The sequence below is a fragment of the Psychrobacter sp. Sarcosine-3u-12 genome (assembly GCF_002836005.1).
GTDB lineage: Bacteria > Pseudomonadota > Gammaproteobacteria > Pseudomonadales > Moraxellaceae > Psychrobacter > Psychrobacter okhotskensis.
On the sequence record NZ_PJBY01000068.1, the window covers coordinates 1 to 53,094 of the forward strand.

Sequence of the window (53,094 nt, forward strand, 5' to 3'; positions counted from 1 at the left end):
TTAGATGCGGTTTTTTGGTATTAATGACTTTTAAATATCAATCGTTTTCTTACTATCAATCACTGTCTAAAGACTACTGAGTATTAACTTGTGGATCTACTACCGTCCCACGACTTGCATCATCACCATCTGGCAAGAGATCATCATTGTTGCTGTCTAATGGGTTTAAGTCCGGATCAAGGGCATTGTTGGTGATCGTCATACCATCATTTGCACTGACAGTCTCATCATTGACCAAAAACTCAATACGGCGGTTGCGGAAGCGACCTTGTTCCGTTGAGTTATCAGCGATAGGATCTGTTTCACCCATGCCTTTGGTGCTCAGCTTGCTCGCATCGATACCTTGAGAGACTAAGTATTCTTTTACAGATTCGGCACGGTCGCGAGACAGCTTCAGATTATAAGCATCCGATGCTTGGCTATCGGTATAACCAATAATCATCAGATTCATATCTGGGACGTCTGTCATAATCTTGGCAGCGCGGTCAAGAAACGCTTTATTAACATCAGGAATAAAAGCTTTATCTACTTCAAAGTTAATTACTTGTAGACTTAAAGCACGGGCAACATCACGTGGATCTGGATTGTCTCCAAGGTTTGACATAGCAACATCGGCTGCCGCTAAACTATTATCAATTTCACCTTGCAAATCTAATGGCCCTTCAGCTTGCACCGTCATCGCTGGTGCAGCCGCTTGTAAATCAGCGACCAGTTTATCCAACGCTGCTGCATCTGGTGCATTGACAGTAATGTTATCACCTTTAATAATCATACTGGCGTTTGGTACATTTTTGACAATAGGTAAGATAGTGGCAAGTTGCGCAGCAGCTGGCATGTCTATTGCAAAATTATCATCAACATCGGCGCGGCACTTATTGGCTTCATCCCCAAACGCACTGGTAAGCGCATTCATGACATTGGTCTGTAGCGTCTCATTACCCACATTCATGCGGCAAGCGTACAATTCACTATTTTCACCAGTAGCAATGCTCAATGAGGCAGGCTCAACAGCAGCAGCAACCGCTGTACCATCGCCTTCCGCCGCTTGCTCTTGGGTGACAGCAGGCGTAGCGACAGGTTCAGGGTTGTCTTGGCAGCCTCTCAGCAAAGCCCACGCCAAAGCACCTAAAATAATCAGACCAATAATAGGCAGCAGCGCTTTCATAAAGCTGCCTTCTTTCTCTTCTTCACGTTGTAGCGGTGCGGTACTGACCGTATCAGACATTCGCGCACCTGCAGGAGCAGCGGCAATCATACCGGCAGGCAGAACCGCACTTGCCCATGCAGGGATATGATGCTGATAGCTAGCAAGGTTGTCGTTCAAAAACTGTGGCACCGGTGTGGTTCCTGCCAAGCTTTTTATTTCATGGTAAGCAAGCGGTGCTGCCATCGCAATCAAACCACGAGATGCAGTGACATCGACATTGTGTTTGCCAGCCAGCTCGCGAGCTATCTGGTCACGGTGAGCGCTATCCGTCCATACCCGATCATAAAATCCTTGATCGTCACGGGCGATATTTTCGTTAGCAAAACGCTCATGCGTATCTTTGTCTGCCAAACGCGCCGCAAAAATAGCATAAAACTGCTCAAGTAGATTTTGTTTAGCAGGGCTACGGTCATCTCCCAATACTGCGGGGCTGACTGTTCGCGTTAAATGACTGATAATATCCATAGTATAAGTCCTCCATTAATTCTTATTAATATAATTTGTCTTTTGAATAGGAATAAGGTTTTTTCTCAGAATTATTAGAATTTACTTTTTTATTTTTTAATTCACTAAAAGCAAAGTCGATAATTATGATGGTAGCAACTATTTACCTATTCGTTAAAACATCTAAAAAGCAAAATCATCATGCAAGTCACTATAAAATAAATAGCTGTAAAAAAAGTTCGTCACTATTAATTCACTATTTAAGCACTATAAAAAAGCAACAAGCGCAATTGATGATGATTACATTCAACTTTCGTCATTATAAAAGTATTAAGGTATTTTTCACAATCAATACGCTGTTGTGCAAATGCTACATTAAGTAATGTTTCAGTTGTTACACGTAACTAGAAAGCCGCTGAAGTACAAATCGCTAACACAACAATAGTAAATAAGGTCGTATGTGTATTATTTATTAAACAGTCATTTTCAATAGCAATAAAACGATTTGATTTTATCTTCCATATTATTTATTTAAAAAAAAAGTTGTGATTACGGTATGACTCATACTAAAGCTCAGCGACTGACCTACTTATTTCTTACTTGTGCAGGTTCAGCGACGATAACATTACTCGCCATATCCTCTACTTCAGACAAAGAGATGGGGCCTGACGGCCTATTGTTTGTAGAGGAATTGCTATTTGAGTTACTATTTAAATTACTAGGTACATTAGTGAGACTGCCATTATTACTGCGCACCGGATTGTTGCGTGCTGGCGCAGGCATCATACTATCGTCCGTATCGTCATCGCTTGCTTGATACTCTCCAGCACCATTATTGCTTGCATTGTTGTTATAGGCGTCGCTATTAACATTGTTTGTAGCGCTGCCACTGGAGTCAAACTGAGGGTTCTGACCATTCATAGCCGCCATATCCTCTACGCCACTGCCATTGTTAGGTAATGGCAGTGGTGCCGCGCTATCAATCATCAGCGCTGGCGCTAACGTACGCATATCAGTGACCAAACGCCGTAATAGCATACTGTCTGGTGCTTCCAAGCTCACCCGCTCATTTTGCAGATGTAGCCGAGCAAATGGCGTTGATCTCAGCATGGTCAAGATATTCGGCAATACCTCTGTTGGCATATTAGCCATACTCTTAGCCACGCCCGCTTGTATCGTCAGCTCACAGATACCGGCCTGCTCACCAAAACTTGTATTAAGCGCTTGTTGCAACGTGCTTTGTAGCGCCTCATCGCCAACCGTTGCGCTACAAGTATAGAGACTGCCACTATCGTCTACCCCGACGATTAGCTCAACTGGCGTCAAAACCTGTGGTGCTGGCTTAGTAGGGGGCGGGGCAACGACAGGCGCAGGCGCTACAGGTTCTACTGGCGCTGTCATGTTGGGCTTGATCAATAGCGCCCATGCGGCAAAGCCCAACGCAGCAATGGCGGCTATTAATAAAAATACCCGTACCAATAGATCGTTGCGTTGATTACGGGTGCGAACTTTTTCCCGTTTCATGCTGCCATTTTCTGCTAAATGATGGGCAGCAGGGCTGGCATGGATAGCATCAGAAGCATTATTTATATCTTTATTGCTATGCTTATCTAAATGCACACTAGCATTTGGAGAGCTATTGCTATTCTCTGTAGCCGTTTCTATTGGCGGTGCTGGCATTGCTGCTGTATTAGCAGATGCCATGACATTTGGCGTATTGCTGGATGGCTGAATATCTTGAGCAGCGCTGATAACTGGTGCTGACCATATGGGTAAATACTGGCGCAAGGTGGGCTGCTCTTTTTGCAAAAATGCAGGCAAAAACTGTCCACTCGCCAGTGCCTTTAGTTCACGGTAAGCCAGTGGCGCAGCATTTATAAGCAATTGGGTGGTCGCAAGCTCATCGATATGATGAGTGGCGGCAAGTTCTTGTATGAGTGTCTGCCGCATATTTGGGGCGAGCCAGAGCTGCTCAAATAAAGGGCTTTCTGTCACGCTATCAGCAACGATCACTTGATCAGATCGCAACAACTGCGAATATACCTCTGGCAAAGCCAAGCGTGCAGCCAAAATCGCATAAAACTGCTCAAGGAGACTGACATGGGCAACGCTGCTATTATTGCCTAGCACAGCGGGCGTGACGCTTTGTTCTAGTTGTTCAATGATACTCATGACTGACGGCCTCTATCGGCTTAATATAGTTAATCCTAGTGAAATCAGATACAGTGTCAGGCTCGTTCAGTCTACTATTTGCAGTCCTGTCACTCGCTTTCCTTGTATCTAAATTCCTTTCAACCGACTATAGTTTATATTTATAAAAGCAATAAATCATTCCTTATCACTTTATTTGATGTTTTTTCTACAAACTTATGCCTTATAAATGACACTCTATAAAACAGCTATATCCGTGACAGTTCTTATGGTACATCGCTTGTATGACCCAGCTTATAATTTGTACTTACACTTATATCAGCAGCACTATAGACTGCTGCTATCAACGTATTTAGCGCTACCGTTACTGTCAGTATACGAAGCATTACTTACTCATCTTTATACACTGCTATATTGTTAGGGTATATCTTCAATTCACTCTATAGTCATCTAAATGGGCTAAAAATGGCTAAATCTTGCCAAACATCGTCAAATAGCTGGTAAATATCCCGATATTATCTACGCTATTTTTCTTGTCTGACGGCAATTTATCTTATTTTTATCACCATTTTTAAAATGAATACGCACCCTAATAATAAATGATTATTAAAGCACAATTCTCTGCATAATGGGTTTTTGCTTTATTCTTGTTGCTGTTGACGTAATGATTAGGAGTTGGCATGGGAATTGTCATGTCACTACTTATTATTATTGACCCTCTTATCGAGTAGCAATTTGGGCATAATATTATTTACACATAGTATTTAGGCGTAGTATATATACATAGTATTTAGGCTTTTGACCTTGCCATATTACACAATCACACACTAGGCTCGGCCTAAGGATTACCCTTTGTTTAACCACACGACCCTTATCATTATTATTACTGTTACTGTCAGCTTGCTTGCTTGGCAAAACAAAGCGCTATTTAATCGGCTTATTTTTTATCCGCCTGCGGTAAATAATGGGCAATGGGATCGTTTCGTGACGCATGGTTTTATCCATGCTGATAGTATGCATCTGTTGTTTAATATGTTTACTTTGTATTTTTTCGGTCGTGCTATCGAAGGGTTATATCAATCGTTTTTGTTCGGTTATGGTTTCGTAGTGTTTTACGTATTGGCTATCATTGTTGCGATGATTCCAAGTTATCTTAAGAATAAAAATAACGCCAGCTATCTCAGCCTTGGCGCCTCAGGTGGTGTATCAGCCGTATTGTTTGCTTTTATTTTGCTGGCACCATGGGAAAAAATCTATTTATTCGCGGTCATTCCTATCCCAGCGATATTATTTGCGGTCGCTTATGTGGCTTATAGCATCTATGCGGACAAACGCGGTGGCTCAAACATCAATCATCTGGCACATATGTGGGGCGGCGCGTTTGGGATAATCGCCACTATTATTTTAGAGCCACAAGTGCTACCACACTTTTTAAATGCACTATTATCGCCAGGCTTTTAGTAAAGGCTAGCTTTTAGAGCAATTTTTTAAAAATTTTTTTTGAAAATAATTAAACCCTTATGAACTTTATCGCTCTACTTAAGCGGTTAAATACGTTTACATTTTAAGATTAGATAACGAATTATGATTATAGATATTATCGGTGACATTCATGGTTATGCAGACAAGCTAGTCGGTCTACTCACCCAGCTAGGCTATCGCCATAACGGACAATGTTTCGTGCCGCCAGCAGGTCATCGGGCGTTGTTTATCGGTGATTTGATCGACCGTGGGTCGCAGCAAATGGCCACGTTAGAAATCGTGTTTGCCATGCTAGATGCTGATGTGGCCGATGCAGTCATGGGCAATCACGAATACAATGCTTTGGCTTTCGCGACGCTTGATCCTAATAATCCTCAGGAATACCTACGCTCACACAATGAGATACATATGCGCCAACACGAGGCCTTTTTGGCAGAAGTACCGTTTGGCTCAGAGCGTCATCACTATTGGCTACAACGCTTGTATGAGATACCCTTATGGCTTGAGACCGACTATGCTTGCTTTGTGCATGCTTGTTGGGATGTAGACAGTATGGCGGTACTGACGCCGTTATTGACTGCTAATAATTGCTTAACGCCTGAAGGACTTGTCGCCACTGCCCAAGAGCATAGCGAACCTTTTGAAGCGTTGGAGAGGGTATTAAAAGGTGTGGAAACACCACTACCTGCGGGCATGGTAATGGTTGATAAAGAAGGAACTGAGCGCACACGAGTACGGGTACGTTGGTGGCTTGAAGGCCTCAACGAACGTACGCTATATGAGGTTGCGCGTGCCCCTTCATCAGCATTGGCACAAATTCCAGCGGATATATTGGCAGAAAATATCGACTTTGCGCTTAAAACCGATAAACCCGTATTTGTCGGTCATTATTGGCTAACTGGGACGCCTGAACCATTGAGCCCGCAAGTAGTCTGTACTGATTATTCGGCAGCGGTCGATAGCGGTTATCTAACATGCTATCAGCTCGATACCGAGCAGCCTTTGCCACTCAAAGCCGGTAATTTTGTGCAATATCGCCACGACAAAGACCCAGTGATATCGTCATAATAAAAGCGCTATTCAACTCGCTTTCGCATTAATCAGTAAACTTGGCTTTACGAAGGCGGCAAAATTTTTGTATGATGGTCGTTTTGAGGATATCAAAGCATGAGCACTCTATCAGCTAGTGTTAACTCTGTTGAGCAAAACAGTCCAATCACCTCTCCTGCTGGTCAACCAAAAGTTGGCATCATCATGGGCTCGCAGTCTGATTGGGCGACCATGAGCGCCGCTGCGCAATTGCTCGCCGACTTTGATATCGCTTTTGCTTGTGAAGTCGTATCAGCACACCGTACACCTGACAGATTATTTGACTATGCCAAAAACGCCAAGAGCAATGGCTTACAAGTCATTATCGCTGGGGCTGGCGGTGCAGCACATCTGCCGGGTATGTGTGCCAGTCAAACGCCGCTACCGGTCTTTGGTGTCCCTGTAAAATCCTCGATGCTCAGCGGTTGGGATAGCCTATTGTCTATCGTACAGATGCCAAAAGGCGTTGCTGTCGGTACTTTAGCGATTGGGGCGGCAGGTGCTTATAATGCAGCATTACTGGCGATTCAGGTCTTGGCCTTGCATGACGACGTAATCGCTAGCAAGCTAGATACGCTACGCCAAACACAAACTGACACCATTCTTGCCAGCCCCACACCGGGCATTATCAACAACTAGATTGGCGATAATGGTTAGAAAATATCAAGACCAATCATTTAGACTATAAAATCTAACCGTCAAATCCAACGATCAATGTTGTAAACTTGATATTTATGCTTAGATGAGCTCTACTAAATACAAGGTGCATACAGTGCACCTTTTCCTATTTTAATAGATTAGAGTTTAGACTTAATAAACCGAATAACCTTTATCCATTTCCAATTCAAAGAGCCTGCCATGACTACAGCGAACGCTTATCCTGTGACCCAAAACATTCGTACTATCGGTATTTTAGGCGGTGGTCAGCTTGGCATGATGCTTGCCGAAGCGGCCATGCCATTAGGTTATCAGTGTGTTTTTTTAGAAGACAATGCTGACTGTCCTGCCAGTCTTTACGGGCGCGTCTTTCATAGTGAGCAACTAGAAGCCTTTATTGCCGCCGCCGATGTATTTACCTTAGAGTTTGAAAACACGCCGACGGCGACCGTTGAACAACTGGCCAATTTATCAAAATCTGGTAGCAAACAAGGCATGTTTCCGCCACCGATTGCCCTTGATATCGCGCAAGACCGCTTAAAAGAAAAGCAGATGTTTAATGCGCTTGAGATCGCTACCGTACCCTTTAAAGAAGTTAACTCTGAAGCTGAATTGCAGCAAGCTTGCAGCGAGCTAGGACTGCCAATTGTCCTCAAAACCAGCCGCGGTGGTTATGATGGTAAAGGTCAATTTGTCATCAAGCAAGACAGTGATATTAAAGTAGCGTGGCAAGACCTCAAAGACGCCGTCAGTGGCCAAGGTGAGTTGACGCCAACGCCAGCGCCACTCATTGCGGAAGGTTTTATTCACTTTAGCCGTGAGGTTTCTATTATCGCGGCACGGGGACAGAACGGCCAGATGCGCTGTTATGATTTGGTCGAAAACCATCACCATCACGGTATTTTGGCCAAAACTCAAGCGCCCGCCGTTGGTACTAGCCATCTACTCAAGCAAGCGACCGATGCCATTACCACGGTCATGAATCATTTGGGTTATGTGGGCGTGATGGCACTTGAGCTGTTCGTCACCAAGGACGTGCGTGGCAATGATGCTGTACTCGCCAATGAAATTGCGCCGCGTGTGCACAATTCTGGACACTGGAGTATTGAAGGCGCTGTCACCAGTCAGTTTGAAAACCATATCCGTGCCGTGGTTAATTTGCCATTGGGTGATACCGACAATGTTCATCCAGCGATTATGCTCAACGTTTTAGGACAGTACCCCGATATCAGCGCAGTGCTGGCTATCGATGGCGCGCATTATCATAGTTATCATAAGGCTGAGCGCGAAGATCGAAAAATTGCACACATCACATTGATGCCCAATGATGTCGCTGATTTGGAGCCTGCCTTAGCCAAGCTCGTCGCGGTATTGCCCAATAAAGTCGGCCTCGACAAAAAGTCTGCTACTGTGAATAATCAGCCAAAAGCGACCAATGACCAATCAACTATTGGCAATGACACTGTTAAAGCTATAGAAAACCCTCAAGTAGATACTGATGACGATCAAACAGATAATGCGATAGACGTTAAGACAAAAACAGCGAAGGTTAAGAAATAATGCAAATTTGGGTGGATGCTGATTCGGTGCCATTGATTGCCAAAGACTTGATTATCAAAACGGCTGAGCGGACGCAAACAATGGCTATTTTCGTCGCCAATCAGCCAATTAAATTGCGTAAGTCACCGCTGCTCGTCATGACCGTGGTGCCATCAGGATTTGATAAAGCCGACGATTATATCGTAGAACAGATACAGCCAGGTGATTTAGCAATCACCAGTGACATCCCTTTGGCCAACGATATTTTGGACAAAGGCGGCTTGGTACTGACCACACGCGGCATGGTCTACGACAAAAATAATATTAAGCAAAAGCTCAATATGCGCGACTTTATGGATACCATGCGCGGTACTGGCGTGTTAGAGCTGCAAGAAATGAGCGGACAAAAACCTTATGGTGACCGTGACAAAAAAGCCTTTGCCGACGGTCTTAATCGTTTGGTTCGCTGATTTTTATAGCCATAATCTTTGCTATCTATCTTAACCCCCTCCTAGCCTGTGCTCTTTGCAAACCGTATACATTCATAACCAAACACTATGCAATCGGCACGCTTCATAACGAAGTGTGCCCATCATTGTTGTTACGCTGTAGTCAACTTTTAAGACAAACAGTTTTTACAACAACAGTAACGTATATAAGAATAGGAATGACTATGAAAATTTTAGTAATTGGCGCCAGTGGACGAGTGGGAACTGATTTAGTTAAGCAGTTATTAGCAGATGATCATCAAGTGATCGGTACCACGCGTGATAAAAAGAAATTGTTCGATGCAGATAATTATTCGCAATTGGATTTAGACTTATTAGCAAATAAAGACGATATTCAAAATCAGATTGATGATGACGTTGAGGCGATATACTTTGTAGCAGGTTCTGGGAACAAGAACTTGTTAGAAGTAGATTTACACGGTGCGGTGAAAACAATGCAAGCGGCGCAAGATAAAGGTATCAATCGCTATATCATGCTTAGCACAGTGTTCTCATTAGACACCAGCAAATGGACAAGCCCTGCGATTGAAAATCTAAAAGAATATTACATCGCCAAACATTACGCTGACCAATGGTTAGTCAACGACAGTACTCTTGATTACACCATCGTCCAAGCTGCTGCCCTAAAAGAACGCGCCGGAACTGGCAAAATTACGATCAATGGTACTGATGCTGGCGAGAATGCGATTGCGGATGTGGCATCGACTTTAGCAGCGGTTTTGAATGCTGATAGCGCAAGTAAGAAAGTCTTTAGCATGCAAAATGGTGAGACAGCCATCGATAAAGCTATCGCAACATTATAATCAAGCTCAGCGCTACCCTATTTATAATTAAAGAAAAAAGCGAGTAAGCCTTCCGGTCTACTCGCTTTTTTTATGATGGACCATCTAATAAATTATCAGGCCAGACCACTTGGAAACGGAATGACGTCCTCTACTCTGTCGGCTCCTGTGATGACCATAAGCAATCTATCCAACCCCACAGCAATGCCACTACAAGGTATCAAGTCATTAGATGCCGCCAATAGATGCTCATCGATTGGCATGACTGGCAAATTATGGCGCTGGCGCAATTGATTGTCTTGCTCAAAACGCATTCTTAACGCCTGCCCATCTGCCAGCTCGTCATAGGCGTTGGCAATCTCAATACCATTGATATATAGCTCAAAGCGCTTCGCAACCTTATTACCGTCTTTATCTAAAGCCGTTTTTGCTAATGCTGCCGTTGCTGGTGGATACTCTATAATCAAAGTCGGCAAATCGTGACCCAAATTTGGCTCGACTACATGGCTAAATAATAGATCTAACCAGCTTTGCCGGCTTTCTTCTTCGCTATTGGTTGCACCGCTTTCTACATTATTAAAATCAAAACCGGTTAAACCTTTATCTTCTGCCACTGCTTGTAATGTCGCCAAACTGGCCGTCAGTGGATGTATGCCAACGAAGTCCATAAACGCATCAACGTAGCGGTAATGATTCATCACAATCGAGTAGCCATATAGGGCTTCTAGTAGTTCGCCAAGCTCAGTCGCCATATCGGCTAAGCTATAGTTTGGCTGATACCATTCCAACATGGTGAATTCAATATTATGGCGTACGCCTATTTCATTATCTCGAAATACCGGGCAAATTTGATAAATAGGCACTTGCCAGCTGGCCAATAATCGCTTCATGGCAAATTCAGGTGACGTATGCAGGTAATAAGTGCGTGGTCGATCTTGATAGGTAACTTGCGCAGCGACGGACTGCAAAAAGGTATCCGTATTGCCAGCTTGCGACAACAGCGGAGTCTGCACCTCAAGCACCTGCCGCTTATTAAAAAACTGACGAATATCGCACATAAACTGCGCACGCTGCCGCGCCATCGCTAGGGTTATGGTGGGCGCGTAACTGGGCTTAGTATTTAGCTTAACAGAAGAACGGGTTGATTGGCTCATTAGTATTTACTGTGACTGATGAATAATAAAAATAGGGTGATAAGTAGGTTTTTGACTTTAGAACTGCCATTCACGGCGCAAATGATAATCACGGCGCAGTTGATCAAAATCAGCGCCATTAACTTGTCCATCAATGACCTGACGTCGCAAGGAAGCATCATCTTGCATAATGTCATAAAACTTAATCAACTTATCTGGATGCGCTTTTAATTCAGACCACAAAAACATATTCAGTGGCAGCAGCTTTTGCATAGACTGTGCAGGTGTGACCGCCAGTTTTTCACATAGCGCATCATAGATAATTTGGGTACCGCGCAGCTTCCCCTCTACAGTATAACCAGCGATATGTGGCGTTGCGATAGCCAACTTGCTTAACAAACTCTCGGCAATCTCTGGCTCATGCTCAAACACATCAAGCACTGCTTGGCGTCCCGTACGCTCAATATCTGCTGCTAAATCACGCGCATGAATGACGGGTCCGCGCGCGCTATTAATGAGCATAGTATGCGCAGGCATCATACTCAGGGCATCTGCGTTGATTAGATGCCGCGTTGGGTAATCGCTACCACTCGGGTGAGTATAGTCTCTCTTATCAGTCAGTGGCACATGTAAACTGACAACGTCGCTTTGGCTAAGTACTTGCGCAAAGCTGGCGTTATTCGTCTCTGAAGGGGGCAATAATGGATCATAGCCCAATACTTGCCAGCCCAAATCATTGGCATACTGAGCGAGCGTGCTACCAATATTGCCAAGGCCAATAAGACCTAAGGTTAATGGCCTCGTTGGTGACGTCGTTGATAGCATCGTTGATGGCTGCCAATACTGCGGACGCAGTGTCAAAATAGCCGTCAGCACGTATTGGGCGACCGAATGCTTGCTACAACCCGCAGCATTGGCAAAAGTGATGTTGCGCGTCGCTAGATAATCTTGATCAACATGATCGGTGCCGATCGTTGCCGAGCCTACAAATTCTACGCTTTCATTATCAGCCAATAACTGCTCGTTCACTGGCGTCACCGAGCGTATCAACAATACAGTGGGCTGTAATTCAGCAAGCAATGCCGCATCGATATCGCGCCCCGCAACTTTGACAATATTTACTATTTGCTCAGTCGCCTGTCCAAGCGCAGTGGCATTAAAAAACTCATCAAGGCTAGCGATATTACTGTCAGCCACAATAGTTATGCTGTTTATCGTATCTATCATCGCATTAAACCTTATTAAAAATTTCTATCAATCAGTACATAATTTATCAGTGACTTGTTATCTATGACATTATTTCGCTAAATATTTTTTACTACCGCTGTCGGCGTAGGCACAACGCGCAAGAAAAAATTATTTCAGTCTCGCGCTAAAATGCGCCGTCTCTATTTTATTTGGTATCACCTATATCCGCTATTTTCATTTTGCTCATCAACCGCTAATGGTGTATTTTTATCGATCAACACCTCTTCTTGTGGCGCAAATAGCTCATTTTTATGATTTGAAATCCATTCACGCCATACCGCAAGGCCGATAGCTAATACGACAGGACCGATGAACAAACCAACGAAACCAAAGGCTGTTAAACCGCCTAACACCCCGATAAAAATAATGATAAAAGGAATCTTGGTGGCACCACTAATGACGATAGGACGGATAAGATTGTCCACCCAACTGATGACCAATATGCCCCATAAAGCCAAACCAATACCTTCTACCGTATGACCTTGACTTAATAACCAAATCGACACCCCACCCCACACAAATGGCGTACCAAATGGGATTAAGGCAATGATAAAAGTGACAATCGTCAGTAAAATCGGACTTGGTGCGCCAGAGAAATAATAACCAATACCCGCCAAGATTGCCTGCGCCAATGCGGTCAGACCAATACCATATACCACAGCGCGGGTGGTCGTACCCACAGAGTCAATATAACCATCGATACGATTGCCAATGATATTGCGTAAGGCTTGGCGGATTTGACGCACCAAGCTTGTGCCATCACGATAAAAGAAAAACAGAGTCATTAACGCCATGCCAAGCTTGGCAAGACTGCTGAACACCACATCAAAGGCGACTTTGCCGTAATATAAATGAGACTGTACCCAGATACGAAAGGCTTCTAGCGTCCCCTCAGGATTTTTATTAATGCGCCACAGCACATCTTTGACTTGTTGCCCGATAATCGGCAAATCCTTAACAGAGTCAGGCACATCCAAATACCCTACTTTAATACGATAGATTAAATTGCTGATAAGACTCAAAGCTTCCTGCTGCAAGATAAAAATACCAACCACCAGCGGCACACCGATGATGAGAGTAATACTCACAGTCATGATAGCGGCACTAAAATTTGAACTGAACTTTACTCGTTGGTGAAAAAAGTTATAAATAGGAAAGGTAACATACGCTAAAATCGCTGCCCACAATGCCGGTACAATAAAAAACTGTACCACTTGAAAACATAATATAAACAACACGACCAACAAAGTAATGGCCAATAAGCGCTGAATAATAAATTCTTTTGTCCAGTTTTCTATCATAGTGTATAAACCAAAAGCGGACAGCAAACCTCATACGGTATTGCTGAGAAGTTTATAAATGGGTGAACAGCAATTTATGGACAACATCCATAAATCGTATCCATTAGCGAAGGTGGTTGGCTATAAATCTACAGCTCAATTATTGGCGGCCATTACGCTCTGTGCCGAGACAACCGTAACACAGTTAACGCCAGTAATGTCATAGAAAACAGATGGCTGACCGACGATTATTATGCAACAAAATGGCTCAAATAAATAACGCTATGTTGTAATCTTTACTTACAACTTTCTTAGACGAGATTCACTAAAGCCTTACCTGAATAACCAAATCATCGTACGCAGAATGAATACCGAAAAACAATGACCACTAAGTACCCTACGCCGTCACTTTGTCAGTCATTATCTAGCAAGGTAAATCACTGGCGCGTTCTATTAGTAACAACAATTGATGTTATACTAGAATAATTATTTTGAACTTTTAAATGCCGCTACATTAATTTGACCTTATTTATTTTTGTCATTATTAAAGCGCATCACTTTTCACAACCCTTCTTTATCCTTCCTCTCTAAACGACATTAATATCTAATCGTTAGAGTAGTGCGGCATAAATTGGGTCTACTACATAAGCATTACATTGATGCTTATACAAGCGTTGCACGCATCATGCGAGTTCGATATCAGGACTCAGGGTCAAAAAAAATGTAAAAGAAACTATGATTGACGCGCGATGTTTTGAGTGAATTTCGGATTGATTTTATTTTAAAGCAACACTGCCTCACCAAATTTTAAATACTATATTCATAGGAACAATAACAATGTCAAAAGACAATGATAACCCTAACCTTACTGTCTCAAATGAGGCGAGTAAGAGCACTAAAACCCAAGATAGCGTTACTTTTGCTTTAGCCCAATCACACTTTTTGGTCGGTGATATCACTGCCAATGCAGCAAAAATGCGCACGCTGGCATTAGAAGCGCGTGAGCAAGGCGCTGATGTGATTGTCTTTCCAGAACTCGCACTATTAGGCTATCCACCCCAAGATTTATTGCTACGCCCTAGCTTGTCAGGTCGCATCAAAAGCGCCTTGTCTACTCTAAGTGATATCGATGACATCGTCATGATCGTCGGCTATCCACACGTTGATCACCATGGTACCTTCAACTCAGCCGCCATCCTGCATAACGGTCATCAAAAAGGCTTTTATCATAAGCAAATATTGCCAAACTATGGCGTGTTTGATGAACGCCGTTACTTTGACAAAGGTCGTAATCAAGTTCTGTTTGATTATAAAGGCATTACCATTGGCCTGCTCATCTGTGAAGACTTGTGGGAAAAAGGCCCTATTGCTGATCTCAAAAAGCAAGGCGCGGATCTGGTCATCAGCTTAAATGCGTCACCTTTTGAAATTGAAAAACAAGACAATCGTAAAACCATGCTGACCAAGCGCAGCCGTGAAAATGGCCTGCCGATTATCTATGTCAATGCGGTTGGCGGTCAAGATGATTTAGTCTTTGACGGTGGCTCTATGGCCGTGCAAGCTGATGGTAGCGTTGCCCACGAAGCGCCGCGTTTTATGAATCAGTTGCTACTGGCGACGTTAGATGTCAAAACCAGCAAGTTTAACACCCAGTCTAAAGCGCCTTTAACCCTTAGCCGCGAATCAGAGATGTATCAAGCGCTGGTGGTTGGTTTGCGTGATTATGTCAATCTTTCAGGATTCTCTGGCATTCTCGTTGGGCTATCAGGTGGTATTGATTCGGCCTTGACCCTCTGTATCGCCGTCGATGCGTTGGGTGCGGATAAGGTTTATGCGGTTATGATGCCGTACGAATATACCTCACAAATCAGCCTCGAAGATGCACAAGCACAAGCCCGTCGACTCAACGTTTCTTATACCGTTTGTCCAATTTTTGATGCCGTCGAAGGCATTCGTCATACCCTTGCCCCACTCTTTAATAAATCACCTGCGGACACCACCGAAGAAAACATCCAAGCACGTGCGCGCGGCGTTGTATTGATGGCACTGTCTAATAAGTTTGGGCATTTGGTCATCACCACCGGCAACAAATCAGAGCTGGCGGTTGGTTACTCGACACTGTATGGCGATATGGCAGGCGGCTTTGATGTCCTAAAAGACGTCTATAAATCGCAGGTTTATAAATTAGCCAGCTATCGTAACCGTTTAGAGGACACCCCCGTTATTCCTGAGCGCGTGATTACCCGTCCGCCATCAGCCGAGCTACGTCCTGACCAAAAAGATCAAGACAGCTTGCCTGACTATGACGTATTAGACGGCATCCTAATGTCTTATATCGATGAAGACATGGGCTATCAAGATATCGTGGATAAAGGCTTTGATGCAGACTTGGTCGCCAAAGTCATCCAAATGGTCGATAATAGCGAATATAAGCGCTGCCAAGCACCGATTGGCACCAAAATCAGCCATAAAGCCTTTGGTCGTGAGCGCCGTTATCCATTAGTGAATAAATGGTCAATAAAAGGCTAGAGTGTAATCGTCATCTGGCTGCTACATAGAAAGTCAGATGACGACAGACCTTACTTATAAATCGATTGCTTATTATTAGCTGGGTGCTTGCCCAGCTTTTTTTAGTTTCTGACCACAAAATTTTCTTGTTATTCCGACGATTCAATCCATTACTTTTAATTTATCTACCCCTACCTATTTCTATCCGAGTATGTCATGAGCTTGCTAACTGCTAGTGTGTTTATCTTTTTGCTAATTGCCCTCAGCGCCCTTGTCTCTAGCTCCGAGCTGGCCCTAGCCTCCGCCCGAAAAATCAAACTACAAGTGATGGCCAAAGAAGGCGAAGTACGCGCGCTTGATGTCCTCAATATGCAAGAACACCCTGGCAGTTTTATTACCGTGGTACAAATCGCGCTCAATGCGGTGGCCATTTTGGCCGGTGTCATCGGCGAGTCAGCCATCAGCCCCTATTTAGTGCGCTTGTTCGGTCATGAAGCGCTCGCCTCTGTGGTGTCATTTATCATTGTCACCAGCGTTTTTGTCCTGTTTGCCGACCTCATGCCAAAACGTCTCGCCATGTCCAACTCTGAACCTATCGCCATCAAAGTCGTACGACCAATGATATTTTTGATTTTTATCTTAAAACCTATCATCTGGGTGTTTGATGGTGCGGCGAATTTTCTCTTTAAGCTGCTAGGCATCTCTACGGTACGTAAAGATGAGATGACATCCGAGGATATTGTCGCGGTGATGGATGCCGGTGCGGAAGCGGGTGTCATCAAACACCAAGAGCACCACCTGATTGAAAATATCTTTGAGATGCAAGAGCGTACCGTCACCTCAGTGATGAATCCACGCGAGAATATTGTATATTTTGACAGCAAAGTCAGTACCGAAAAAATTGTCGAGGTGATGATTAAGCAGCCGCATAATAAATTTTTGGTTTGTCTTGACGATGATTTAGAACATATTATGGGCTATGTGGAGTCACGCAGTTTTTTAGCTTTAGTGTTGAATCAGCAAGAGGTAAGCTTAACCGATAAGGCATTATTAAAACCGGCGCTTTTTATTCCTGATACCTTATCTTTATTTGAAGTGCTTGAGATGTTTAAATCGACGGGCGCTGACTTTGCGGTGATCGTCAATGAATATGCGCTGGCGGTAGGCGTCATTACCCTCAAAGACGTGATGAGTATTGTCATGGGCGAGCTGGTCACGCTAGAGGAGCAGCCTATCGTCCAACGTACCGATAACTCCTGGTTAATCGACGGTATGACGCCAATCGAGGATGTCATTCGCTCATTGGGTATCGTCAATTTACCCAACAGCCAAAACTATGAAACGATCAGCGGTTTTATGATGTATATGCTCCGCAAAATCCCTAAGAAAACCGATAGCATCGAATATGCCAATTATCGTTTTGAGATTCTGGACACGGATAAGCTGAAAATCAATCAGCTGCTGGTGACCAAACTTGAAGTGGTTGTTTAGCGTAGTTAAGGTCTGTTGAATTGAGTACACGCCCTAATCTCGAGCACCAAATATGGCGGTACCGACGCGCACCATGGTCGAGCCATTGGCAATCGCCTCTGCCATATCATCACTCATACCCATGCTAAGCGTATCCCAACCAGTTAATTCTGGATGATCGCGCTTAATGTCTTCAAATAATTGCTTGGTGCGAGCAAAAGCATCGGTATTGGCTTTTGCGGGAATAATCATCAGACCACGCAACTGCAAACGCTCATAGCCTTTCATTATGTTGATCAATGCTGGTAACTGGGCTGGTAAACACCCTGACTTGCTGTCTTCATTATCAATATTGACTTGAATCAAAACGTTTAGTGGCGACAACTCACTTGGACGTTGGTCGTTTAGACGCTTCGCAATAATGTCACGCTCAACCGTTTGTACCCAGTCAAAATGCTCAGCGATATCGCGCGTCTTATTACGCTGGATACTGCCAATATAATGCCAAACGATAGCGTCACCAACCGTCTGAGATTTTAAAGTACTGATTTTTTCGATAGCTTCTTGTAGATAATTTTCCCCAAAGTGATACTGACCTTGCTTGGCTAACGCCGCAATCATGTCAGCAGGTTTGGTTTTAGAAACCGCAAGTAAAATGACCTCATCTACTGCACTGTCTTTGGCTTGTTGCTCTGCCTGCGCGACCTGCTCTTTTACCTGTTGCCAATTGTCAACGAGGCTTACCTTATCAATATTATTTTCAGCATCTTTCATATATGGCTCACAAGGATAAATTACTCAATTATTTGTTTTGGCTGTTATTAAGACTTTTATAAAAATTTTGCCATGAGCAAAATTTAAACAATAAATAAATAAATGACTGCCTAATTTTACATTTTCTTAGCCTAGTAGATGGTTAAATGCCAAGAGTCTTGTTATGATATTGTTACATGGTTTAACATATGCTACTAAAGATAGTAGTAACAGTAACAACCATGACCTACTCCATCGCCAAATAACTGAGCTAGCATAGGATGAGTGAAAAGGTTATTGTTTAGAACCTGCTGCTAAGCTCTTTTTGCCTTACCTTTATTCATTGATAGGAATGCCTGATTATGGCTGAAAAAAACAATCTAAGCATCGAAGATCTGCTGCGTTTTACGGTCAAACATAAAGCGTCGGATTTACATATTTCAGCCGGCATGCCAGCGATGATTCGGGTCGACGGTGAGATGACGCGCATCAATATGCCAACGATGACACATCAAGTGGTGCATCAACTTATTTATGACATCATGAATGATAAGCAGCGCGCTGACTTTGAAGAGTTTTATGAGACGGATTTTTCTTTTGAAATTCCTAACTTAGCACGTTTTCGGGTTAACGCTTTTAACCAAAATCGCGGTGCCGGTGCTGTCTTTCGTACCATTCCTTCCAAAGTTCTGACCATGGAAGACTTGGGTATGGGTGAAGTGTTTAAACGCGTCTCCGACTTCAAGCGTGGCGTCGTGCTAGTAACAGGTCCGACAGGCTCAGGCAAGTCAACGACCCTAGCGGCTATGATTGATTATATCAATGAGAGCCGTAAAGAGCATATTTTGACCATCGAAGACCCGATTGAATTTGTGCATGAATCTAAAAAAAGTCTGATTAACCAACGCGAAGTACACCGTGATACCTTGGGTTTTGAGCCAGCGCTACGTTCAGCATTGCGTGAAGATCCCGATGTTATCCTCGTCGGCGAGCTACGTGACCTTGAGACCATCCGCCTTGCGCTCACAGCGGCTGAGACGGGGCACTTAGTCTTTGGTACCCTGCATACCAGCTCAGCGGCTAAGACCATTGACCGTGTGATTGACGTATTCCCTGCAGCAGAAAAAGACATGATTCGCGCCATGCTATCAGAGTCGCTACAAGCGGTAATCTCACAGACTCTATTGCGTCGCCAAACTGGGGGACGGGTTGCCGCGCATGAAATTATGCTGGGTACGCCAGCGATTCGTAACTTGATCCGTGAGAATAAAATTGCCCAAATGTACTCGGCTATCCAGACAGGGGCTGGCGATGGCATGATTACCCTAGATCAAACGCTTAAGAACCTTGTGACCAAAGGCACGATTAGCAAAGACGTTGCTCGTCCTTATGCCAAACAGCCTGAAGCATTTTTATAGTTATAGTATTGCTGATTGGTTGACACTTCCTATTTGATGAAAATCCCTAGGGCGTGTCCTCATTTTAAAAATGGTGACAAAAATGAGATAAATTGCAGTCAAACAAGGGAAATAGTGCAGATAATATCGAGATATTACCTAGCTATTTGACGATGTTTGGCAAGATTTAACCATTTTTAGCCCATTTAGAGTGCTATCGGTTGAATTGAGAACACGCCCTAATAGTCAGTGATTTTTGTATCCCTTATTTGTTTTTAATGGTCATGATTACTGATCTTTAGAAATTGATTTTAGACAATTTTTAATCGATTTACATCGAATGCAGGTACGATATGGATATTGATAAATTATTACAGTTGATGATCAATAAAAACGGCTCCGACCTTTTTATTACCGCTGATGTAGCGCCTTCCATGAAAATAAATGGCAAGATTCTACCGGTTGGTAAGACGCCTCTGAGCGCTGAACAAACCATGAAATTGGTTAAAGGTGTGATGACAGCAGGCCAACGCCAAGAGTTCGAAGAGACCAATGAGTGTCAATTTGCCATTACTGATGAAGCGCAGCAAGCACGCTTTCGAGTCAGTGCCTTTATACAGCGCGATATGGCAGGCATGATTTTACGGAAAATCGAAAATAAGATCCCAACCGTCGAAGAGCTACGTCTGCCGCCAGCGTTAAAAGAGCTGGCCATGAAAAAACGCGGTATTATCTTATTGGTCGGCGCAACTGGTACGGGTAAATCGACCACCTTGGCTGCCATGATCGGTCACCGTAACCAAAACTCTCATGGTCATATTATTACCATCGAAGACCCGATTGAATTTGTCCACAAACATCGTGGTTGTATCATTACTCAGCGGGAGGTCGGTATCGATACTCACTCCTTTGAGGCCGGTCTAAAGAACACCTTGCGCCAAGCGCCAGACGTTATTTTGATTGGTGAGATTCGTAACCGCGAGGTCATGAGTTATGCGATCCAATATGCAGAAACAGGCCATTTGGTATTTGCTACTTTGCACGCCAACAATGCCAACCAAGCAATTGACCGTATCATTCACTTTTTTGAAACCAGTCGCCACAATCAGTTGTTTATGGATTTGTCGCTGAACTTGCAAGCCATTATCGCCCAGCAATTGATTCCAACCCCAGACGGTAAAGGTCGACGGGCAGCTATTGAGATTTTATTAAACTCACAACTGATCAGCGACTATATCCGTAAAGGCGAAGTGCACGAAATCAAAGATGTCATGACGCGCTCGCGTGACAGCGGCATGCAAACCTTTGACCAAGCACTCTTTGACTTGTATGAGCATGGCGAAATCACTTATAAAGAAGCGATATTGCACGCCGACTCCCCCAATGATCTGCGCTTAAAAATCAAACTCAGCAGCAAAAATAGTAACGCCAATTTAGACGAAGGTGCTGATAGCTTGTCCTTAGACGTCAGCTAATCTGTAGCAAATAAGTCAGTCAATAAAAAACAGCCCTCAATCATGAGGGCTGTTTTTTGCATGCATTAATATCAGCATCTATTAAGTGGTCATATAGCCATTATTTTGCGCTGTCGCGACATTCTTGATTGTTACAAATGCCATATAGTACCAATGAATGACCCGATAGCTTAAAGCCATGCTCAGCGGCGACTTTGATTTGTTCTTCTTCAATAGTTTCATTATGAAACTCAATAATCTTGCCGCAAACGTCACAAACCAGATGATCATGATGCTCTGCTTGGGTAATCTCAAACACAGATAAATTGTTTTCAAAGTTATGGCGCTCAACAATCCCTGCTTGTTCAAACTGGGTCAGTACGCGATAGACGGTCGCTAGCCCTACATCTTCACCTTGCTCAATCAGTGCTTTGTAGACCTCTTCTGCACTCATATGATGCAGCTCTGCGCGCTCAAGCAACTCTAAAATTTTGATACGCGGTAACGTTATTTTTAATCCTGCTTTACGTAAATCTTGATTGGTAAAAGAAGCCATAATATCCCTTCTGACTGTTAAGTCTTAGCAAATAAAAACTAAAGAACATGAGGTAAATAATCGCCAATGATTATTATTAATTAAATACTAAAAATTCAAATAGCCCTAAACTGGCTTATCTTGCGTAAATTTTTAGCATGGTTAGCGTGGTTAAACCTCACCGCAAGTCTATGAATTTAAAATATAAAACATCCAATACGTGAGGTAGTGTTTGGTAAATAATGTCGTAAGTGGTAGGCAATTGCAAGTAAATGACGTATCATTTGTCCAAGATTGTCGGCAAGACCAGCAGAAACGCTTCTTGACCGCACCTAATCCATTTTTTATGAGTCATCTTACCATGATAAAGACATTAAATTTTCGTCCGTTAAGCCGCGCAAGCGCATTACGCAAGATTGTCCTGACCGGTATGCTTAGTGCCTCGGTTGTGATGTCTGGCTGCTCATTACTGAGTGTGTATAAGATTGATTTGCCACAAGGGACTGCGATTACCCAAGGGCAAGCACAAAAACTGCAAGTGGGCATGAACCAAAACCAAGTCCTTTATATTTTGGGCAGCCCAGCGATTAAAGATACGCTAGAGCCTAAACGTTGGGACTATATTTACGATTATAAAGCGGGCACAGAAGGTAAACGTAAAGGCATCGCTAATGTCAAAAACGCTAGCCAACATTTAGTGGTGTATTTTGATGATAACGGCTTGGTCAGTCGCATCGAAGGTATCGAAACCCTGCCTGCCCAATAATTCTGATGTAAATTTAGGCTTATTGGTTGTTAGTCTCAAAATGGCAGACTTGATAACGCTTAAGCTTAACGGTTCGGCTAAATGATTAACCTCGAGACTTACTTTTGCGCTGAGACATAGGATCAGCGCTTAAGCTGCGATAGACTTCTATCCGGTCAAACGGCTGCAATTGATAGTTTAGCGGCTGCTTTTGGGCGTAGATACCTACATGCCAACGCTTAGCCGCTGGTGCTGTCACATGTTCCGCTTCCTCACACCACGTTGCCAATGCTGGAAATTGCATCAACCAGCCTGCTTGCGCGAGTGCCTCATACAAAGTAGTGCCCTCAGCGACTGACAACGTCAGATAATGTTGACGCTGCGCCTCTTCAGCATATGCCAGATATACTGTCATGAACGCGCTCCGCTTAGACTGGGCCACAGTATTACTGTTACGAGTATGGTTAAATTCAACCGCATCAGCCGTTAGCTCAACCACTGCATCACCCAGCCTATTAATGCCAATAGCAATGCCACTGGTACAATGAGACGTATCGCTACCCGCCATAGGTTATAGAACGCTTCATTGCCAAAGTTTAGAGACTTGCGTAAATGGCTTATCTTCATCTGCCAGCCGGCGAAAATCGACAACAACAATACCGTGATACTACTGATAATAACCAGTATACCTACTAGCCATGTAGTCGGTATAACGAGGACTAGTACCAGCGCTACCACAAAAGTTATCATCAAGCTAACCAACAGTCCAAACTTATGCGCCAACTGCTGTGCACTATAATGTAGCAAGTAGCTCGCCACAAACACCACCCCTAGCCAATAAATCAGTTGTCCGATCGGCGGTAGTGCCATGCCACTGATGAATAATGCTACAACGCCAACCAATAACTGTAATATCCATATAGGCAATACCAGCTTGGTCGCGCGATATTCTTGATTGGCACGAGTGCGTGCTGGCCTTTGCGCATTGATATTGTCTACCTCTACCGCTGTGACGACTTGCTTGGTTGATAAATGTTGACCGAACCAATACAGTCCTGTACCCGCCCCCACACTGACTAGCGCTAAAGCAACCGCGCGCGCCCATTCACTTAAGCTGATACCCGTCATCGCAAAGTCAATATTCGGCAAACCATTCGCCACCCCTAGCAGCAAGCCGACGAGCATTAATCCTAAGCCAATCGGTAAAGGCGTAACACCGAGTAAGCTTAATAAGACGGCGATGACCATCAATCCCGCAGCGATAGCAAAGCTTGGAATGTCAGGTGCACTATGAATATCGCTAAGCGCCGATACAATACCCGTGCTAGCGCCCGATATGACTAACGCGGCAATAATAATCGAAACTAGGGCTGCCAACCAACCAAAGCTTCGCCATAACGGACTGGCATCAGCCTCACGAGTGAGTTTCTGCATACCTGCCAACGGGGCATCGACACTACGATAAGCGAGCGCAATCTCAGCATATACCACTGGCAGTGAGACCAATAGCATTGCCAACAGCCAAAGTAACCAAAAGTCAATCTCACCAATGGACGCAGGCGCAAACCAGCGAAACAACAATAGTGGTAGCAACGCGGCGATAAAATAAGAAGCATAGCGGATCATCATAATCTAAATCCAAACGATCTAAAGTGAATAACGATAATTTATAACCCTCTGTACAATACACAGGTCTGTTTAATATAAGGGACTATCTAATATAAGGGACTAGCAGTTATAAAAAAACCCCGAAATCGGGGTTTAATAACTAAATAATGGCTGACACCTAAGCGACGGTTCCATAGCAAGGTACTATCTATGATACAGCCAATTTATAATATAGCCGACGCTAAGCAATATCACTTAGTGAACGGCGCTCACATAGTCGGCCAAAATACGGATATCGCGATCTGACAGCTTAGAAGCTACTGTCTGCATCATACCCTTTTCGCCTTCTTTCGCTGCATCGTTAGCACGCTTTTGATCATCGCTTGCGATATCATCTTCGCGGCCAGCGGCACGGAACAGTTTTAGCTGAGTCGCAATATATTGCGAGTGTTGTCCACCTAAACGTGGAAACGCCGCCCAAGTATTACCGGCCGCATCTGGACCATGACAACCTGCACAACCAATAATGCCACGAGATTTGTCACCACCTAAAAACAGCTTGGTCGCTTCTTGGTTAGTCGCTGGATTACCGAAGCCAACACCCCAAGGTGCTTGGCTTGCATAATAGCCTGCCACATTGGCCAAGTCTTGTTGCGACAAATTCGCCACTTGCGACTGCATAATACCGTTTTTGCGGTAGCCTGCTTTAAAATTGACCAACTGCTTATAGAGATACTTAACATTTTGGCCGCCTAAATTAGGCTGAGCAGGAACAACACTGACACCGTCAACACCATGACAAGCTGCACAGACTGTTTCTGCAATTTGCTTGCCGGCGTTAACGTCATATTCGGGAACAACAATAGCAGCTTGTACGCTGAAACTTGCAACGCATAAACTGGCAGCAGCGATTAACTTTTTCATTGATACAAATCCTACTAGCTCGGCGTAAGCATTATTTAGAGTGGTTGCATCGACGAGCCCATTGATATACGTCGCGCTACTATTTAGCGAGTTCAGCATATATCTTATGGACTTGTTACAAGCAGTCTGAAAGTACTTACTAACATCAGGGTTTATTTTGGATTATTATAGCAAGACTTTATAGTATTTGCCTACTTAATCCCTAATTAATACCTACTCAGTCACAGTAGCCAATGGTTTTTCTATTGTTGCTACCACAGAAAACTGCCTGAAAAATAAAAAGCGCATGAGGGGTATGCCCCTAGCGCTTTATTATATCCGTCTAAAATTTTGGTCAGGCACCTGCTATTTATGCGTTTTGCTATTTACTCATATAGTCAATCAGCTTGCGATAGTCATCATTACTACAGTTATCACAGAGTCCGCCAGCTGGCATCTGTGTCATACCACTTTTGACTGAGTTGATCAGAGCTGGCATGCCTTTTTGTTGGATGAGCTGCTGCCACTTAGCACTGTCGCCTTTTTTGATAGCATTCAACGCGCCACTATCGTGACAAGCCGCACATGAGTTATTATAGGTCGTAGCAATATCAGCAGCACCGGCACTGGTTGTCATTGCCGTTGTCAGGATGAGCGCTGCGCCGCTACCTGCTAACAGACGGCAGGTTTTGGTAAAAAGTGTGGTGATTGAAGACATGGGACACCCCCTTATGTGTTTTTCAGACGTTTAATTTAATATTTGCTTAGTTAAATACGATCTTAAACGTTTTTCATTAAACATTGTAACAATATATGTCGACTTAATATACATGAATCGAGTTTGGCTTTCGTAACGCCTTTATTGTGCTGTAAAGAACTTTCGCTAAGCGCTACTACGCTTTAATGGTATGCTGTCGTTTATATGAGACTAATCGCCATCATTTCAATAAGTAAGACGGTTAATAGTATAGAATAGTCACTAATTTGAGACGATCATTGCTATCAGCCTTAGCCACTCGCGTTTTATTTATTCGATGCGCCGCTTGAACGATTAGCCAACCCCCAACTCTCACTACCGTATCCAATTTTTTGCAGATTAATGAGCCATTTATGAGTACCCCGTTTACAGATGTCGCCGCCGAACATGCGGTGTTTAATACCAAATCGCGCCAACGAATTCAGCAAACTGAGTTTATGACGTCAGCACCTACGTTTCGCCTTTGTCCGCCTGATGTCGGGTTAGAGGTTGCTTTTGCAGGACGCTCAAACGCGGGTAAGTCCTCGGCTATCAATGCATTGACCAACCAGCGGCAGTTGGCGCGCTCGTCCAAGACGCCTGGGCGTACGCAGATGATTAACTTTTTTAGTATTGGTGACAAGCACAGACGTCTGGTTGATTTACCAGGCTATGGTTATGCTGCCGTGCCGCTGGAGATGAAAAAAGAATGGCAGGTCGAATTGGAAGAATACCTGGTATCGCGCTCAAGCCTAGCAGGTTTGGTGTTGATGACAGATATTCGTCATCCGCTCAAATTCTTTGATGAGCAAATGCTATTTTGGGCCAAAGAAGGTGATCTACCTGTCCATATTTTGCTGACTAAAGCGGATAAATTGAAATATGGCGCTTCTAAAAACGCCTTACTCAATACCCGTAAAAGACTAAAAAAGTTAGGTCTTAAATGCACCATTCAACTGTTTTCTGCCTTAAGAAAAGAAGGGCTTGATGAATTGGCTGGGGTAATGGGCAATTGGTATGAGTACCAGCTTAGTGATGACAAAATCATTGAATCTTCTTTTAATCTGCTTGATGATGAGCCACTTACAGAAGAAGATATGTTCGAAGATAATGAGCAGCCTAACCATGAGTTGCCAACTGATAAGTAAATAGCAAAGTATTAGTAGTACTTCATAAAAGTTGATAAAAAAAAGGGTGTATCGTTAATAGCGATACACCCTTTTTTGCTGTCATGTATTTGTTCACATTGATTCTAGCCGCACAACAGTTTCGCTAATTCTTGCGGTGTCTCTACCTGATAAGTGGGTAACTGAGCAGCCAGTTCGGCGCTGGATGCGGTACCATAGTTGACAGCAATGCTAGTCATACCCAGCTTATTTGCCATTTGAATATCATAGATACTGTCACCGATGAATACCGCGCCTGATATTGGCTGCTGCGTATGATTCAAGATGTCGGTCAGCATTTGTGGATCAGGTTTTGAGCCTGACTCATCAGCACAGCGGGTAATGTCAAAATAATCATGACTTGCCGAAGCATCCAATACGCGATCCAGTCCGCGCCGCTTTTTGCCAGTAGCCACGGCAAGCTTACGACCCTGCTGTTGCAAAGTCTTTAGCATGGCCTCCGTAGGGGCAAAGAACGGTGTGCGATGGCTATTTGGAATATAGTAGTCAGCGTAGCTTTGCTGAATGGCCAGCTTTTGCGTGTCACTGGCCTGTGGATACAAAATCTCAATACCGTTCATCAGGCTAAGACCAATGATGTCTTTGACTGCTTGATCAGTCGTGTGAAAGCCATGCGCCTCTCCAGCTACATGCATAGACTCAACGATTAGACCAATTGAATCCATCAACGTACCGTCCCAATCAAAAATAACTAGCGTCTTATCAGCTAAGCCATGATCAGACTGTTCAGACTGTTCAGACTGTTCACTCATAAATTTGCCTTAGTAAATGGTGTGCATTTATTACAGATACTAAAACGTCACGCCGACTTATTAATACAAATCAATAAGTGAGCATGACGTTTAGGGTTAACACTTAATACTGGCTACACTTTAGCATGGAGCGCAAAACGGTTAAGTTTATTCAGGCAACTTGGTTTGCTCTGGTAGCCAATCAGCCATCTCATCTGGTAATGGTGCGGTAATAGTCTTATAACCCGGAATATCTAAGCGCCATGCATGCAAGCACAGACGATGCACGCCAGATTTGTCATGGACGTTGTACTTATCGTCACCTAGGATAGCGTGACCCAGATGAGCCAAATGCACCCGGATTTGATGGGTACGACCCGTTAGTGGCTTCGCTTCGATTAAGCTGACCGGCTGACCGGCAATCATAAAACGGCCATGCACGATAATATCTGTCTGGCTTTCTTTAGATTGAGGATCCTGCGCATCTACTTTCACGCGGCGCTCACCACTAGCCAGTGTATAGCGTAGCAATGGTGCATCGATACGTTGCTCATTCAGGGCAGGCTGACCCTTAGCAATGCATAGATAATGCTTTTGGATGGTTTTGTCGACGAGATGCTGCTGCAAAGTTTTCAGCGCTGAGCGCTTCTTAGAAATCATCAGCAGACCTGAGGTATCTTTATCGATGCGATGAATCAGCTCTAGGTATTTTTTACCCGTCACTTCACGCATGGCTTCGATAACGCCAAAATCAAGGCCGCTGCCACCATGTACGGCAATACCAGAAGGCTTATTGAGCACTAGCAGACCATCGTCTTCATAGACCACTCGCGCCAATAAGCTATTGGCAAATTCAGTGCTGATAATGGGTTTTTCACGGGTAGCCAGTACCACTGGCGCAATACGCACTACATCCTCACGCTGTACTCTATCGTGTGCTTTGCAGCGCTTATTGTTGACTCGAATCTCATCTGAGCGAATCATTTTATAAATATGCGACTTAGGCAGACCTTTTAGGCGGTTCAATAAAAAATTATCTAAGCGCTGGTCGTGCTGATGGCGAGTGACTTCAAGGTAATTGACCTTTTCAAAGTTACTAATCTCATCGTCGGCGCTTTGCGGGCGAGTTTTGCTATTGAAGATAGCAGGAGCTTCATGGGTAGTTGCGTCGTCAGTCATTTTGGAGTTTGTCATTTTTAGTTAGGTATTTACACAAAGATTTGTTATAGTTTAGCATGTTGAGCGCCAATTAAGCAGAGGTTGCGGCAATAATCGTTATTGTCTCAAACAACTTATCGCCATCTTTACTACTTGCTAGTAACGAGGCCTACATTGTACTTCAAGCTAATTTTGCACGCATCATCTAATTTTTAGGATGAAATGCCAATTAACATATGGCATAGCGTCCAGTAAACGGTATTTATACCAAAGACAATCGTCTTGGCCATGGTAGCAAGTGCGCCCATTTACCAAGCGATAGCAGTACACAACTACTCATTTAACGCACGACCACGACTTGATTTTTAATCATGCAAGCGCGCGCAGTTGAGCAAGTGACGGTAGTCCGATATTAAGAGTTTAGAGCTGCCTGAATATTGGCGGTCAAACAGATATAATAGATGTCATATAAAAGATATATACCCAATCGAGCGATTCGCCGATTACTATTCTGTTTGCCAAGTACGCCCCGCTGAGCAGCAGCGCAGTGGCACTCTTAAAGGTCAGACACCAAAATACATAGATGTTATAAGTTAAAATAATAGATAAAACAATTGATTTGATTTGAGCCAATATTGAGAGGTTCGTTGAATTTAACGGTTTAGCGAATAAACCGAACAGCGAATGAATTGTGACCATGTGGCAAGCGCTTCGATAGACTCTTACAAAGTATATTACATGCCCTTCACCACTTTAGATGTTCATCATCTTGGTAAAACTTACGATGGCAAGGTGTTAATCGCCAAGCCTCTAGGCCGATAAAAACGGTTGACAGTCGGTGTCGATATTTTAGCGGTAGTTTTCAGGCCCTTAAAGTGTGACAGTAGATAATATTACAGCCTTACACCCTGTATCAGTAACTACTTAAAACCCTCTGTTTGCTACGCTCAAACGCAGTCAATTCATTGTGAATTAATAGGCAATTTTTTTATATGTGCCACTTAATACGCTCTTTTATTTATTCAATTTTATCTGAGCAAGACGCTGCTCTCTCATCTGGTATTTTTAGCTAATCTTAATATTAGCGTCCCTTGCTACCACCGCTTCCTTGCTTTGGTTATTATTATATTGATCACTGTCCAATTGGCAGTCTGAATAAATCGTTAATGTGGCTTGTTATAAAAGCCACTTACCATAAAAGTTTTTTCATTCAGAGTTTTTCAATATATTAGTCGTTGTCCTGTGTATTCATAGGATAATAGTATGAAACGCATTCTGATTAACGCCACTCAAAACGAAGAAATTCGTGTCGCCTTATGTAAAGGCAACCATCTTTACGATTTCGATTTAGAAAACCGTACCCGCGAACAAAAAAAATCTAACATTTATAAAGGCCACGTCACCCGTGTCGAGCCGTCGCTTGAAGCCGTGTTTGTCGAATATGGCTCACAGCGTCAAGGCTTTTTGCCGATTCGTGAAATTTCTGCTGAATATCTAAGCGGCAATCCACGTGACGAAAATATCAAAAAACTCATCAAAGAAGGTGATGAGCTCATCGTCCAAGTCGAAAAAGAAGAGCGCGGTAATAAAGGCGCTGCCCTATCGACTTATGTGTCATTAGCCGGACGTTATCTGGTATTGATGCCAAATAACCCTCGTGGCGGCGGTATCTCGCGTCAAATCTCGGGCAAATTGCGCGAAGATATGAAACGCATGCTAGGCGGGCTTGACTTGCCAAAAGGCATGAGCGTCATTATTCGTACTGCTGGTATTGGTAAAACTCAAGAAGATTTGCAACACGATTTAAACCATCTGCTCAATATCTGGCAAGCCATCCAAGAGCAAAACCAAAAATATCCATCACCGCGCTTGGTACATCAAGAAGCGGGCGTTGTTACTCGTGCCGTGCGTGATTATCTACGCGATGACATTGCTGAGATTTGGATCGATAACGAAAACGCTTATATAGAAGCGGCAGGCTTCATCGATGCGGTCATGCCAAAACAAGCTGAAAAACTGCGTAAATATACCGATTATGAGCCGATGTTTTCGCGCTTTAATATCGAAAAACAAATCGAAACTGCCTATCAGCGTGAAGTGCGCCTGCCATCAGGCGGCTCAATCGTTATCGATCAAACTGAAGCCTTGGTCTCTATCGATATCAACTCAGCCAAGTCGACCAAAGGCTCAGATGTCGCTGAGACGGCTTATCATACCAACTTAGAAGCCGCAGACGAGATTGCTCGTCAATTGCGTCTGCGTGATATGGGCGGCTTAATTGTCATTGACTTCATTGACATGAATGACAATAAGCACCAAAAAGAAGTGGAAAAACGTCTGATTGATGCCACCAAATATGACCGCGCGCGCGTGCAATTTGGGGATATCTCTAAGTTTGGTCTGATGGAGATGAGCCGTCAGCGTCTGCGTCCGTCATTAGAAGAGTCGACGGGTTATATCTGCCCGCGCTGTCATGGCAACGGTATGATTCGTGACTTGCGCTCGCTGTCACTATCGATTATGCGTCAGATTGAACAAATTGCGCTAAAAGAGCGTCAAGGTGAAGTGCAAGCCGAAGTACCGACTGATATCGCAGCTTTCTTATTAAATGAAAAGCGCGATGCCTTAGTTTATCTTGAGCAAGACAGTGGTACGCGTATCACCATCTTGCCGCACGCGCATTTAGAGTCACCAAACTTTAAGCTACACTTTAACCGTGATGGCTTTGCGCCTTCAAGCTACGAGCGTATTACGGATACTGCCCAAGAACATAGTGATCTTGGCTACGAGGTTGACTGGCAAACTGCTGAGAAAGAGCGTCCCGAGCAGCAGCCGACCCGCCAGCCACGTCAAGTAGCAGACAATAGCGCCACAAGCCAAGCAGCTAACCGCGCACCTACTACTGCCCCAAGCGCAACTGAGCAACAGCAGACTAGCACCGTCAGTCATAGCAATGAGCGTCGTAATAATACGAATACGAACGCCAATAACGCTGTGTCAGCACGTGCACCACAAGACAATAAAGCGAGCGTTGCCGCGCCTGTAACCACTCAAGCTGCTAGTGTTGCAACGACTGTGCAGCCGCAAGCTGTGGCATGGTTGTCGAATCTATTTGCACAAGCCCCGCAGGCGCAAACAACCAATAGTGTCAGTAGTCGTGATGCCGCAGAAGCCATCGAAGCCCTCGTAAACAATGGTGGGCAAAGTTTAGGCTCTTTCGGACAAGTTGATAACAGTGCGTTGACTGGCAATGCCCAGAGCACATCGCAAACGACTCAACCAGAGAGCAGCCAAAAAAGCGATAACCAAGCGTCGAATACCAACGCTAACCGTCAGCAAGCACGTCGCAACACGGACAGTGATAATGACAGTGACGACAACAATGCTGAGGATAGAAGAAGACGTAAGCCGCGCAAATCAAGATCTTCTAAGCCGCATCAAAGAAAAGAGCAGCGTGACGAGACGAGCAATGATGATGCAGCCAACAATAATGCCGATAGCAGCGCTGCAACCAATACTGATGACAAGTCAGCTGATAGTAGCCAAGACAAACGTCAGCAGGACAATAGCAATAGACGCTCTAGCGATCGTAATCGCAATAATCGTCAAGATAGCAACCGTAATAGTAATAACAACGGGCGTAACGACAGCAATCGCGATGATACTGAGCAAAAAGACAGTAACGAGGCAGCGGCAGCAGACGAGCAGACTCGCACTAAACGTAAGTCGAACGCTCAGCGTGCCTCACGCGGCAAGCTTGAGCGCGGCGATACACTAACAGCTGACAATGTTAAGCAAAACGCTCAGCAAACGGCTACCAGCGCTAGCAAGAACCAATCAAGCACACGCCGAAACCAAGACCCTAACGAAGTAGTGCTACAGGTCAATGAAGCAACCAATGAGCTTAAGACACCAGAAGTGGTGCACTTATCCTTAGATGACAGCAAGTCTACACAGACAACTCGTCAGTCAGCTGAAGAACAAAGCTCCGCGCGCGATACGACGAAAGACGAAGCAGCGAAAGAGCGTACAGACAATAGTCATACTCAGCAGAACGCTGCTAAAGAAAGTGTCCACCAGCAAAATAGCGCGGTGAAAAATACTGACAAGCATGGTACGAATGAGCACGGTACCAGTCAGCACGTTACCAGTCAGAAAAGTGCTCAGGTGAAAAGCGCTGAAGAAAAAATCACTGCAGAAAAAAGCGCTGATATAAAAAGTAACGCTAAACAGGATAATGAGTCTGTTAGTGAGACGCAAAAAGGCAATACCCAAGCCAATACTGGCAAAAGCAATGATGCAGAAGTGAGCACTACGGCAGATCCGGTGCAACAGGCTGCACCTACAGACGACCGTAAAGTCAATGACAAAACAGCATCGGTAGATGAGCAAACAGCGTCTAAAAACAGTGTTGACAGTCAAGCGGATAGTCAGAAGCCAGTCACTACTGAGGCAGCTAGCGTAGCAGCAGCACCAAGCGCACAAAAAACTGACGACGGCAATGCAACTACGCCCGCGACGGATACTAGCAACCCTAGTAACTCAGCGCTTGAGCTGACGCATGACGCATTGTTTGCCAAACGCTACGTGACAGCTAAGAAGTTCGGGCAAGCGAGCAATGACCCACGTGTCGTTCGTAGTCAGCAAGCGCAATCTGCTGAGCAGCCGCAAGCAACTGAGCAAGTAGTAACAAGCGCACCAAGCATTCGTGGTACAGTTGGTGACTTTGTTCGTAAGGCATTAACCGATGCAGAAAGTCGTTTAAAAAATGACGGCGTCATCAGCTGCTTTATTGCTGCTATCGAAGCACATACACAGCAAGCCCAACCGGCTGGTGATGGCGCTAGCGTTGAAGGCGATTCAAGCGCGAGCAAAGGCGGCGACAATGACTTTGCCACTCGTCACTTTGACTTTAGCAACTACGGCTATCAACCTTTATCCGCAGATTACCTTGCCCGCTTTGAAGCGATGACGCAAGCGGTCAGTCAGTTTGCGGCAGCGCAAGGCAAAACAGCCGTTGAGCCACGTGCTATTGGCAAACGTGCCAGCAACGATCCACGCGGTCAACATCCTGATTATCAGGAACCAGCGGTACTCACTATTGCTGATGAGCAAGCAGCGCAGCCAACCATGACCGCTAGCGAGCCAGTCACTGACTCTAAGCAAGCTGGTAACGACGTTGATGCGCACAAAGTCGAAGCTACTGCTTTGACCAGTGAAGCACAGACAGACAATATCACTGCTGAGAGCGAACAACTGCTAAAAGCAGAACAAGCGCTAGAAGAGGCAAATGCCAGCAGCAATGACAATGATAATGGCATTGACAATAAAACTGCTGATGTCAAAGATGTTGAGGCTGAGCAAGCAGAAACTGAGCAGCCTATAGTGGAGCAACTGACTAAAGAAGAAAGTCAGGCAGCTAAGTCAAAAACCACGATTGCCAGTTATAAAAACATGATTGAGAATGTGGCGGAGCAACTATTGCCACAAACAGGTATGTTTAATTTAACCACGCCAAAAGTACCAAAGGCGCGCAGCCGTAAGCCAAAGACTGACCATAAAAAGCCAACGCAAGCTGAAAAGCTAGAGTCTGGTGAGTCAGACAGCGAAAGCTAATTGTAGAGCCCAAAAGCAAAAGCCCCAAAGTTGTCAGCAACTTTGGGGCTTTTTTATTCTATAGGATTCTTTAAGTCTTAAAAGTGATCGCTTATATCCATTATATTTAATGTATAGGCAAGGAATTTTAGAATCGCTACAAGGCGACCGACCGCAGATAGTACACTGAGTACATCTAGGGCGTGTAACACTGTAGCGATTTAAAAGTGCTCTGACTATAGCGCTTTAATGCGCAGAAGAAGCGTCTTTATCCTTACCGCGTATTTTGCCAATCATCGTCATAATGCCAACCATGATCACACCTACTACCAAGCCGACCAAACCATTTAACAGCATCGTCGTCGCACTTTCAAATATGCCAGTCAGATGCGCCAAGTCTTCGACTTCATGATGCAAAAAGTCGATACCGTGTACCAGAATACCACCACCGACTAAGAACATCGCCAATGTCCCAGCGATAGTTAAAAACTTCATCAGCTTGGGTGCCGCCGATACCAAAAATTCACCGACTTTTTGTGTGACACTGCCTGATTTTTTCATCAGATAAAGACCCGCATCATCCATTCTGACGATACCAGCAACCAAGCCATATACCCCAACCGTGATTGCTATCGCAATAATGGAGAGTACCAAGCTTTTTTCTAGCAAGCTTGCCCCTGCAGCTGAGCCTAAGGCAATGACGATAATCTCAGCAGACAAAATAAAATCTGTCCGAATAGCGCCTTTGATTTTTTCTTTTTCAAAAGCAACAAGATCGATGGTTTCATCCGCATTGGCTTGCCGACGGGCATTTTGCTCCTCGTCGTGTGGTAAGACGTGAGGCCAAAACTTATGAATGACCTTTTCAGCGCCTTCATAGGCTAAGAATAGCCCGCCACACATCAGCAAAAACGTCACCAAGGGTGGATAAATGGTACTGATTAATAACGCGGCCGGTACTAAAATGAGCTTATTGATGAATGAACCTTTAGCGACGGCCCAAACCACTGGTAACTCGCGATTGGCTTTGACCCCTGTTACCTGCTCCGCATTCAGGGCTAAGTCATCACCTAGCACCCCTGCGGTTTTTTTGGCGGCCACCTTGGTCATGACCGAAACGTCATCGAGTATTACACTGATATCATCAAGTAGGGTTAATAAACTGGCACCTGCCATACGCACTCCTTAGTATAAATTCGCTTAGATTAGTAAATGTTTCAAAATGACAGTACTTCAAAATAAATGTTGCAACATAATAGTGATGTCATCATAAAAAGTGATTATAAGCAGTAGACTACCTATAGGTGCGACGATATTAAATAGTACAAATGTATTTTATTTTTCCAAATTTAACCGCCATCGATGCATTATGTTTATGATGGGTATAAAAATAGCCTTTAGAGGTTATTAAAAAAATTATGTTAATATAGCGTATATGATTACTTATCCTTTATGATTGATAAATGCGATAAAACCAGCCAATGTCGCCCTTCTTACCACACGACCTACTCGTCATGATGGGTCAGAGACCATACAAAGCCCTTTTATTATGAACCCTTGATTAGGCGTGACTGCCTAAAGGAAACACCCTATGTCCTTCTCTCCTTTTTCGAAAGCCGTGCCGACTGCTGCTAATTTTTCACGCAACCATTTATCTCGGGTCATGATGAGTGCCTTATTGGTCATCGTCGCGGCTGGCTGCTCAAACAATGCCGCCGATGCCACCAGTACTAATGCTAGCGTGGTTAATAGCGCTCAAGCCAAAACCAGCACTGCCCCAATCACGACTGAAAGCGACGCTGCTGTGGTCAAAGCACTACAAGCCAACTTAAACGCCTCTGGCATTGAAGAAAAAATTATCTCCGCCGTGCCGACTGATATGGATGATATCTATTGGGTCACCGCTGAAGGGCTGCCTGCTTTTTTTACCGACAAATCCGGCAAGCATATTATTCAAGGACAAATCATTGCGGTTGGTGACGCTGCCCCCGTCGATATTAGCGCCGCCTTAGTCGCTGGTACTGCGCAAGAAGCGCTAAAAGCCGTCGATAAAAGCGAGATGATTATTTATCCTGCAAAAGGTGAAACCAAGGCTGTGGTCTACGCCTTTACCGATGCTGACTGTGGCTATTGTCGTAAGCTGCATTCAGAGATGAATGACATCAATGCACGCGGTATCGAGGTACGTTATCTCGCATGGCCACGTAGTCAAGAATCAGTGCCTAAAATGGAGGCGATTTGGTGCAGTGAGGATCGCAATGCTGCCATGAATCAGGCCAAAATAGGCGCAGATATCCAAGGGCCTAGCTGTAGCAATCCGGTGCAAGAGCATATGGCATTGGGCGCAAGACTTGGTGTGCGTGGTACGCCAGCGATATTTACTGAAGCAGGCGAACAAGTAGGTGGTTATCTCCCAGCCGCCGAGTTGGCTCAAGCAGTTGGTGCTATCTAAGCGAACGCAGGCTATTGAACCTAAGCTACTGAATTAAACGCGAGCGATTGATTCAGTAGCTGTTATATATTTTTGATATTGTTGACCACAGCGACATTGAGTAGACGTCACAAGCGCTTGTCGGTATGATACGATAAAGCGCAAGGCAACATCAGCCACATACTTTTTTATCTAAGCATTTTTTATCCCACTATAGTGAAGCAATGGCAAGACTGACATTAGGAAGATGAGCGCAGACCGTACGTTTAGTACCGTAAGCGCATCTGATACCGTAACAGCTGGTCATTGCTGCACTATATTTAACCTTTTGAGGATACTGTGAGCAACTCCATCAAACTAGCGATACTTGGTCTGGGCACCGTCGGAACGGGCGTGATCAACTTAATCAATGATAATTTAGATGAGCTAAAACGCCGTAGTGGACGCGATATTATTATTACCGAAGTCGGTACGCGCCGTCAGCGTGATGATATCGATCCCGATATTATGCAAAACAGTGATTTGATGGCCATTGCTGCCAGTGACAATGTCGATATCGTCATCGAAGTGATCGGCGGTACTACCCTCGCAAAAGACGTCATCATGCACGCCATCAAAAACGGCAAACATGTGGTGACAGCAAATAAAGCCTTATTGGCTGAGCACGGCAATGAGATTTTTGCTTTCGCTGAAGCCAATAATGTCCACGTCGCTTATGAAGCGGCGGTCGCAGGTGGTATTCCAATCATCAAAGTGATGCGTGAAGCATTGGCTGCTAATAAAATCAATTGGTTGGCGGGTATCATTAATGGTACTGGCAACTTTATCATGACCGAAATGCGCGATAAAGGTCGTCCGTTTGCAGACGTGCTGAGTGAGGCGCAAGAGCTGGGTTATGCCGAAGCAGATCCTACTTTTGATGTCGAAGGCATTGATGCAGCGCACAAACTGGCCCTCCTCGCCTCGATTGCTTTTGGTATTCCGCTACAGTTTGATAAAGTCTACTGTGAAGGCATTACTGGTATCACCTTACAAGACGTCAACTATGCCGAAGAGCTTGGTTATCGTATCAAACACTTAGGCTTTGCGGTGCGCCGTGATAGCGGAGGCAGCAATGGCGACGATGCAGGTATTGAGCTACGCGTTCACCCCACACTGATTCCTCAAGATGCGCTACTAGCAAATGTGAATGGCGTAAAAAATGCGGTGTTGGTCAATTCGCACCCGCTTGGGCAGACGCTATATTGTGGTGATGGCGCTGGCGCTGGTGCTACGGCGTCTGCAGTAATGGCAGATGTGATGGACTTGGTTCGGGTATTGGGCAGCAAGGACAACGACGATCAAAGCAACAGTAATCAAAACAACCACGGCCACCATGTGCCGCACTTAGCTTTTATTCCTGAACAACTATCAGATACGCCTATCTTGCGTGCTGAGCAGATGATCACGGGCTATTATTTACGCGTTCATGCTTTTGACAATCCTGGCGTATTGGCTGATATCACTCGTATACTTAGCGATGCCGGTATCAACATCGATGCTATTTTACAAAAGCCTGCGCATAAGCTGGGTCAAGTACCCGTCATTATCTTGACGCTACCAGTGGTCGAGAGTCAGATGAATCTGGCCATTGAAAAAATTGAAAAGCTAAACACCATTACCGATAAAGTGGTTCGCATTCGTTTGGATGAGCTTGCTTAAGTTAGAAGCTTATCACTGGTTTTTAATAATGGCTGATTTTAGTCTTTTAAGACTTTGCTATAGATAATACTGTAGTCACATTCATGAGCCATTGTTTTAACCTTGAATAAAATCCAGCCGTACTTATATTATCGTTAACAGAAATGATTTTAGTCGCGTTTTTTTGTTTAAACACACAGACTTTTATTAAAACAAATGAAAAGGAACAACAATAATGTCAAATGATGCAATTGTAATTTTAAACGGCGCACGTACCCCAATGGGCGGCTTCCAAGGCGCTTTAAAAGACGTCAGTGCAACCGACCTAGGCGCAACAGCCATTAAAGCCGCTGTTGCTCGCTCTGGTGTTAGCGCGGACAAGATTGACGAAGTAATTATGGGCTGTATTTTGACAGCGGGTTTGGGTCAAGGCCCTGCGCGTCAAGCCATGCGTAAAGCTGGTCTATCTGATGCCACCGGCGCTGTCACTATCAATAAACTTTGTGGTTCAGGTCTAAAAGCTGTGATGCAAGCACATGACGGTATCAAAGCGGGCAGCTTCGATGTCGCAGTTGCGGGCGGCATGGAATCCATGACCAATGCTCCTTATATTATGCCAGGCGCACGTGGTGGCTATCGTATGGGCCATAAAGAAGTCAAGGATCATATGTTCCTAGACGGCTTAGAAGATGCCGAAACGGGTAAACTAATGGGTCAATTCGCCCAAGAAATGGCCATTGAAAAAGGCTATACCCGTGAGCAAATGGATAACTTTGCCATTGAGTCGCTGAATCGCGCCCTCACTGCTATTAAAGACGATCATTTCAAAAATGAGATTGAACCCGTTACTTTTGAGACGCGTAAAGGCGAGCAAACCGTCGACACCGATGAACAGCCCGGTCTTGCCAATGCAGAGCGCATTCCTACGTTGCGCCCAGCCTTTGCTAAAGATGGTACGATTACCGCCGCCAATGCCAGCTCAATCTCAGATGGCGCTGCTGCTGTCGTAGTTATGAAAGAGTCGCAAGCAAAATCTGAAGGCCTTGATTATCAAGCACGTATTGTGGCAACGGCTTCGAACTCGCGTCATCCAAGCGAATTTACCATTGCACCTATTGGCGCAATCGAAAAAGTATTAGCCGGTGCAGGCTGGTCAGTAGCCGATGTTGATCTATGGGAAATCAATGAAGCCTTTGCGATGGTGACCATGGCTGCAATGGATGAGCTAAACATTGAGCATGCCAAAGTAAACATTGAAGGCGGTGCTTGTGCCCTTGGCCATCCAGTTGGCTGCTCTGGCGCACGTATCCTAATTACCCTGATCAACTCTTTACAGCGTACTGGCGGTAAGAAAGGCGTTGCCACCCTATGTATCGGTGGCGGTGAAGCAGTAGCCGTGGCTATCGAACTGCCTTAATTATCGATTGGTAAAACTAAGCCTCATTACTTAAAAGAGAATTAGATTATTTAGAAGACAGTCAGGTTATTTAGAAGACAGTCAGGTTATTTAAAAGCAGACTGTAATTAAAATTCTAATGCTTCGCTTTATAAAACCGCATTGCTTAGCGCTCTGCGGTTTTTTTATACATAACATTTCTTGAAAACGGATTGTGTTCTTTTCGGTAAGAAATCCTTAACTCAAATATATATATCTGTCGTTCCCTTTACAGCCTCTTACACGCAATTACTTCAAGCTCACACTTTGCTACCTTGCTCATATATCTCATCCAAAATCATGATGTTAGGATAAATACAAGTTAAGGTAACAGCTGTTTAGCGCTATATAGTCTATTACCGACTAATTTTGAAAAAGTTTTTATCAGATCAAAAATTTAATTATTTTAAAAACCATTAGGGCGTGTCCTCATTTTAAAAATGGTGATAAAAATGAGGTAAATTGCAGTCAAACAAGGAAAACAGTGCAGATAATATCGAGATATTACCTAGCTATTTGATGATGTTTGGCAAGATTTAACCATTTTTAGCCCATTTAGATTGCTATCGGTTGAATTGAGGACACGCCCTAGTCATTTACTCATATAAAAGGAAGATAATAATGAGCCAACTAATTCGTTTAAAAGATATCCAAGCTACCCACCGTGATCTTATCGGTGATGATTATTATGATCCAACGGGCAAAACAGCCTATGGCGTTAATGAAGAAAAAATCGGTAAAATTGACGGCGCGCTAGTAGAAGATACGACTGGTCGTATTCGTTACTTAATCGTCGATGCAGGCGGTTGGTTTAGCTCAAAAGAAGTATTGGTACCAGCAGGTTTAGCTCGTATCGTTGGTGATGACGTGTTCTTTGATAGCCTAACGCAAGCGCAAGTAGAAGCAATGGACGTTTATGACCACGACTATCAGTATAGCTATAAAGAGCAGTACGAAAAAGATCGTCAATCGTTCGTTGCTGACAGCGTACCAACAGAAGAGCGTATGGAAATTGCTGAGCACAACTACGAAGCCCCAAACACGCTTGAGCTGCTAGAAGAACGTCTGACCGTTAATAAAGATCGCATCGTCGCCGGTTTAGTAAAAGTCGGTAAGCATGTCGTGACCGAAGAACGTAATGTAGATGTTGAACTAGAAGAAGAGCATGCCAACATCGAGCGTACCAATGTTGACCGCCCTACTGATCGTCATATCGGTGATGTGAATGGCAATGAAAGCATCGAAGTAGAGCTCTCAGCAGAACGTGCCCGCGTTGGTAAAGAAACCTACGTTTCTGAAGAAGTGAACGTTGGTAAAACAACTGAGCGTCATACTGAGACTATCGTTGAGACCATTCAGCGTGAAGAGCTAGATATTGACCGTGATGGTAATGTGGTTGATCGTGAAGGCAATATTGTCGACCGTGACGGTATCACTGCTGAAGATGTACGCCGCGCCCGTGGCATGTAACTTGTGGCACACAATATACAACAACGGTCACTTGATGCTGAAAACTAGATTCATTAAGTAGATAAGCATTAAATGGCTGTTAATAGCAGCTAAATATGTCATTCAGTTCATAAAGATCAGAGTTTCTCTCTGGTCTTTTTTTATGTCAGTGCGTGTCATCATTTAGATCGTGAGGCTTAAAATGAGGAAAATTGCAGCCAAACAAGGAATGAATTGCCATAAATATGAACATATCGACAAGATTTCTGACGATGTTTGGCTAAATTTAGCCATGTTAAGACCATTAAATGTATCAATGTGCTAATTGATGACACATCCTAACTCATATTTTTATAATTCAGCGTACTTTGTGGCGAGTTTTATAATGATGACAAGTTGTATAATCAAGTTAACAGTAATTGATAACCCTGATGTTTTATAATCATTAAGAAACCTTTAATGAAAAAGAAATCTTTAATAAAATATTTTTGAAATCTATTTAATAATAAGGAAGATTAAGATGACAGCCAATAATAATAATGAAACCCTAACAACCGATACCAATCCGCCTATTGCTGATCATAGTGCTGAAAACAAACTTCCTGCTCCTGAACATGATAGAGAGCCATTGGCTACCTTGAATCAAAAAGCCAATGGCGGGCGTTTAGAGTTACTGGAAGAACGTCCTGTCGTTAACAAAGAACGCTTGGATGTGGGTAAGGTCACGGTCACTAAGCACTCTCGAACCAAGACGATACAAGTGCCAATTGAGTTGGTAGAAGAATATATTACCGTCCGCACCGAATATAATGATGCCGAAAGTCAGGATTTACTGTCAGGTAATTACGATGATAAGGACATACTGCGCCATGTTGAACCATCGCTCGACAGCAAGGCGGTCGTGACTATCAATGGCAAGCAAGTTGAAATCGGTGATGCGCCCATTGAGATTATCTTATCGCGTCAAGTAGCGACCATCACTAAAGACACCTATGTCATTCAAGAAGTCGATGTCAACAAGAGTACCCACACCCATACTGACAATATCGAAGTCACACTTAAGCATGAAGAGCTAGACGTGACAGAGGAAGGGTTTTTGGAACATGAGCGCAGCCCTATTCAAAAGAAATAGACCGTTAATAAAAAATTGATATCAGCAATACCGTCGCGTTTTTAGGATATTTTGACTATAACTCAAAAATCAGATATAAAAAAAGCAACGACAACGTTGCTTTTTTCTTGATTGCTTGCTTATTGATTATGATGTTTTCTTACATTCATAAGTGTTCACATTAGCGGCATCTGCACCTGCTGTGCGCATCACGCCCGTTTCACGCGCTTCGTGTGCCACACGCCACTGCACAAAACCTTCTCCACCATCCATAGCAGTCTTTGCTTCAAAAACTTCAGGATTGCTAGCGTCATTGGTTTTCATCAAGGTTGTTGTGCCTTGAGCAGTAGCAATGACCACTTGGTTATCGGTATCTTTATAAGTTGCTGCAACTTGCAACTCAGGAGCACACAGATAGTTTATCTGCGTCACACCACCGTTCACCGAAGCAACAGTATCATCCTCTACCTCACTGGCTGACGCATCTTGTGGAGCGACTATCACATTATTGGGCTCGGCAGGTTCGGCAGACATAGGAACAGATTGCTCTTCGCTTATGTTGTCTTCTAGGCTCTGCTCAGGCTCTTGCTTTTGTTGACAGGCTCCAACCGTTAGAGCACCGGCCAATAAACCTGTCATCACAACAGAGGTACGCAACTGTTTTAATAATTCTACATTCATAATACGCTCCCAAATAAATATGTTAAACACTATAGCGTGTCCATAAATTCACGCCTATGCTGAATTTGTAAACAATCGCTACAAAGCCATTGCTTATTGTTTGAATAATTAACTGAATAGTCTTATCCACTTAGCAAGTATAGTCAATGAAAAGTAATATCGAACCATCATGCACTGCTGCTATTGTCGCGTTTTTAGGAGATTGTGACTATACTTTTCATAAGCGTTAAAAAAAGCCCCCATCTATGTTAGATGAGGGCTTGTTACGACCATTGAAAACGCTTTTAGGACGGCTTACTTATCCCTAATGGTAACGCTTTAGATTTTGCCGTGGCATTGCTTATATTTAAGTCCCGAACCACAAGGGCAAGGTGCGTTACGGCTGATATTCATACCAGCGTATGGATTCGGCTCATCACCGATTCTAAAGTTGCGATCCGCATTATTACCAGCACCAATCGCAGCGCCTATCCCTGCCGCGCCGCTATTAGGGTTACGATTTTGTGGTTGCCCCTGCTCTGCTGCATTATTGTCCGCATTGCTATCTAAGTTGTCGATATCATCATGCTCGAATTGCATGCGCATATGCGCGGCATTCTCACGTTGCTGCGTTTCTAATGCCGCCAGCTCTTCTTTGGTCGGGATATGGACACGTGATAAATCTTGTACTGTCTCTGACTTAATCGCCCCTAGCATCATTTGGAATAACTCAAACGACTCCCGCTTATATTCTTGCTCAGGGTTTTTTTGCGCATAACCGCGCAGATGGATACCTTTGCGCAGCTGATCCATTTGCGTCAAATGTTCTTTCCAGTGCTTGTCTAGGCTTTGCAGCATAAAATGACGCTCAAGCTGGGCGGCATCTTTTTCACCCATTTGCTCACGGCGACCATGATAATGATCCAGTGCTGTCTGAATGATTTTGGCGCGTAGCCCTTCTTCATCTAGGCGGCGATCTTCATCTAGCCAATCATTAATCGGCATTGATATCTTAAACTCATCCTCAAGCTCATCTTCCAATCCATCAACATTCCATTGGTCATCGATAGAACCTGGTGGGATAAATTGGCTAATCATGGCGTTATAAACTTCATGATGCATGACTTCAATGGCCTCTAACAGATCCATATCTGCGAGCAAATCATCGCGCTGACCATAGATCACTTTACGCTGCTCATTGGCAACATCATCATACTTGAGGAGATTTTTACGCGCATCAAAATCGCGGCTCTCAACTTTGCCTTGCGCGTTTTCGATCGATTTGGAGACCATTTTGTGCTCAATGGCTTCGTCTTCTTTGAGTCCCATGGCGCGCATCATATTGACAACGCGGTCACCGGCGAAGATACGCATCAAGTCATCTTCGAGCGATAAGAAGAAGCGCGACATGCCAGGGTCACCTTGACGACCGGCACGACCACGTAGCTGATTATCAATACGGCGTGATTCATGGCGCTCAGAACCAATGATATGCAAACCACCAGCCGCAACGACTTGGTCATGTTTGACTTGCCATTCTGCCTTCAAGCGTTTCATCTCTTCTGGGCTGACCGAATCAATGTCTTCGATAAACGACTGCCAGTTACCACCAAGGATAATATCAGTACCACGACCGGCCATGTTGGTGGCGATGGTGACCGATTTTGGACTACCTGCCTGAGCGATAATTTCGGCTTCACGCTCATGCTGCTTGGCGTTTAGCACGTTATGCTTGACGCCTTCTTGATCCAGTAAGTACGACAATTCTTCGCTGGCTTCAATCGTCGCCGTACCAACCAATACTGGCGCACCTTTGGCTTGAATGTCTTTAATCTCGCGAATGATGCCTTTATATTTTCCTAACTTGGTCAAGAAAATCTGGTCATCCATATCGATACGCGCAATGGGCTCATGGGTTGGGATCACGATGACGTCTAGGTCATACGTTGATTTGAACTCTGCCGCTTCGGTATCAGCCGTACCGGTCATACCAGACAATTTGTCATAGAGACGGAAATAGTTCTGGAACGTGGTGGTTGCCAGCGTTTGGTTCTCTGCTTGAATCTCGACGTTTTCTTTGGCTTCGACCGCTTGATGCAGCCCTTCTGACCAACGACGACCTGGCATAGTACGACCAGTGTTTTCATCAACGATGACCACTTCGCCATCATCGACAATATAATGGACGTTTTTGACAAAGACATGATGGGCGCGAATGGCGGCTTGGACGTGTGCCAATAGCGGCAAACGGCTTGGGCTATATAAACTTTCGTTTTCGCCCAGCTCGCCCACTTCGATTAGGAAACGCTCAATTTTTTCATAGCCTTTTTCGCTAATCTCGATCTGACGGTTCTTTTCATCAATCCAAAAATCTTCTTCTTCGTTATTCTTATTGGCTTCTTCATCTTTTGAACGAATTAGCACCGGAATAATAGTATTAATCAATGCATACATACGTGAAGAATCTTCGGCTTGACCCGAAATAATCAGCGGCGTACGCGCCTCATCGATTAAGATAGAGTCAATTTCATCGATAATACAAAAGTTTAATGAGCGCTGCTTTTTTTCGCCTAAACTAAACACCATGTTATCGCGTAGATAATCAAAGCCATATTCGTTATTGGTACCGTAGGTGATATCCGCTTGATAGGCGTCGATCTTTTCTTGTGGCGGCTGCTGCGAATAAATAACGCCGACCGTCATACCCAAAAAGCCAAACAACGGGCGGTTTAATTCCGCATCACGTGCCGCCAAATAATCGTTGACCGTGACCAGATGGACGCCTTTGCCACTGATAGCGTTGAGATACATCGCCAAGGTACCCATCAAGGTTTTACCTTCACCGGTTTTCATCTCAGCAATTTTGCCTTCGTGCAAGGTGAGACCACCGATCAGCTGCACATCGTAGTGGCGCATGCCATTGACACGTAGCGATGCCTCGCGGCAAACCGCAAACGCTTCCGGTAATAATGCATCTAAGCTTTCACCATTTTGGTGTCTTGCTTTAAACTCTTCGGTTTTTTGTTGTAATTGCTCATCAGACAGGGCTTGTATCGTCGCCTCATGTGCGTTGATCTTGCTGACCACTTTGCGCATGCGTTTTAATTCGCGGTCATTTTTGGTGCCAACCACACTGCCTATAATCTTTGATAACATAATTTTTTGACCTATGGAAATATTCGATAATTAGTACGCATGACAGCGCTTTACTCGCTGCTTATTCATTATTTGGCTGATTACGGTTTCATTTAAGGCAGTCCAATAAACGATTGCCTAATAACTTTATAATAAAATCTTGCCTAATGAAGTATCGCCCAATTAAGTGTGCCGTCATTATATATGGTTATGACGGCGATGGATACAAGGGCAATGAGTAGATATTTGCCGACGTAAAAACGTTGTAGGACGTGTTAAAATAGCGCTTATGGCTTTAAATTATTTAGCTTTTTAATCACCTCATTTAACGGCATGATTTGCTCACTATCCTTAGCTATTTATTATTATAAAAACACTTATTTCGCCCACAGTAAACTCATAAGAACCAAAAGAGACTCTGCATGACCGCTAAGCCGTCCGCTCAAAATCCTCATTCAGCTGAACCGTTAGTCATAGGCGATGCCATCTATCATTTGGCAGACCATACGCCGATGATGGTGCAATATCTAACCATGAAAGCCAATTATCCGCAAGCACTGCTGCTGTACCGGATGGGTGACTTTTATGAATTATTTTTTGATGATGCCAAACGTGCCGCGCAAATCTTAGACATCACCTTGACCCGCCGTGGTACGGATAAAGCAGGTAACACCATTGCGATGGCAGGCGTGCCCTTTCATGCCGCTGACAGCTATATGGCGCGGCTGATTGCGGCTGGACAGACCGTGGTCGTATGTGAGCAAATTGATGAGTCAGCCTCTGACACTGCCACTGGCACTGGCACTGGCACTGGCACTGACAATGCAAATAGCGCGTCCAAAGCGCCTACGATGGGTGACAAGCAAAAAAAAGACAAAAGCAAATCTGCCGCTGGCACTATCATGCGCCGTGAAGTGGTTAAAACGCTGACCGCTGGTACGATTACCGATGATGCGTTAATCGCGCCCAATCATACACCGACCGTGGTCGCGATTGATATTGCAATGCCAAAAGGCAACAGCAACCAAGCTTTGCAAGCCGCCATTAGCCAAATGGATTTAGCCGCTGGGACGTTAACGACGCAAACAGTAAACGCTAATAATGACGATATCGAAGGCTTACAAACTCAAATGCTGACGGTGCTCGCACGCTTTGCCCCGAGTGAATGTATCATTAGCGAGGCACTCAGTCACAGCGATGTAAATAGTAGTGGTAATGGCGAAGATTGGTTGACATGGCTACGGCAAAATCTTGATTGCCCTATCATCGAAGTCGCTGCCAATGACTTTCATCGTGAGCATGCCAGCGCAACCCTTTGTCAGCAGTTTGAGGTACAACGCCTCGATGGTCTAGGAATTAGCGATGCCACGCTTAGCCAGTCTAGCTGTGCCGCCCTTATTCATTATGCACGGCAAACCCAACAGCGCCATGTGCCACAAGTTAACCAGCTTATCGTCGAGTACAGCGATGACTATCTAATCATTGATGCCAATAGTCAGCAAAATCTTGAAATGTTTACCCCCGTCAGCAGCAATGGAACGTCGCTGATATCCGTGCTCAATCACTGTCAGACGCCGATGGGACGTCGTTTATTGGTGCAGCAAATGAAGCGTCCACTACGTCAGCATGCACGTATCAATCTGCGCTTAGAGGCGATAGCCAACCTTTTACAGACAGACAGTCAATCGGATGAAAACAAACAGCTTAAGCAAAATTTAGAAAAACATTCATTGGTCAGCAATTTACGCGAAACCTTAAATGCTATCGGTGATATTGAGCGTATCAGTAGCCGTATCGGTCTTATGAGCGCCAAGCCGCGTGACCTGCGTAAGCTCGCTGACGGTATTGCCAGTAGTGCCCAGCTCACCAGCCTACTAACGGCTGCAGGTATTAGCCATGAAGACGCTGGTCTATTGCCGATGTTGATGCAGCAATTGCCCGCTCAACTGCCAGCCGTTCAAGCGGTGGCCGAGTTAATCGAGCGCGCTATTGTCATTGAGCCACCTGCACATATCCGTGATGGTGGTATGTTGGCAGCGGGTTATGATGACGAGTTCGATCGCCTCACTCACCTTCATGACAACATCCAAGTGACCTTGGATGAGATGGTAGAGCGAGCGCGTCGAGATAATCAACTTCCCAGTCTAAAAGTCGGCTTTAATAAAGTCAGTGGCTTTTACTTTGAATTGCCTAAAATGCAGGCAAAAAATGCACCGGCGCACTTTATCCGTCGGCAAACCCTGAAAAGTAGCGAGCGCTTTATTACTGATGAGCTAAAACAAGTCGAAACAGAATATCTAAGCGCACAGACATTAGCGTTGACTCGTGAAAAACATCTGTATCACCAACTGTTGACACTATTAAGCAGCCATTTAGCGGAACTACAACAGCTAAGCGCGGCTATTGCGCAAATAGATGTGCTTAGCAATTGGGCGCAACTTGCGATCACTTATCACTGGCAGCGCCCAGTCATGAGTAACGACTTAAAAGACGCTAGCGGGTTAGAAAACAATCATTCAAAAAGTGGCTTGAATCATAACAACCAAACCAGTATCGATATCAAAGCAGGTCGTCATGTCGTCGTCGAAGCCGTACTAAATCCAACTAATATTGGAAATCGTACCAATCAAAACAGTCATGCGAAACATACTAGCCATTTTGTCGCCAATGACTGCGCATTAGGTAGCGATGAACACCCTGAAAGATTACTTCTGATTACTGGCCCTAATATGGGTGGTAAATCGACCTATATGCGCCAAACGGCTCTGATTGTACTGCTCGCACATTGCGGCAGTTTTGTGCCAGCAGCTAGTGCGCATATTGGTGATATCGATCGCATCTTTACACGTATCGGCTCAGCTGATGACTTGGCTGGTGGCAAATCGACCTTTATGGTAGAGATGATTGAGACAGCTAATATCTTAAATCAAGCAACCAATAAATCACTAGTGCTCATGGATGAAGTCGGCCGCGGTACCGCCACCACCGACGGGCTGGCCATCGCTCACGCCTGTGTCAACCGACTGCTTGAGATCGGCTGCCTGACCCTGTTTGCCACCCACTACTTTGAGCTGACACAATTGGATGCGCAAAATAAAGGTATTCGTAACGTCCATGTCGCCGCCAGTGAAATCGATGGTCAATTATTGCTATTGCATCAAATACGCGCAGGGGCAGCAAGCTCTAGCTTTGGACTACATGTCGCTAAGATGGCTGGTATTCCGACTCAGGTATTGAATGATGCCAAGCGCTATTTAGTAGACAACTTGAAAATAAATAGCGTAAAAACAGAAAACGAAAAAGTTGCAATCGATAAAGTTGATGACAAAAATGACTTAGCTAAGTCAGTAAAGGATAAACGGCAAGAGAGTTATAATAATGCTACTCTCAATCAAGAAGTAAGTCATACCATTCAAGCGGCAGACACATTGAACAATCCAAAACAAAATCAGCTATTTAGCTTACAAGATGAGCTAAGCGCGATTGATCCTGATAGTCTAACGCCCAAGCAAGCGCATGATTTACTTTATCATTTGAAGAAAATCATTAGTCATTAAAGGGAATTGTCAATTAGTGGTAAAAGCGCTAAAATGTGCCTTATTTTTAATCTATTCTATTCCGCCCAATCCAATAACAGGTAGACCTCACTATGACCTTTGTCGTTACAGATAACTGCATTCTTTGCAAATACACCGACTGTGTGGAAGTCTGTCCTGTGGACTGCTTTTATGAAGGCCCAAACTTCCTCGTCATTGATCCTGATGAGTGCATCGACTGCGCGCTATGCGAGCCTGAATGTCCCGCCAATGCGATCTTCTCAGAAGATGAAGTGCCAAAAGGACAAGAGATGTTCACTGAGCTGAATGCTGAACTGGCACAAAAATGGCCAAACATTACTGAGATGAAAGGACAAATGCCAGAAGCTGAAAAGTGGGATGGCGTGGAAGGTAAGATTCAGTATTTAGAGAAGTAGCTTGATAGCTTCGAAAGTATTTATAATAAAAAGGGCTGATGAAATGTATCAGCCCTTTTTATTACTTTCTATTATTTATCAAAATAATTTATCGGTCATGATTTTATAAACTAACTATCAATATGCACCTTTACATAAGCTAGGCAGATATTTAGTAGGGATGGTCGTGCCATCGACTGATGAACCACAGCGCCAACCGGCAATATTTTTGCCGCCATCAGTGATACCTACTAAAGCATTGCTACCAGTTTGGATAGGGGCAAGCGTCAAAGTATTCGTTGTGGTAGTTAATGCGGATAAGTTAGCTTCGTCAGCTAAAACAGTAATCATACCATTACTATCGACTGTGACGCTTTTGACATATTTAGTAGCGTCGAAATTACAAGCATTCGGTAAAATAGTAGACACGTTTACTACTGATGAAGACTGTATAACATCTACTACAGAAGTCCGGCAGCTAGAAGCTGCTAACACTACTTCTGAGAATTGGGCTCTTACAGTATAGTCTTGGTAAGCAGGTAATGCGATTGCAGCAAGAATACCGACAATAGCAATAACCATCATCAGCTCTATTAATGTAAATCCAGATTGTGTCTTAATATAGTTAGTTATGGCTAATTTCATAGTGATCTATTATTACTAAAATATAGTGAGCATTTATTAATTGATGCACGCATCATGCCAGCAATACTTATAGCCATAAAAAAGCCAAACTTAAAGTTTGGCTTTTTGGTCAATGGGCTGTGCATACATCCATTCTACTGCTCATTGATTCAATCCAAATTGTAGACTTTAGCTTTTGTCCAGTATTTTAATATATTGTAGCCTGCATGAGGAAAATATCCAACCTAAGCGTTATGTTATCTCTTATTGGTCATTTTATTTTATAATGCAACCATGTTACTAATGGATAATCGTACTCCCTAAATCTTGCAATTCCGTTCGTTATAGGTGGCTGATGGTCACCAATTAAAACGACTTCAACTCCCTTCATTTCAGGCTGGCTATTTAACTTTGCTAAACTTTCAAAAAACTGTGCTTGTAGCATCATATTTCTGCAAGTTTCATTATCTTTAATACCATAACTTTCACAATCGAGGCGCTTATTATAAATATCTTTTTGTGCATAAGTCGCATGAGCAGTCAGAGTCATCCAATAAAAAAATGATGGTTCGTTTTTCTCAAAGTAGCTTTGAATGATTGGAAAAACCTCATCATCACAAATACCGTTAAACGCTTTACAACGTCTTGCCTCAAATAAGTTTTCAGAAAATTTCACATCTTTAAAACCTGCTTTATTGTACCAACTGAATCTATCATATAACTTACCGTTTGCACCATGTAGCGCAGCGGTTCTATATCCTTTGTCTGCTAAATATTTAGGTAAACAGGAAGGGAATTCGGACTCAGCAACCATTCTTAGTCCATAACCATCAAGATCCTGAGCACAAAGCTCTTTTATTTCAGCCTTTATAGTAGAGTCAGGAGCCTGGTAAATACCATTTTTGTAAAACTCTAATAGATGTTGTTGGCTAGTTATAGGTTCTATGATCTTATTTTGCACGTCAGATTTTTTTGCTACACCTAATGACTCAACAACGATAAACAAAATCTTATTATTATATGGTCGTTCTAACATTGAAGCCACACGCTTATACTTAGTAGGCGTAAAAGATGGCGCTATACTAGCCTTTTGAACAAATCTCATATCTTGAATAGAAAACAAAATACTAGTTTGACTAGCTGCAAAATAATTATTGTGAGAACCAAAGGTTGTACCTGAACCTTCTTTATATCGAAGACCATTAACAGAAAAAAAATAGCTCAATAATAAAACAATACCACTTGCTAAAAACAAATGATAATTATCTATAGGCCTAGAAAATGATTTGATAGAAACAGGTAAAGCGATAGCATATATTAATATAACCAACACGAATACTATATACCGAGTTGGAGCTTGAAGAAAGAAAGGAGCCAAATACAGTGCTCCTTCAAGATCCATAAAAGGAAAAAGCTGAAATATAAACATCGTAACATCAGATATCGTAAGAACACTCAATGCTATAACTCCAACCCACTTATACAAAGGGCGTTTTAGCAAGATAAGTAACACTGGTATAACATAGTCTATATTTATCAATGGTCTAGATGTTTCAGTAATTATGCTAATCACTAAAAAAATAATGTTGGGGATTAGTATAAGTATTATTGCATAAATTATATTGCGAGCTTTTACAGGAGGAAAACTATATTCTTTAGACCATATTTGTTCAGACATTATCACTTCACTCTTATCTTATTACCAAGGACGCAAATCCACAATTTTAATAACTGGATTTTCACTATTTTTATCTATAAGTACTGTCATATCCATTTCATTTGACTTTAAAGGCAAAAAACTGCTTGCCTTCGGGTATTTATTTAGGACTGCTTCTACGTCAGCAGAATCATTGTAATCGTTCAAGATACTAATACTTCGGCTACGCGTTATTAAGAGTGGTTTTGCTAACTCATAGTCACTATGGAAATTTGGTAACTGGGCAGGGCTAATACCGTACTGCATCTCTCTAAAAACCAATTCTGACTTTTCAGATATACTCATTTTATCTAAATCCACATAAATATATTTAGGACCTAACTTTGGTAAATTATATTTTTTTTCATAGTCATCAAAGACATCATTTGCTCTTACCAATTCAAACCTATCAACAACATAAGCTATCCAAACAGGGCGTGCCTGATATACAGTATAAACTCCATAACCTAAAGCATTAAGCTGGAGCAGTATTATAATAGTCAAATCTACTATTAATGTCTTTTTATTTTTCTTATAAATGATGAAAGTAAGTAGTGGACCTAGTACTAAGTCAACTAACAATATCATTATGAATATTTTCCCAATTCCTGTAGCTTTAA

Annotated in this window: 40 protein-coding genes; 21 read left to right on the plus strand and 19 right to left on the minus strand. The window is 43.8% G+C overall.

What is annotated here, in order from left to right:
• Window positions 1–73 precede the first annotated feature (73 nt).
• Together CXF65_RS01450 and CXF65_RS01455 are read right to left on the minus strand one after the other, a co-directional pair.
• Window positions 74–1,672: an OmpA family protein gene (locus CXF65_RS01450; RefSeq protein WP_101210774.1), complete on the minus strand. Its 1,599-nt coding sequence runs from the start codon at window positions 1,670–1,672 to the stop codon at window positions 74–76.
• A 564-nt stretch (window positions 1,673–2,236) separates the two neighbouring features.
• On the minus strand, window positions 2,237–3,823 hold the full coding sequence (locus CXF65_RS01455) for a hypothetical protein (protein WP_101210775.1): 1,587 nt from the start codon (window positions 3,821–3,823) through the stop codon (window positions 2,237–2,239).
• Window positions 3,824–4,654: 831 nt separating this feature from the next.
• On the opposite strand from CXF65_RS01455, the gene CXF65_RS01460 reads away from it, so the two are divergent.
• From CXF65_RS01460 to CXF65_RS01485, 6 genes are all read left to right on the plus strand, one after another.
• Complete coding sequence (locus CXF65_RS01460; RefSeq protein WP_101210776.1) at window positions 4,655–5,263, plus strand: rhomboid family intramembrane serine protease; 609 nt, start codon at window positions 4,655–4,657, stop codon at window positions 5,261–5,263.
• Window positions 5,264–5,386: 123 nt separating this feature from the next.
• Window positions 5,387–6,352 (plus strand): metallophosphoesterase, encoded by a 966-nt coding sequence (locus CXF65_RS01465; protein WP_101210777.1) that lies wholly within the window; start codon window positions 5,387–5,389, stop codon window positions 6,350–6,352.
• Window positions 6,353–6,451: 99 nt separating this feature from the next.
• Window positions 6,452–7,012 carry a 5-(carboxyamino)imidazole ribonucleotide mutase gene (gene purE / locus CXF65_RS01470; protein ID WP_084212283.1) on the plus strand — a complete coding sequence of 187 codons (561 nt, stop codon included), beginning with the start codon at window positions 6,452–6,454 and terminating at the stop codon, window positions 7,010–7,012.
• 219 nt (window positions 7,013–7,231) lie between these two features.
• Window positions 7,232–8,590, plus strand: a complete 1,359-nt coding sequence (locus CXF65_RS01475; RefSeq protein WP_101210778.1) for a 5-(carboxyamino)imidazole ribonucleotide synthase — start codon at window positions 7,232–7,234, stop codon at window positions 8,588–8,590.
• Window positions 8,590–9,039 carry a YaiI/YqxD family protein gene (locus CXF65_RS01480; protein WP_101210779.1) on the plus strand — a complete coding sequence of 150 codons (450 nt, stop codon included), beginning with the start codon at window positions 8,590–8,592 and terminating at the stop codon, window positions 9,037–9,039. The genes CXF65_RS01475 and CXF65_RS01480 overlap by 1 nt, the downstream gene beginning before the upstream one ends.
• A 203-nt stretch (window positions 9,040–9,242) precedes the next feature.
• Window positions 9,243–9,881, plus strand: a complete 639-nt coding sequence (locus tag CXF65_RS01485; protein ID WP_101210780.1) for an NAD(P)H-binding protein — start codon at window positions 9,243–9,245, stop codon at window positions 9,879–9,881.
• 95 nt (window positions 9,882–9,976) lie between these two features.
• Here the strand turns inward: CXF65_RS01485 and epmA are convergent, their stop codons facing one another.
• The 3 genes from epmA to CXF65_RS01500 form a co-directional block, all read right to left on the minus strand.
• On the minus strand, window positions 9,977–11,014 hold the full coding sequence (epmA, locus tag CXF65_RS01490) for an EF-P lysine aminoacylase EpmA (RefSeq protein WP_101210781.1): 1,038 nt from the start codon (window positions 11,012–11,014) through the stop codon (window positions 9,977–9,979).
• Window positions 11,015–11,071: 57 nt separating this feature from the next.
• The gene (locus CXF65_RS01495) at window positions 11,072–12,208 is read right to left on the minus strand and encodes a 4-phosphoerythronate dehydrogenase (protein ID WP_101210801.1); all 1,137 of its coding nucleotides are present in this window, start codon (window positions 12,206–12,208) and stop codon (window positions 11,072–11,074) included.
• 188 nt (window positions 12,209–12,396) lie between these two features.
• Window positions 12,397–13,542, minus strand: coding sequence for an AI-2E family transporter (locus CXF65_RS01500; RefSeq protein WP_101210782.1), 1,146 nt, complete (start codon window positions 13,540–13,542; stop codon window positions 12,397–12,399).
• Window positions 13,543–13,600: 58 nt separating this feature from the next.
• On the opposite strand from CXF65_RS01500, the gene CXF65_RS14900 reads away from it, so the two are divergent.
• The 3 genes from CXF65_RS14900 to CXF65_RS01510 all read left to right on the plus strand — a co-directional run bounded on the left by CXF65_RS14900 (window position 13,601) and on the right by CXF65_RS01510 (window position 17,520).
• Window positions 13,601–13,747, plus strand: a complete 147-nt coding sequence (locus tag CXF65_RS14900; RefSeq protein ID WP_156915598.1) for a hypothetical protein — start codon at window positions 13,601–13,603, stop codon at window positions 13,745–13,747.
• Between the two features lie 611 nt (window positions 13,748–14,358).
• The gene (locus CXF65_RS01505) at window positions 14,359–16,050 is read left to right on the plus strand and encodes an NAD+ synthase (protein ID WP_025651699.1); all 1,692 of its coding nucleotides are present in this window, start codon (window positions 14,359–14,361) and stop codon (window positions 16,048–16,050) included.
• Between the two features lie 195 nt (window positions 16,051–16,245).
• A complete protein-coding gene (locus CXF65_RS01510; RefSeq protein WP_025651700.1) occupies window positions 16,246–17,520 on the plus strand; it encodes a hemolysin family protein in 1,275 nt (424 codons plus the stop codon).
• Between the two features lie 33 nt (window positions 17,521–17,553).
• Here the strand turns inward: CXF65_RS01510 and CXF65_RS01515 are convergent, their stop codons facing one another.
• Window positions 17,554–18,273, minus strand: coding sequence for a YggS family pyridoxal phosphate-dependent enzyme (locus CXF65_RS01515; RefSeq protein WP_101210783.1), 720 nt, complete (start codon window positions 18,271–18,273; stop codon window positions 17,554–17,556).
• 341 nt (window positions 18,274–18,614) lie between these two features.
• Here CXF65_RS01515 and CXF65_RS01520 point away from each other — a divergent pair, with 341 nt between their 5' ends.
• Window positions 18,615–19,670 (plus strand): type IV pilus twitching motility protein PilT, encoded by a 1,056-nt coding sequence (locus CXF65_RS01520; protein ID WP_025651702.1) that lies wholly within the window; start codon window positions 18,615–18,617, stop codon window positions 19,668–19,670.
• Window positions 19,671–20,002: 332 nt separating this feature from the next.
• A complete protein-coding gene (locus CXF65_RS01525) occupies window positions 20,003–21,124 on the plus strand; it encodes a PilT/PilU family type 4a pilus ATPase (protein ID WP_025651703.1) in 1,122 nt (373 codons plus the stop codon).
• Window positions 21,125–21,224: 100 nt separating this feature from the next.
• Here CXF65_RS01525 and fur read toward each other — a convergent pair whose 3' ends face one another.
• The gene (gene fur / locus CXF65_RS01530) at window positions 21,225–21,659 is read right to left on the minus strand and encodes a ferric iron uptake transcriptional regulator (protein ID WP_025651704.1); all 435 of its coding nucleotides are present in this window, start codon (window positions 21,657–21,659) and stop codon (window positions 21,225–21,227) included.
• Between the two features lie 325 nt (window positions 21,660–21,984).
• On the opposite strand from fur, the gene CXF65_RS01535 reads away from it, so the two are divergent.
• Window positions 21,985–22,404, plus strand: coding sequence for an outer membrane protein assembly factor BamE (locus CXF65_RS01535; protein WP_101210802.1), 420 nt, complete (start codon window positions 21,985–21,987; stop codon window positions 22,402–22,404).
• Between the two features lie 85 nt (window positions 22,405–22,489).
• Here the strand turns inward: CXF65_RS01535 and CXF65_RS01540 are convergent, their stop codons facing one another.
• The 4 genes from CXF65_RS01540 to CXF65_RS01555 all read right to left on the minus strand — a co-directional run bounded on the left by CXF65_RS01540 (window position 22,490) and on the right by CXF65_RS01555 (window position 25,612).
• The gene (locus tag CXF65_RS01540) at window positions 22,490–22,951 is read right to left on the minus strand and encodes an RnfH family protein (RefSeq protein WP_227502346.1); all 462 of its coding nucleotides are present in this window, start codon (window positions 22,949–22,951) and stop codon (window positions 22,490–22,492) included.
• Window positions 22,870–24,012, minus strand: coding sequence for a hypothetical protein (locus CXF65_RS01545; RefSeq protein WP_025651707.1), 1,143 nt, complete (start codon window positions 24,010–24,012; stop codon window positions 22,870–22,872). The genes CXF65_RS01540 and CXF65_RS01545 overlap by 82 nt, the downstream gene beginning before the upstream one ends.
• Before the next feature lie 234 nt (window positions 24,013–24,246).
• Entirely contained in the window at window positions 24,247–24,915 is a 669-nt protein-coding gene (locus tag CXF65_RS01550) for a c-type cytochrome (RefSeq protein WP_025651708.1), read from the minus strand.
• A 361-nt stretch (window positions 24,916–25,276) separates the two neighbouring features.
• Window positions 25,277–25,612, minus strand: a complete 336-nt coding sequence (locus CXF65_RS01555; RefSeq protein ID WP_101210784.1) for a c-type cytochrome — start codon at window positions 25,610–25,612, stop codon at window positions 25,277–25,279.
• A gap of 392 nt (window positions 25,613–26,004) precedes the next feature.
• Between CXF65_RS01555 and yihA the strand changes: the two genes are divergently transcribed.
• Window positions 26,005–26,778 carry a ribosome biogenesis GTP-binding protein YihA/YsxC gene (yihA, locus tag CXF65_RS01560; RefSeq protein ID WP_025651710.1) on the plus strand — a complete coding sequence of 258 codons (774 nt, stop codon included), beginning with the start codon at window positions 26,005–26,007 and terminating at the stop codon, window positions 26,776–26,778.
• Window positions 26,779–26,882: 104 nt separating this feature from the next.
• Here yihA and CXF65_RS01565 read toward each other — a convergent pair whose 3' ends face one another.
• Complete coding sequence (locus tag CXF65_RS01565) at window positions 26,883–27,569, minus strand: HAD-IA family hydrolase (protein ID WP_101210786.1); 687 nt, start codon at window positions 27,567–27,569, stop codon at window positions 26,883–26,885.
• A 147-nt stretch (window positions 27,570–27,716) separates the two neighbouring features.
• The gene (locus tag CXF65_RS01570) at window positions 27,717–28,727 is read right to left on the minus strand and encodes an RluA family pseudouridine synthase (RefSeq protein WP_101210787.1); all 1,011 of its coding nucleotides are present in this window, start codon (window positions 28,725–28,727) and stop codon (window positions 27,717–27,719) included.
• Window positions 28,728–29,969: 1,242 nt separating this feature from the next.
• Here CXF65_RS01570 and CXF65_RS01575 point away from each other — a divergent pair.
• Window positions 29,970–34,322, plus strand: a complete 4,353-nt coding sequence (locus CXF65_RS01575) for an Rne/Rng family ribonuclease (RefSeq protein ID WP_101210788.1) — start codon at window positions 29,970–29,972, stop codon at window positions 34,320–34,322.
• A gap of 225 nt (window positions 34,323–34,547) precedes the next feature.
• Here CXF65_RS01575 and CXF65_RS01580 read toward each other — a convergent pair whose 3' ends face one another.
• Complete coding sequence (locus tag CXF65_RS01580) at window positions 34,548–35,477, minus strand: DUF808 domain-containing protein (protein WP_101210789.1); 930 nt, start codon at window positions 35,475–35,477, stop codon at window positions 34,548–34,550.
• A 415-nt stretch (window positions 35,478–35,892) separates the two neighbouring features.
• Here CXF65_RS01580 and CXF65_RS01585 point away from each other — a divergent pair, with 415 nt between their 5' ends.
• From CXF65_RS01585 to CXF65_RS01605, 5 genes are all read left to right on the plus strand, one after another.
• Window positions 35,893–36,753 (plus strand): DsbC family protein, encoded by an 861-nt coding sequence (locus CXF65_RS01585; RefSeq protein ID WP_101210790.1) that lies wholly within the window; start codon window positions 35,893–35,895, stop codon window positions 36,751–36,753.
• Between the two features lie 318 nt (window positions 36,754–37,071).
• Window positions 37,072–38,433: a homoserine dehydrogenase gene (locus CXF65_RS01590; RefSeq protein ID WP_025651716.1), complete on the plus strand. Its 1,362-nt coding sequence runs from the start codon at window positions 37,072–37,074 to the stop codon at window positions 38,431–38,433.
• 214 nt (window positions 38,434–38,647) lie between these two features.
• Complete coding sequence (locus CXF65_RS01595; RefSeq protein WP_101210791.1) at window positions 38,648–39,829, plus strand: thiolase family protein; 1,182 nt, start codon at window positions 38,648–38,650, stop codon at window positions 39,827–39,829.
• A 639-nt stretch (window positions 39,830–40,468) separates the two neighbouring features.
• Complete coding sequence (locus CXF65_RS01600) at window positions 40,469–41,317, plus strand: DUF2382 domain-containing protein (RefSeq protein WP_101210792.1); 849 nt, start codon at window positions 40,469–40,471, stop codon at window positions 41,315–41,317.
• Window positions 41,318–41,816: 499 nt separating this feature from the next.
• Window positions 41,817–42,428, plus strand: coding sequence for a YsnF/AvaK domain-containing protein (locus tag CXF65_RS01605; protein WP_101210793.1), 612 nt, complete (start codon window positions 41,817–41,819; stop codon window positions 42,426–42,428).
• 126 nt (window positions 42,429–42,554) lie between these two features.
• Here the strand turns inward: CXF65_RS01605 and CXF65_RS01610 are convergent, their stop codons facing one another.
• The gene (locus CXF65_RS01610) at window positions 42,555–43,088 is read right to left on the minus strand and encodes a hypothetical protein (RefSeq protein ID WP_101210794.1); all 534 of its coding nucleotides are present in this window, start codon (window positions 43,086–43,088) and stop codon (window positions 42,555–42,557) included.
• 318 nt (window positions 43,089–43,406) lie between these two features.
• Window positions 43,407–46,223: a preprotein translocase subunit SecA gene (gene secA / locus CXF65_RS01615; RefSeq protein ID WP_101210795.1), complete on the minus strand. Its 2,817-nt coding sequence runs from the start codon at window positions 46,221–46,223 to the stop codon at window positions 43,407–43,409.
• Window positions 46,224–46,624: 401 nt separating this feature from the next.
• Between secA and mutS the strand changes: the two genes are divergently transcribed.
• Window positions 46,625–49,759, plus strand: a complete 3,135-nt coding sequence (gene mutS / locus CXF65_RS01620; RefSeq protein ID WP_101210796.1) for a DNA mismatch repair protein MutS — start codon at window positions 46,625–46,627, stop codon at window positions 49,757–49,759.
• 92 nt (window positions 49,760–49,851) lie between these two features.
• Window positions 49,852–50,175 carry a ferredoxin FdxA gene (gene fdxA / locus CXF65_RS01625; protein WP_101210797.1) on the plus strand — a complete coding sequence of 108 codons (324 nt, stop codon included), beginning with the start codon at window positions 49,852–49,854 and terminating at the stop codon, window positions 50,173–50,175.
• 117 nt (window positions 50,176–50,292) lie between these two features.
• Here fdxA and CXF65_RS01630 read toward each other — a convergent pair whose 3' ends face one another.
• The 3 genes from CXF65_RS01630 to tfpZ all read right to left on the minus strand — a co-directional run.
• On the minus strand, window positions 50,293–50,799 hold the full coding sequence (locus CXF65_RS01630) for a pilin (protein ID WP_101210798.1): 507 nt from the start codon (window positions 50,797–50,799) through the stop codon (window positions 50,293–50,295).
• A 250-nt stretch (window positions 50,800–51,049) separates the two neighbouring features.
• Window positions 51,050–52,456 (minus strand): sulfatase-like hydrolase/transferase, encoded by a 1,407-nt coding sequence (locus CXF65_RS01635; RefSeq protein WP_101210799.1) that lies wholly within the window; start codon window positions 52,454–52,456, stop codon window positions 51,050–51,052.
• Between the two features lie 21 nt (window positions 52,457–52,477).
• On the minus strand, window positions 52,478–53,094 hold a 617-nt coding region (gene tfpZ, locus CXF65_RS01640), incomplete at its 5' end, for a TfpX/TfpZ family type IV pilin accessory protein (RefSeq protein ID WP_227523177.1).

Bases quoted from the DNA above. Each gene is read 5' to 3' on its own strand.
- CXF65_RS01450 (WP_101210774.1), bottom strand. From the start codon at position 1,672: ATGGATATTATCAGTCATTTAACGCGAACAGTCAGCCCCGCAGTATTG.
- CXF65_RS01455 (WP_101210775.1), bottom strand. From the start codon at position 3,823: ATGAGTATCATTGAACAACTAGAACAAAGCGTCACGCCCGCTGTGCTA.
- CXF65_RS01465 (WP_101210777.1), top strand. From the start codon at position 5,387: ATGATTATAGATATTATCGGTGACATTCATGGTTATGCAGACAAGCTA.
- purE (WP_084212283.1), top strand. From the start codon at position 6,452: ATGAGCACTCTATCAGCTAGTGTTAACTCTGTTGAGCAAAACAGTCCA.
- CXF65_RS01475 (WP_101210778.1), top strand. From the start codon at position 7,232: ATGACTACAGCGAACGCTTATCCTGTGACCCAAAACATTCGTACTATC.
- CXF65_RS01480 (WP_101210779.1), top strand. From the start codon at position 8,590: ATGCAAATTTGGGTGGATGCTGATTCGGTGCCATTGATTGCCAAAGAC.
- CXF65_RS01485 (WP_101210780.1), top strand. From the start codon at position 9,243: ATGAAAATTTTAGTAATTGGCGCCAGTGGACGAGTGGGAACTGATTTA.
- epmA (WP_101210781.1), bottom strand. From the start codon at position 11,014: ATGAGCCAATCAACCCGTTCTTCTGTTAAGCTAAATACTAAGCCCAGT.
- CXF65_RS01500 (WP_101210782.1), bottom strand. From the start codon at position 13,542: ATGATAGAAAACTGGACAAAAGAATTTATTATTCAGCGCTTATTGGCC.
- CXF65_RS14900 (WP_156915598.1), top strand. From the start codon at position 13,601: ATGGGTGAACAGCAATTTATGGACAACATCCATAAATCGTATCCATTA.
- CXF65_RS01505 (WP_025651699.1), top strand. From the start codon at position 14,359: ATGTCAAAAGACAATGATAACCCTAACCTTACTGTCTCAAATGAGGCG.
- CXF65_RS01510 (WP_025651700.1), top strand. From the start codon at position 16,246: ATGAGCTTGCTAACTGCTAGTGTGTTTATCTTTTTGCTAATTGCCCTC.
- CXF65_RS01515 (WP_101210783.1), bottom strand. From the start codon at position 18,273: ATGAAAGATGCTGAAAATAATATTGATAAGGTAAGCCTCGTTGACAAT.
- CXF65_RS01520 (WP_025651702.1), top strand. From the start codon at position 18,615: ATGGCTGAAAAAAACAATCTAAGCATCGAAGATCTGCTGCGTTTTACG.
- CXF65_RS01525 (WP_025651703.1), top strand. From the start codon at position 20,003: ATGGATATTGATAAATTATTACAGTTGATGATCAATAAAAACGGCTCC.
- fur (WP_025651704.1), bottom strand. From the start codon at position 21,659: ATGGCTTCTTTTACCAATCAAGATTTACGTAAAGCAGGATTAAAAATA.
- CXF65_RS01535 (WP_101210802.1), top strand. From the start codon at position 21,985: ATGAGTCATCTTACCATGATAAAGACATTAAATTTTCGTCCGTTAAGC.
- CXF65_RS01540 (WP_227502346.1), bottom strand. From the start codon at position 22,951: ATGGCGGGTAGCGATACGTCTCATTGTACCAGTGGCATTGCTATTGGC.
- CXF65_RS01545 (WP_025651707.1), bottom strand. From the start codon at position 24,012: ATGATGATCCGCTATGCTTCTTATTTTATCGCCGCGTTGCTACCACTA.
- CXF65_RS01550 (WP_025651708.1), bottom strand. From the start codon at position 24,915: ATGAAAAAGTTAATCGCTGCTGCCAGTTTATGCGTTGCAAGTTTCAGC.
- CXF65_RS01555 (WP_101210784.1), bottom strand. From the start codon at position 25,612: ATGTCTTCAATCACCACACTTTTTACCAAAACCTGCCGTCTGTTAGCA.
- yihA (WP_025651710.1), top strand. From the start codon at position 26,005: ATGAGTACCCCGTTTACAGATGTCGCCGCCGAACATGCGGTGTTTAAT.
- CXF65_RS01565 (WP_101210786.1), bottom strand. From the start codon at position 27,569: ATGAGTGAACAGTCTGAACAGTCTGAACAGTCTGATCATGGCTTAGCT.
- CXF65_RS01570 (WP_101210787.1), bottom strand. From the start codon at position 28,727: ATGACTGACGACGCAACTACCCATGAAGCTCCTGCTATCTTCAATAGC.
- CXF65_RS01575 (WP_101210788.1), top strand. From the start codon at position 29,970: ATGAAACGCATTCTGATTAACGCCACTCAAAACGAAGAAATTCGTGTC.
- CXF65_RS01580 (WP_101210789.1), bottom strand. From the start codon at position 35,477: ATGGCAGGTGCCAGTTTATTAACCCTACTTGATGATATCAGTGTAATA.
- CXF65_RS01585 (WP_101210790.1), top strand. From the start codon at position 35,893: ATGTCCTTCTCTCCTTTTTCGAAAGCCGTGCCGACTGCTGCTAATTTT.
- CXF65_RS01595 (WP_101210791.1), top strand. From the start codon at position 38,648: ATGTCAAATGATGCAATTGTAATTTTAAACGGCGCACGTACCCCAATG.
- CXF65_RS01600 (WP_101210792.1), top strand. From the start codon at position 40,469: ATGAGCCAACTAATTCGTTTAAAAGATATCCAAGCTACCCACCGTGAT.
- CXF65_RS01605 (WP_101210793.1), top strand. From the start codon at position 41,817: ATGACAGCCAATAATAATAATGAAACCCTAACAACCGATACCAATCCG.
- CXF65_RS01610 (WP_101210794.1), bottom strand. From the start codon at position 43,088: ATGAATGTAGAATTATTAAAACAGTTGCGTACCTCTGTTGTGATGACA.
- secA (WP_101210795.1), bottom strand. From the start codon at position 46,223: ATGTTATCAAAGATTATAGGCAGTGTGGTTGGCACCAAAAATGACCGC.
- mutS (WP_101210796.1), top strand. From the start codon at position 46,625: ATGACCGCTAAGCCGTCCGCTCAAAATCCTCATTCAGCTGAACCGTTA.
- fdxA (WP_101210797.1), top strand. From the start codon at position 49,852: ATGACCTTTGTCGTTACAGATAACTGCATTCTTTGCAAATACACCGAC.
- CXF65_RS01630 (WP_101210798.1), bottom strand. From the start codon at position 50,799: ATGAAATTAGCCATAACTAACTATATTAAGACACAATCTGGATTTACA.
- CXF65_RS01635 (WP_101210799.1), bottom strand. From the start codon at position 52,456: ATGTCTGAACAAATATGGTCTAAAGAATATAGTTTTCCTCCTGTAAAA.